This is a genomic window from Rhodococcus sp. 06-470-2 (assembly GCF_002258235.1).
Classification (GTDB): Bacteria; Actinomycetota; Actinomycetes; order Mycobacteriales; family Mycobacteriaceae; genus Rhodococcoides.
Window position 1 is genome coordinate 229440 of the sequence record NZ_NOYB01000038.1, and the last position, 55353, is coordinate 284792.

General features: G+C 65.1%; 63 protein-coding genes (2 of these 63 running past the window's edge). 43 read left to right on the top strand and 20 right to left on the bottom strand.

Going from position 1 to position 55353, the window contains the following annotated elements; all coding sequences use genetic code 11:
- The 4 genes from CH276_RS21945 to CH276_RS21955 all read left to right on the top strand — a co-directional run.
- Window positions 1–707, top strand: partial view of an ABC transporter family substrate-binding protein gene (locus CH276_RS21945; RefSeq protein WP_094629576.1) — the 3' end only. The gene continues 1075 nt to the left of window position 1, outside the view; the window shows 707 of its 1782 coding nt (coding positions 1076–1782); the start codon falls outside the window, past its left edge; the stop codon is at window positions 705–707.
- 107 nt (window positions 708–814) lie between these two features.
- Window positions 815–1723 carry an N-acetyl-1-D-myo-inositol-2-amino-2-deoxy-alpha-D-glucopyranoside deacetylase gene (gene mshB / locus CH276_RS21950; RefSeq protein ID WP_441344211.1) on the top strand — a complete coding sequence of 303 codons (909 nt, stop codon included), beginning with the start codon at window positions 815–817 and terminating at the stop codon, window positions 1721–1723.
- Between the two features lie 27 nt (window positions 1724–1750).
- On the top strand, window positions 1751–1909 hold the full coding sequence (locus CH276_RS28565) for a hypothetical protein (protein ID WP_008714214.1): 159 nt from the start codon (window positions 1751–1753) through the stop codon (window positions 1907–1909).
- A 45-nt stretch (window positions 1910–1954) separates the two neighbouring features.
- A complete protein-coding gene (locus tag CH276_RS21955) occupies window positions 1955–2407 on the top strand; it encodes a hypothetical protein (RefSeq protein WP_094629577.1) in 453 nt (150 codons plus the stop codon).
- Here the strand turns inward: CH276_RS21955 and CH276_RS21960 are convergent.
- The 3 genes from CH276_RS21960 to CH276_RS21970 form a co-directional block, all read right to left on the bottom strand.
- A complete protein-coding gene (locus tag CH276_RS21960; protein ID WP_094629578.1) occupies window positions 2334–3029 on the bottom strand; it encodes a uracil-DNA glycosylase in 696 nt (231 codons plus the stop codon). The genes CH276_RS21955 and CH276_RS21960 overlap by 74 nt on opposite strands.
- 1 nt (window position 3030) lies before the next feature.
- Window positions 3031–4479 carry a PH domain-containing protein gene (locus CH276_RS21965; RefSeq protein WP_094629697.1) on the bottom strand — a complete coding sequence of 483 codons (1449 nt, stop codon included), beginning with the start codon at window positions 4477–4479 and terminating at the stop codon, window positions 3031–3033.
- A 77-nt stretch (window positions 4480–4556) separates the two neighbouring features.
- On the bottom strand, window positions 4557–5036 hold the full coding sequence (locus CH276_RS21970) for a PH domain-containing protein (protein WP_032394070.1): 480 nt from the start codon (window positions 5034–5036) through the stop codon (window positions 4557–4559).
- A 71-nt stretch (window positions 5037–5107) separates the two neighbouring features.
- On the opposite strand from CH276_RS21970, the gene CH276_RS21975 reads away from it, so the two are divergent.
- From CH276_RS21975 to CH276_RS21995, 5 genes are all read left to right on the top strand, one after another.
- Window positions 5108–7699: a bifunctional FO biosynthesis protein CofGH gene (locus CH276_RS21975; RefSeq protein WP_441344209.1), complete on the top strand. Its 2592-nt coding sequence runs from the start codon at window positions 5108–5110 to the stop codon at window positions 7697–7699.
- A 39-nt stretch (window positions 7700–7738) separates the two neighbouring features.
- The gene (locus CH276_RS21980) at window positions 7739–8497 is read left to right on the top strand and encodes a hypothetical protein (protein ID WP_032394071.1); all 759 of its coding nucleotides are present in this window, start codon (window positions 7739–7741) and stop codon (window positions 8495–8497) included.
- A gap of 114 nt (window positions 8498–8611) precedes the next feature.
- A complete protein-coding gene (gene fdxA / locus CH276_RS21985) occupies window positions 8612–8935 on the top strand; it encodes a ferredoxin (protein ID WP_008714223.1) in 324 nt (107 codons plus the stop codon).
- Window positions 8936–8939: 4 nt separating this feature from the next.
- Window positions 8940–10043, top strand: coding sequence for a succinyldiaminopimelate transaminase (dapC, locus tag CH276_RS21990; RefSeq protein WP_094629579.1), 1104 nt, complete (start codon window positions 8940–8942; stop codon window positions 10041–10043).
- A gap of 118 nt (window positions 10044–10161) precedes the next feature.
- Window positions 10162–10779 (top strand): LysE family translocator, encoded by a 618-nt coding sequence (locus tag CH276_RS21995; RefSeq protein WP_032394073.1) that lies wholly within the window; start codon window positions 10162–10164, stop codon window positions 10777–10779.
- A 166-nt stretch (window positions 10780–10945) separates the two neighbouring features.
- Here the strand turns inward: CH276_RS21995 and CH276_RS22000 are convergent, their stop codons facing one another.
- Window positions 10946–11371 (bottom strand): hypothetical protein, encoded by a 426-nt coding sequence (locus CH276_RS22000; RefSeq protein WP_045199197.1) that lies wholly within the window; start codon window positions 11369–11371, stop codon window positions 10946–10948.
- A 2-nt stretch (window positions 11372–11373) separates the two neighbouring features.
- Here CH276_RS22000 and CH276_RS22005 point away from each other — a divergent pair, with 2 nt between their 5' ends.
- The 6 genes from CH276_RS22005 (at window position 11374) to CH276_RS22030 (ending at window position 17075) form a co-directional block, all read left to right on the top strand.
- Entirely contained in the window at window positions 11374–12789 is a 1416-nt protein-coding gene (locus tag CH276_RS22005) for an acyl-CoA synthetase (protein ID WP_094629580.1), read from the top strand.
- Window positions 12790–12832: 43 nt separating this feature from the next.
- The gene (locus tag CH276_RS22010; protein ID WP_094629581.1) at window positions 12833–13879 is read left to right on the top strand and encodes an ABC transporter substrate-binding protein; all 1047 of its coding nucleotides are present in this window, start codon (window positions 12833–12835) and stop codon (window positions 13877–13879) included.
- Window positions 13880–13927: 48 nt separating this feature from the next.
- Window positions 13928–14587 (top strand): SDR family NAD(P)-dependent oxidoreductase, encoded by a 660-nt coding sequence (locus tag CH276_RS22015; protein WP_094629582.1) that lies wholly within the window; start codon window positions 13928–13930, stop codon window positions 14585–14587.
- Between the two features lie 190 nt (window positions 14588–14777).
- Complete coding sequence (locus tag CH276_RS22020; RefSeq protein WP_094629583.1) at window positions 14778–15290, top strand: OsmC family protein; 513 nt, start codon at window positions 14778–14780, stop codon at window positions 15288–15290.
- Between the two features lie 4 nt (window positions 15291–15294).
- A complete protein-coding gene (locus CH276_RS22025; RefSeq protein ID WP_094629584.1) occupies window positions 15295–16593 on the top strand; it encodes an O-acetylhomoserine aminocarboxypropyltransferase/cysteine synthase family protein in 1299 nt (432 codons plus the stop codon).
- Complete coding sequence (locus tag CH276_RS22030; protein ID WP_094629585.1) at window positions 16590–17075, top strand: CoA-binding protein; 486 nt, start codon at window positions 16590–16592, stop codon at window positions 17073–17075. Before CH276_RS22025 ends, CH276_RS22030 begins: the two co-directional genes overlap by 4 nt.
- A 13-nt stretch (window positions 17076–17088) precedes the next feature.
- Here the strand turns inward: CH276_RS22030 and CH276_RS22035 are convergent, their stop codons facing one another.
- Window positions 17089–17790 (bottom strand): SDR family oxidoreductase, encoded by a 702-nt coding sequence (locus tag CH276_RS22035; protein ID WP_094629586.1) that lies wholly within the window; start codon window positions 17788–17790, stop codon window positions 17089–17091.
- Between the two features lie 60 nt (window positions 17791–17850).
- Between CH276_RS22035 and CH276_RS22040 the strand changes: the two genes are divergently transcribed.
- Complete coding sequence (locus CH276_RS22040; protein WP_094629587.1) at window positions 17851–18291, top strand: MarR family winged helix-turn-helix transcriptional regulator; 441 nt, start codon at window positions 17851–17853, stop codon at window positions 18289–18291.
- Here CH276_RS22040 and CH276_RS22045 read toward each other — a convergent pair.
- Complete coding sequence (locus tag CH276_RS22045) at window positions 18266–19027, bottom strand: SDR family NAD(P)-dependent oxidoreductase (RefSeq protein ID WP_068053047.1); 762 nt, start codon at window positions 19025–19027, stop codon at window positions 18266–18268. The genes CH276_RS22040 and CH276_RS22045 overlap by 26 nt on opposite strands.
- Window positions 19028–19088: 61 nt before the next feature.
- Here CH276_RS22045 and CH276_RS22050 point away from each other — a divergent pair, with 61 nt between their 5' ends.
- Genes CH276_RS22050 through CH276_RS22060 form a run of 3 tightly spaced genes read left to right on the top strand, consistent with a single transcriptional unit; the run spans window position 19089 to window position 20581 of the window.
- Window positions 19089–19673: a TetR/AcrR family transcriptional regulator gene (locus CH276_RS22050; protein ID WP_094629588.1), complete on the top strand. Its 585-nt coding sequence runs from the start codon at window positions 19089–19091 to the stop codon at window positions 19671–19673.
- Window positions 19674–19683: 10 nt separating this feature from the next.
- A complete protein-coding gene (locus tag CH276_RS22055; RefSeq protein WP_094629699.1) occupies window positions 19684–20115 on the top strand; it encodes a DUF1810 domain-containing protein in 432 nt (143 codons plus the stop codon).
- A 10-nt stretch (window positions 20116–20125) separates the two neighbouring features.
- Window positions 20126–20581: a 6,7-dimethyl-8-ribityllumazine synthase gene (locus CH276_RS22060; protein WP_094629589.1), complete on the top strand. Its 456-nt coding sequence runs from the start codon at window positions 20126–20128 to the stop codon at window positions 20579–20581.
- Here CH276_RS22060 and CH276_RS28570 read toward each other — a convergent pair.
- On the bottom strand, window positions 20561–20959 hold the full coding sequence (locus tag CH276_RS28570) for a hypothetical protein (RefSeq protein WP_176459375.1): 399 nt from the start codon (window positions 20957–20959) through the stop codon (window positions 20561–20563). The two genes, CH276_RS22060 and CH276_RS28570, sit on opposite strands and share 21 nt — an antisense overlap.
- A 124-nt stretch (window positions 20960–21083) precedes the next feature.
- On the opposite strand from CH276_RS28570, the gene CH276_RS22070 reads away from it, so the two are divergent.
- Window positions 21084–22493: an HNH endonuclease signature motif containing protein gene (locus CH276_RS22070; protein ID WP_094629590.1), complete on the top strand. Its 1410-nt coding sequence runs from the start codon at window positions 21084–21086 to the stop codon at window positions 22491–22493.
- Between the two features lie 92 nt (window positions 22494–22585).
- Here CH276_RS22070 and dapD read toward each other — a convergent pair whose 3' ends face one another.
- A complete protein-coding gene (gene dapD, locus CH276_RS22075) occupies window positions 22586–23539 on the bottom strand; it encodes a 2,3,4,5-tetrahydropyridine-2,6-dicarboxylate N-succinyltransferase (protein WP_032394083.1) in 954 nt (317 codons plus the stop codon).
- Between the two features lie 180 nt (window positions 23540–23719).
- On the opposite strand from dapD, the gene CH276_RS28575 reads away from it, so the two are divergent.
- The 12 genes from CH276_RS28575 (at window position 23720) to CH276_RS22130 (ending at window position 33216) form a co-directional block, all read left to right on the top strand.
- Window positions 23720–23863, top strand: coding sequence for a hypothetical protein (locus CH276_RS28575; RefSeq protein ID WP_158462611.1), 144 nt, complete (start codon window positions 23720–23722; stop codon window positions 23861–23863).
- Between the two features lie 45 nt (window positions 23864–23908).
- On the top strand, window positions 23909–24856 hold the full coding sequence (locus CH276_RS22080; protein WP_094629591.1) for an SMP-30/gluconolactonase/LRE family protein: 948 nt from the start codon (window positions 23909–23911) through the stop codon (window positions 24854–24856).
- An 11-nt stretch (window positions 24857–24867) separates the two neighbouring features.
- Entirely contained in the window at window positions 24868–25953 is a 1086-nt protein-coding gene (dapE, locus tag CH276_RS22085) for a succinyl-diaminopimelate desuccinylase (protein WP_094629592.1), read from the top strand.
- Window positions 25954–25963: 10 nt separating this feature from the next.
- Window positions 25964–26770 carry a TIGR00730 family Rossman fold protein gene (locus tag CH276_RS22090; RefSeq protein ID WP_032394086.1) on the top strand — a complete coding sequence of 269 codons (807 nt, stop codon included), beginning with the start codon at window positions 25964–25966 and terminating at the stop codon, window positions 26768–26770.
- Complete coding sequence (locus tag CH276_RS22095; RefSeq protein ID WP_032394087.1) at window positions 26767–27330, top strand: TIGR00730 family Rossman fold protein; 564 nt, start codon at window positions 26767–26769, stop codon at window positions 27328–27330. The genes CH276_RS22090 and CH276_RS22095 overlap by 4 nt, the downstream gene beginning before the upstream one ends.
- A gap of 92 nt (window positions 27331–27422) precedes the next feature.
- Window positions 27423–29198, top strand: a complete 1776-nt coding sequence (locus CH276_RS22100; protein WP_094629593.1) for a long-chain-acyl-CoA synthetase — start codon at window positions 27423–27425, stop codon at window positions 29196–29198.
- Window positions 29199–29234: 36 nt separating this feature from the next.
- On the top strand, window positions 29235–30095 hold the full coding sequence (gene folP / locus CH276_RS22105) for a dihydropteroate synthase (RefSeq protein ID WP_032394089.1): 861 nt from the start codon (window positions 29235–29237) through the stop codon (window positions 30093–30095).
- Complete coding sequence (locus CH276_RS22110; RefSeq protein ID WP_094629594.1) at window positions 30092–31021, top strand: glucosyl-3-phosphoglycerate synthase; 930 nt, start codon at window positions 30092–30094, stop codon at window positions 31019–31021. The genes folP and CH276_RS22110 overlap by 4 nt, the downstream gene beginning before the upstream one ends.
- A 30-nt stretch (window positions 31022–31051) precedes the next feature.
- Complete coding sequence (locus CH276_RS22115; protein ID WP_094629595.1) at window positions 31052–31381, top strand: DivIVA domain-containing protein; 330 nt, start codon at window positions 31052–31054, stop codon at window positions 31379–31381.
- Window positions 31378–31986, top strand: a complete 609-nt coding sequence (locus CH276_RS22120) for a DNA-3-methyladenine glycosylase I (protein WP_094629596.1) — start codon at window positions 31378–31380, stop codon at window positions 31984–31986. The genes CH276_RS22115 and CH276_RS22120 overlap by 4 nt, the downstream gene beginning before the upstream one ends.
- Window positions 31987–32081: 95 nt before the next feature.
- Window positions 32082–32249, top strand: coding sequence for a DUF3117 domain-containing protein (locus CH276_RS22125; protein ID WP_008714277.1), 168 nt, complete (start codon window positions 32082–32084; stop codon window positions 32247–32249).
- Between the two features lie 112 nt (window positions 32250–32361).
- Window positions 32362–33216: a methyltransferase domain-containing protein gene (locus CH276_RS22130; RefSeq protein ID WP_094629597.1), complete on the top strand. Its 855-nt coding sequence runs from the start codon at window positions 32362–32364 to the stop codon at window positions 33214–33216.
- Between the two features lie 10 nt (window positions 33217–33226).
- Here the strand turns inward: CH276_RS22130 and glgA are convergent, their stop codons facing one another.
- Window positions 33227–34390: a glycogen synthase gene (glgA, locus tag CH276_RS22135; protein WP_094629598.1), complete on the bottom strand. Its 1164-nt coding sequence runs from the start codon at window positions 34388–34390 to the stop codon at window positions 33227–33229.
- Window positions 34391–34466: 76 nt separating this feature from the next.
- Between glgA and glgC the strand changes: the two genes are divergently transcribed.
- Window positions 34467–35681, top strand: coding sequence for a glucose-1-phosphate adenylyltransferase (gene glgC, locus CH276_RS22140; RefSeq protein WP_032394095.1), 1215 nt, complete (start codon window positions 34467–34469; stop codon window positions 35679–35681).
- 56 nt (window positions 35682–35737) lie between these two features.
- Here the strand turns inward: glgC and CH276_RS22145 are convergent, their stop codons facing one another.
- Window positions 35738–36349, bottom strand: a complete 612-nt coding sequence (locus CH276_RS22145; protein WP_032394230.1) for an O-methyltransferase — start codon at window positions 36347–36349, stop codon at window positions 35738–35740.
- A 239-nt stretch (window positions 36350–36588) separates the two neighbouring features.
- Between CH276_RS22145 and sigE the strand changes: the two genes are divergently transcribed.
- From sigE to tatB, 4 genes are all read left to right on the top strand, one after another.
- On the top strand, window positions 36589–37215 hold the full coding sequence (gene sigE, locus CH276_RS22150) for an RNA polymerase sigma factor SigE (protein ID WP_052049292.1): 627 nt from the start codon (window positions 36589–36591) through the stop codon (window positions 37213–37215).
- A 16-nt stretch (window positions 37216–37231) separates the two neighbouring features.
- Window positions 37232–37558 (top strand): anti-sigma factor family protein, encoded by a 327-nt coding sequence (locus CH276_RS22155; protein WP_032394231.1) that lies wholly within the window; start codon window positions 37232–37234, stop codon window positions 37556–37558.
- 84 nt (window positions 37559–37642) lie between these two features.
- On the top strand, window positions 37643–39184 hold the full coding sequence (locus CH276_RS22160) for a S1C family serine protease (protein WP_373453945.1): 1542 nt from the start codon (window positions 37643–37645) through the stop codon (window positions 39182–39184).
- Between the two features lie 18 nt (window positions 39185–39202).
- Entirely contained in the window at window positions 39203–39652 is a 450-nt protein-coding gene (tatB, locus tag CH276_RS22165) for a Sec-independent protein translocase protein TatB (protein WP_094629599.1), read from the top strand.
- A gap of 95 nt (window positions 39653–39747) precedes the next feature.
- Here the strand turns inward: tatB and CH276_RS22170 are convergent, their stop codons facing one another.
- The 6 genes from CH276_RS22170 to CH276_RS22195 form a co-directional block, all read right to left on the bottom strand.
- On the bottom strand, window positions 39748–40521 hold the full coding sequence (locus tag CH276_RS22170) for an amino acid ABC transporter ATP-binding protein (protein WP_094629600.1): 774 nt from the start codon (window positions 40519–40521) through the stop codon (window positions 39748–39750).
- Window positions 40518–41975, bottom strand: coding sequence for an amino acid ABC transporter substrate-binding protein/permease (locus CH276_RS22175; protein ID WP_032394098.1), 1458 nt, complete (start codon window positions 41973–41975; stop codon window positions 40518–40520). Before CH276_RS22175 ends, CH276_RS22170 begins: the two co-directional genes overlap by 4 nt.
- 90 nt (window positions 41976–42065) lie before the next feature.
- Complete coding sequence (locus CH276_RS22180; protein ID WP_032394099.1) at window positions 42066–43202, bottom strand: Mrp/NBP35 family ATP-binding protein; 1137 nt, start codon at window positions 43200–43202, stop codon at window positions 42066–42068.
- Between the two features lie 61 nt (window positions 43203–43263).
- Entirely contained in the window at window positions 43264–44136 is an 873-nt protein-coding gene (locus CH276_RS22185) for a lytic transglycosylase domain-containing protein (RefSeq protein WP_032394100.1), read from the bottom strand.
- 112 nt (window positions 44137–44248) lie between these two features.
- Window positions 44249–44791: a DUF1003 domain-containing protein gene (locus tag CH276_RS22190; protein ID WP_045199222.1), complete on the bottom strand. Its 543-nt coding sequence runs from the start codon at window positions 44789–44791 to the stop codon at window positions 44249–44251.
- A gap of 20 nt (window positions 44792–44811) precedes the next feature.
- Entirely contained in the window at window positions 44812–46086 is a 1275-nt protein-coding gene (locus CH276_RS22195; RefSeq protein ID WP_032394102.1) for a magnesium transporter MgtE N-terminal domain-containing protein, read from the bottom strand.
- Between the two features lie 74 nt (window positions 46087–46160).
- Here CH276_RS22195 and CH276_RS22200 point away from each other — a divergent pair, with 74 nt between their 5' ends.
- The 6 genes from CH276_RS22200 (at window position 46161) to CH276_RS22225 (ending at window position 52149) form a co-directional block, all read left to right on the top strand.
- Entirely contained in the window at window positions 46161–47102 is a 942-nt protein-coding gene (locus CH276_RS22200) for an HpcH/HpaI aldolase/citrate lyase family protein (protein WP_094629601.1), read from the top strand.
- A gap of 85 nt (window positions 47103–47187) precedes the next feature.
- On the top strand, window positions 47188–47676 hold the full coding sequence (locus tag CH276_RS22205) for a general stress protein (RefSeq protein ID WP_032394104.1): 489 nt from the start codon (window positions 47188–47190) through the stop codon (window positions 47674–47676).
- Window positions 47677–47871: 195 nt separating this feature from the next.
- A complete protein-coding gene (locus CH276_RS22210) occupies window positions 47872–49194 on the top strand; it encodes an ABC transporter substrate-binding protein (RefSeq protein WP_094629602.1) in 1323 nt (440 codons plus the stop codon).
- Window positions 49191–50141: a carbohydrate ABC transporter permease gene (locus tag CH276_RS22215; RefSeq protein ID WP_032394106.1), complete on the top strand. Its 951-nt coding sequence runs from the start codon at window positions 49191–49193 to the stop codon at window positions 50139–50141. Before CH276_RS22210 ends, CH276_RS22215 begins: the two co-directional genes overlap by 4 nt.
- The gene (locus tag CH276_RS22220; protein WP_032394107.1) at window positions 50141–50974 is read left to right on the top strand and encodes a carbohydrate ABC transporter permease; all 834 of its coding nucleotides are present in this window, start codon (window positions 50141–50143) and stop codon (window positions 50972–50974) included. The genes CH276_RS22215 and CH276_RS22220 overlap by 1 nt, the downstream gene beginning before the upstream one ends.
- A 5-nt stretch (window positions 50975–50979) precedes the next feature.
- On the top strand, window positions 50980–52149 hold the full coding sequence (locus tag CH276_RS22225; RefSeq protein ID WP_045199226.1) for an ABC transporter ATP-binding protein: 1170 nt from the start codon (window positions 50980–50982) through the stop codon (window positions 52147–52149).
- A gap of 57 nt (window positions 52150–52206) precedes the next feature.
- On the opposite strand, the gene CH276_RS22230 is transcribed toward CH276_RS22225, so the two are convergent.
- The 4 genes from CH276_RS22230 to CH276_RS22245 all read right to left on the bottom strand — a co-directional run.
- Window positions 52207–52494, bottom strand: a complete 288-nt coding sequence (locus tag CH276_RS22230) for a hypothetical protein (RefSeq protein ID WP_094629603.1) — start codon at window positions 52492–52494, stop codon at window positions 52207–52209.
- 191 nt (window positions 52495–52685) lie between these two features.
- Window positions 52686–54122, bottom strand: a complete 1437-nt coding sequence (locus CH276_RS22235; RefSeq protein WP_094629604.1) for an MFS transporter — start codon at window positions 54120–54122, stop codon at window positions 52686–52688.
- A 141-nt stretch (window positions 54123–54263) separates the two neighbouring features.
- Window positions 54264–55118: a chromosome partitioning protein ParB gene (locus CH276_RS22240; protein WP_094629605.1), complete on the bottom strand. Its 855-nt coding sequence runs from the start codon at window positions 55116–55118 to the stop codon at window positions 54264–54266.
- Window positions 55108–55353, bottom strand: the 3' end of a protein-coding gene (locus CH276_RS22245) for a metallophosphoesterase family protein (protein ID WP_037191692.1). 471 nt of this gene lie beyond the right edge of the window; 246 of the gene's 717 nt are visible here — the last part of the coding sequence; its start codon lies beyond the right edge, outside the window — the gene reads right to left on this strand; it ends in the stop codon at window positions 55108–55110. The genes CH276_RS22240 and CH276_RS22245 overlap by 11 nt, the downstream gene beginning before the upstream one ends.

Sequence of the window (55353 nt, forward strand, 5' to 3'; positions counted from 1 at the left end):
GCAAGACCGCTGCCCTCGATCTACTCGGTCGGGCCGGGTTCGTGCCGACACCCGATGCCGTGGTGACCTCGACACCGAATCCGAGCGCACCGACCACCGCGGCTCCGACGACGAGTCCCGCCCCGAGTGCGACGGGCGCTCCTCGGTCGCCCGTCACCCGCCTTGCCGACGCGACCGGCACCGCGTTGCGGTTCGTGATCGGTGCGGTCGAGAACGACGACATCGCGCTCGCGGTCGCCGGGACCGCCGCCGACGAACTCGTCGGCGCGGGCATCGACGCCACCGTCACCCCACTGCCTGCCGACGAACTGTATTCGACGGCGTTGACCGACGGGACCGTCGACGCGGTCGTGGGATGGACCAGCGCCGGGGTCGACCCCGCCACGGCCCTCGCCTCACGATTCGGCTGCGTCGACGCAGCGGCCGACGGCAGTGGCGACGGCGTCGAGGTGCTGCGCAACCTGTCCGGCCTGTGCGTTCCGGAACTGCAACCGACGATCGACAGGGCACTGGTGAGCGGTCTCGACCCCACCGTGGCCAGGAACGAGGTCGAGCCCGAACTGTGGTCGCTGGCGTCGACCCTGCCGATCATGCAGGACTCGTCCGTGGTGGCCGCCGTTCCCGGCATCACCGGCGTCTCGTTGACCGGCCCGGTGGAGGTCGGGATCTTCGCCGATGCGTCGCAGTGGATACGGACACCCCGATGACCGAACCCGGCGAGACCGACGACAACGACACAGCGAGCGACACAGCGATGACGAACGATTCGACGAGCGAGCAGACGATGCCGGAGCCTTCCACGACGGAGCCTTCGATGCCGGAGCCTTCCATGACGGAGCCGCAGCGGTTGCTCCTGGTGCATGCACACCCGGACGACGAGACGATCACCACCGGCGGCACCATCGCTCACTACGTGCGTGCCGGAGCGGACGTCACGGTGCTCACCTGCTCGCTCGGCGAGGAGGGGGAAGTGATCGGCGAGACGTGGGCAGATCTGGTCGTCGACCGTGCGGATCAGCTCGGCGGTTACCGAATTCTGGAACTGCACCGCGCTCTCGCGGCACTGGGGTGCAACCCACCTCGATTTCTCGGCGGTGCCGGACGGTGGCGAGATTCGGGAATGGCCGGGACGTCGGCTGCCCGCAAACCGCGCGCGTTCGTCAACGCCGATCGCACGGAGGCTCTCGGAGCGCTCGTCGCGGTGATGCGCGAGCTCCGACCGCAGGTGGTCGTCGGGTACGACCCCGAGGGCGGATACGGCCACCCCGATCATCAGCAGGTGCACTCGCTGGTGACCGAGGCCGTCGAGGTCTGCGGTACGGAGTCGTTCCCCGGCGTCGGATCGCCCTGGGAGGTGGCGAAGTTCTACTGGACGGTCACCGGACACGATCAGTTGCAGGCGGGACTGGCCGCCATCGAGGAGATTCCCGCGCACTGGCGAATGCCGGAGGTCGGCGAGCTGCCGAGTGTTCCCGAGAGCGTCATCACCACGAGTGTCGACATTCGCGGCGTGCTCGATGCCAAGAGGGATGCGCTCCGGGCTCACGCGACTCAGGTGACCGTCGCACCGTCGGGCAGCGAGTACGCACTGTCCAACGACATCGCCCAACCGATTCTGCTCGACGAGCAGTACGTGCTCGTCCGCGGTGAACTCGACCCCGATGAGACGGGCAGGGAGAACGACCTGTTCGCCGGCGTACTAGGCTGTGGCTCGAATCACTGATCTCGATACAGCAGGGGCGGAACACACATGTACAACTGGGTAGTGCAGGACGCGATCGTCGCGTTCGTCGATTCTCTCAAGCCGCAGTTCGGCGCGCAGGCAGATCTGTACCAGTACGTATTGGGACAGATCGCCATGGGTGCGAGCAACTTGCTGACCTCACTGGGATACCCGCCGGTTTCCTGAGTGCCGGTGTACTGAATCGACCCGGGTCAAGGCAGTATTGGGCGCATGATCTCGAAGGCCGCATCCAATACTGTCGCCCTGGTGTCGTGGGCGACTGTCGCAGTACTGGTGTTCGACGGCTTCCTGTCCGGAATTCTGTCGGTCTTCTTCCTACCGACCTACCTCGGTTCGGTGCAGTTCCCCATCAGCGCCGTGCTCGGCGGGATCGCGAACGTCGCGCTGGTTCTGGCCGCACGCAAAGTCGCAGATCGACCGATCTGGGTGGCGTCGCCCCTGTTCGGTTGGTTTGCCGCGGTGGTGCTGTGCATGCTCGGCGGTCCGGGAGGCGACGTTCTCCTACTCGCCGATTGGCGCACCATGCTGCTCATCGTGGCCGGTGCGGGCCCCGCCGGAGTGCTGCTGTTCATGTTCCGGATGAAGGAGATCACAGCAAGCGTGCATGCCGACCCGCATTCCGCAGCACGTCCTCGATCATCGTCGGAGTCAACAGTCCGGTGAAGGTGTTTCGCTGGCTCACGTGATAGCTGGCGAACACGGTGATCGAGCCCAGGTCGAGCCGAGCCCCATGGCCGAATTTCGGTGCGGGCCTCGGCACATCCCACCCGTTCGCGGCCAGTGTCGGCAGCAAAGACTGCCAGCCGAACGCTCCGAGAACGAGGACGGACCTCAGGGTCGGACGCAGCAACCGCAATTCGTCGTCGAGCCAGGGTCTGCACCGGTCACGTTCGGCGGGAGTCGGTTTGTTCTGCGGCGGAGCGCAGTGCACCGGAGCAGCGATGCGAACCCCGTTGAGCGTCAATCCGTCTCCGATATGGGTGGCGGTGGGTTGGCTGGCCAGGCCGACCGCATGCATCGCTCGATAGAGAACGTCACCGCTTCGATCACCGGTGAACATCCGACCGGTGCGGTTCGCGCCGTGTGCCGCGGGTGCCAGACCCACGATCAGCATCGATGCATCGGCCGGGCCGAAACTGGGAACTGCTTTGCCCCAATACGTTTCGTTCGCGAACGCGGCCCGCTTCTCGGTAGCGACCTGCTCACGCCACCGCACCAAGCGTGGACAGGCGCGGCATTCGGCCACCGCGAAGTCGAGCTCGTCGATGCTCTGCGGCCGCGTCATGTCAGGTCCGGTGCAGCCAGACGTCCCCGGCTCCAGGGGTGACGGCGTCGATCATCGCCCACGCATTCTCGATGGGGATGTCGACCACCTCGTAGTGTCCGACGCCTGCGGGAGTTGCGGCGACGACGGTCGCGACCCCGGTGCGACGCTGAAAGAACGTCTGCCGCACCGTCCAGCCGATGATGCCTGCAGCTTCGAGGCTGTGTCGAGTCCTGTCGAGCGAACCGTGCTGGGTGATGAGCCAACCGGGCAGCACCGTGTGGCCGAGGCCGCGGAAGCGATCGTGAGCGAGTCCGAATGCAGCAACGAACAACACCCCGACCGCGATCCACGCCAGCACCGGGATCGGTGCGCCGACGTACTGTGCGATGCCCAGAGCTGCACCGAGAACCAGCACGGGCAGCACAGCGCGGGTGTAGCGGCGTCGACGCGCTGCGGGTCCGTGCTGCAGCAGAGGCCGGTCCGGACTTCCGTGCAGACCGGCCTCGCCGAGCACCGTGGTCATCATCCGCAGCGCCTCGGCGCGTGGGGCCTGGGGTAGCAGCAGAGACGATTCCTTCTTCTCGGCGCTGACGCCCGTCATGATGGCGTCCAGCCTTGCTCCGCCGGCCGCACGAAGCAGCAGCGGTTCGGACAACGAGGTGCCACGAAGTCGCTTGCGATCGAGCGTCGACTGACGGGTGCGCAGCAGTCCGTGGCTGACGTGCATGGTGCGTCCCTGGTCGGTCACGGTCAGGTTGGCGTAGGCCAGCAGATAGCGGACGCATGCGAAGATGCTCGACACGACGAGCAGCGCCATCAGCGCCACGACGACGAACACCGCGATGCCCAATCGCTCGGCGGAGTCGATGCTGTTGGAGACCACCGACGATTCGGCCAGTGTCTGTCCGAGCCCGTATTGGAACAACACGCCGACGGCCGCAGCGATGGTGACGATGCCGGTGATGGAGAACGGCGCGAACCGCACCCACGAGAACTGCCAGTGCGCAATATCCACACCGGAATCCTCTGCTGCGGTGGGTGTTCCGTCGGTCGCCGGGACCTGCCCCGAGACTCGCTGCAACAGATCTCCGCGGAGTGCCGGTACCAGCGAGGTGTCGAGGGCATTGAGCTCGAAGGCCTCACCCTTGCCTGCCTGTTGCCCGGTGCCGATGCGCAGGATGGACAGGCCGAGTACGCGGTGCAGGACGTTCGCCTCCACGTCGACCGACCGAATCCTGTTGCGCGGGATAGACAGGACCTTCTTCTGCAACACTCCGGTGCGAAGTTGCACGTGTACCGGACCGATTCGGTAGCTGGTGGTGAACCACCGCAGAATCGCGAACACCACGACGACCGCAAGAAGGCCGAGACTCCAGAAGTGGTTGCCGCTCTGACTGCCGACGAAGAACGAGATCAGCAGCACCGGCAGGATCTTGATGCCCTCGTTCACCGGATGTACCAACAGCATTCGCTTATCCAGGCGCAGCCAGGGCTGTTCCTCCTCGACGGCGAGGAGTTCCGCCTGATCCTGCGGGCTGCCGGCGGTCACGTGGCATCTCCGACGGTACGGCCGGCGATGTCGGTCAGGCGCGCGACCGTCTTGTCCGCGACGTCCTGATCGAGCGCTGTGATCTTCACCGCGCCCGCGGACGACGCCGTCGTGACGGTGACGGTGGCCAACCCCAACAGACGGTCGAGCGGTCCGCGCTCGGTGTCGACGGTCTGTACTCGCGAGATCGGTGCGATCCGCCGCTCCTGGCTCAACCAGCCGGTGCGGGTGTAGACCGCGGTGTCGCTGATCTCCCAACGATGCACGCGGTATCGCCACTGTGGCACGACCGCGACGTGCAGGGCCGCGAGGACGATCGAGGCGACGAGGACGGTGACGTGTGGCCAGGTGGTCCAGTTCGAGTCGACGACGGCCCAGACGATCTGGGCGACGAAGATCGGTACCCACAGCAGACCGGCACTCAGCGCCCAGAGCAGACGCGCACGCGGAGAGGGTTGCCACTGCGGATCGGTCATCGTTGTCACGGCTACAAACCTAGGGGTGTCGTTCGGTAACCACCACCCCCGGAGCCTGCGGAACGACCCGAATGGGGGAGGGGTGGGTGGCACGTGCGTACCAGGAAGCGCATGATCGACTGGTGACTTCGCTGCCTGATACCGCTCCAGCCGCTTCTGCCATGCGCCGCGTTCTGCGTCGCGCCCGGGACGGAGTCTCGTTGAACGTCGACGAGGCGACGGTTCTGCTGCATGCGCGTGGGGACGATCTGGTGGATCTGATGGCGTCGGCGGCGCGAGTTCGTGATGCGGGTCTGGAGTCGGCCGGGCGTCCGAAGACGGTCTCGTATTCGCGAAAGGTCTTCGTACCCATCACGCGGTTGTGCCGCGACAAGTGCCATTACTGCACGTTCGTCACGGTGCCCGGCAAGCTCAATGCGGCCGGGCACGGGATGTTCATGGATCCCGACGAGATCATCGACGTCGCTCGCAAGGGTGCCGCGCTCGGGTGCAAGGAAGCGCTGTTCACCCTCGGCGACCGACCGGAGGAGCGGTGGCCCGAGGCCAAGGCGTGGCTCGATTCCCGCGGCTACGATTCGACCCTGGATTACGTGCGCGCCATGTCGATCCGGGTGCTCGAGGAGACCGGCCTGCTGCCGCACCTCAATCCGGGAGTGATGTCGTGGCAGGAGCTGTCGCGACTCAAGCCGGTCGCCCCGTCGATGGGGATGATGCTCGAGACCACCTCGCGTCGGTTGTTCGAGGAGAAGGGGCAGGCGCACTACGGCAGCCCCGACAAGGATCCCGAGGTTCGGCTGCGGACGTTGACCGACGCGGGTCGCCTGAACATTCCGTTCACGACCGGAATTCTGGTGGGAATCGGCGAGACACTGCGCGATCGCGCCGAGTCCATCATGGCAATTCGTAAGGTGCACAAGTCTTTCGGGCACGTTCAGGAAATCATCGTGCAGAACTTCCTGGCCAAGTCCGACACCGCGATGCGGTCCGTTCCCGATGCGGGGCTCGAAGAATTCCTGGCGACCATCGCGGTGACGCGCATCGTGGTAGGCCCGTCGATGCGGATTCAGGCTCCGCCGAATCTGGTCGAGCCGGAGGAGACCGCAGCGCTGCTCGGTGCAGGCGTCGACGATTGGGGCGGGGTCTCGCCGCTGACTCCCGATCACGTCAACCCGGAGCGGCCGTGGCCGAACCTCGACACCCTCGCCGAGTTGTCCGACAAGGCGGGCTACCGCTTGGTGGAACGTGTTGCAGCGCAACCGCAGTACGTTCTGGCCGGCGCTCCGTGGATCGATCCGCGGATCTCGGCGCACGTGCGGGCGCTCGCCGATCCCGAGACCGGCATGGCGCGTGAGAACGTCGACCCGACGGGTCTGCCGTGGCAGGAGCCGGACGAGGAGTGGGAGTCCTCGGGACGCGTCGACCTGAACACCGAGATCGACACTCAGGGACGCAATACCGAGACGCGCTCGGATCTGGCGAATGCGTTCGGCGATTGGGACTCCATTCGCGAGCAGGTGCGCGATCTCGCCGGGCTCGAGCGGGTCGACCGCGACTTGGTGTCGGCATTGACGGCGGCGGAGAAGGATCCGGCCGGGCTGACCGACGAGCAGTACCTCGCACTCGCCACGGCCGAGGGTCCGGGCATGGACGCCGTCGCGGCCCTGGCGGACGATCTGCGCAAGCAGGTCAACGGAGACACCGTCACCTACGTGGTGAACCGGAACATCAACTTCACCAATATCTGCTACACCGGGTGCCGCTTCTGTGCGTTCGCGCAGCGCAAGGGTGACGCCGATGCGTTCACCCTGTCCACCGCCGAGGTCGCCGATCGTGCGTGGGAAGCGCACGTCGTCGGTGCCACCGAGGTCTGCATGCAGGGTGGAATCGACCCCGAACTACCGGTGACGGGCTACGCCGACCTGGTGCGTGCGGTCAAGGCTCGGGTTCCGTCCATGCACGTGCACGCGTTCTCACCGATGGAGATCGTCAACGGGGCCTCCCGCGGCGGTCAGTCGATTCGCGAGTGGCTCACCGAACTCCGGGCCGCAGGGCTGGACTCGATACCGGGTACGGCCGCGGAGATCCTCGACGACGAGGTCCGCTGGGTGCTCACGAAGGGCAAGCTGCCCGCTGCCGAGTGGATCGAAGTGATCACCACCGCGCACGAGGTGGGCCTGCGGTCGAGCTCGACGATGATGTACGGGCACGTCGACAATCCGTCGCACTGGGTCGGTCACCTGAACGTGCTCAAGAAGATCCAGGACAAGACCGGTGGGTTCACCGAATTCGTGCCGCTGCCGTTCGTGCACCAGTCCTCGCCGCTGTATCTGGCCGGAGCATCCCGACCCGGGCCGACCAACCGCGACAACCGTGCGGTGCACGCCCTGGCTCGCATCATGCTGCACGGCCGAATCGACAACATCCAGACATCGTGGGTGAAATTGGGAATCACGGGTACACAGGCGATGCTGAACGGAGGCGCGAACGATCTGGGAGGGACCCTGATGGAGGAGACGATCTCGCGTATGGCGGGTTCGCAGAACGGTTCGGAGAAGACCGTCGCGGAACTGCACGAGATCGCCGACGGCATCGGACGACCGGTTCGTCAGCGCACCACCACGTACGGCCCGGCTCCGGCGGTATCGGTTGCCGGCTTGATCTGACCCTCGGGTCCCCTTTTTTCGAAATGGAGCTTGTCTGACATGGACGACCGTCGAGTCGCCGCGGTTCTGAGCAGTGCCGTCGCCATCATTCATCCCGTGCTCGACATCCTGGCGACACGGGATCCGATCGGCCTCAAGGGGCGCACGTTCCGTGAGTCCTCCGCGGACGACTCGACGCTCGACAACGTCATCGATTTCCTCGCGAAGGCCTTCGACACCACCGATTTCCCCGGTACCGCGGGCTGGGAGAAGCTCGACAGCGACGCTCGTTCGCAGTGGTGGGTCAATCGGATCGGCGCACTCAACACCGTGGCCGTGGCGTTCCCCGGTGTGTTCGGCATTCTGGTCAACCGCCTGCCGATCCAGGACCTGCTCGGGTTCGCCAACCAGGCGATGGTGCTCGTGGCCGTGGCGCGCGAGTCGGGGGTCACCGACCGCGAGACGCACGTCGCGCTGCTCGGATCGGTGCTGTGCAAGCGCGATCTGACGTCCCTCGCCGACAGTGCTCCGGCGCAGAAGGAGCAGTCACCCAAGTCGGGTCCGTTCGCACTGCTGCGCGGAATGTGGCAGATCGCGAACGTACTGCGGGACGTGGCAGGCGAACTGGAGAAGCGTCCGCACCCCCGCGGGTTCTACCGCGTGCTCGGCGCCATCCCCCTCGTCGGTGGCGTCGCCGGATATCTCGGTGAGCGCGGCGCTCTCTCGCGTGCCGCCAAGCAGGGGCGCAAGTGGCTCGCGGCCCACAAGAAGGCATCGGCCCTCGGTGCCGACTCGCCCGCGAAGCAGTTGCGTCGATAGCCGAGCGGGGCAGGTGAGGCGACCCTGAGTCGGTCGCCCTCGAGTTCGGACGGCGATACTAGGATGCTCAGGGCGCGCGAGCGCCCACGATCGATACAGGAGGGGAGAGCAGCAGTGACCTACTCGATTGCAGAACCGTGCGTAGATGTACTGGACAAAGCGTGCATCGAAGAGTGCCCGGTGGATTGCATCTACGAGGGTAACCGAATGCTGTACATCCACCCCGACGAATGCGTCGACTGCGGAGCCTGCGAGCCCGTGTGCCCCGTCGAGGCCATTTTCTACGAGGACGACGTGCCCGAGCAGTGGAGCGCATACGTCGGTGCCAACGTCGATTTCTTCGACGACCTGGGATCTCCCGGTGGCGCAGCCAAGCTCGGCAAGACGGACTACGACCCGCCGTTCATCAAGGCTCTGCCTCCCATGGGCGAGAACTGACGCCTTGGCACGCAGAGCGGTGGCAGCGACGCTGCCCGATTTCCCATGGGACTCGTTGACCGCTGCCAAGGAGACGGCGTCGGCGCACCCGGACGGCATCGTCAATCTGTCGGTCGGGACGCCGGTGGATCCGGTTGCCGAGGTCATCCGCACCGCACTGAATTCGGTTGCGGACGAACCCGGATACCCGACGACCGTCGGTACCGTTGCGCTGCGGGAGGCCGCGGTGGCTGCGCTCGAGCGCCGCTACTCGATCACCGGCATCGGGGTCGACGCCGTGCTGCCTGCCATCGGCACCAAGGAAATGATCGCGTGGTTGCCGACATTGCTGGGCCTCGGAGCCGAGGACCTGGTCGTCATCCCCGAATTGGCCTATCCCACTTACGAAGTGGGTGCTCTGCTTGCCGGCGCTCGTATTCTGCGGGCAGACGGTCTCGCGCGTCTCGGACCGGAGCGGGCGTCATTGATATTCGTCAATTCGCCGTCCAACCCGACGGGCAAGGTGCTCGGTGTCGAGCACCTGCGCAAGGTCGTCGACTGGGCCCGCGAACGTGACGCGATCGTCGTCTCCGACGAGTGCTACCTGGGTCTGACCTGGGATGCCGAGGCCGTGTCGGTTCTCGACCCCCGCGTGTGCGACGGAGATCACACCAATCTCCTTGCGGTGCACTCACTCTCGAAGACCTCGAACCTGGCCAGCTATCGCGCCGGCTTCGTCACCGGAGATGCCTCCCTCGTCGCCGAGTTGCTCGAGGTGCGCAAGCATGCCGGCATGATGGTGCCGTTGCCGATCCAAGCTGCCATGACCGCCGCACTGGCCGACGACGAGCACGAGAACATCCAGCGCGAGCGATACCGAGCCCGGCGAACGACTCTCAAATCCGCCGTCGAGGCAGCGGGCTTCACCGTCGACCACTCCGAAGCCGGGCTCTACCTCTGGGCCACGCGGGGTGAGAAGTGCCGCGACACCGTCGACTGGCTCGCCCAGCGCGGCATCCTCGCCGCACCGGGGGAGTTCTACGGTCCCGACGGTGCCCATCACGTGCGGATCGCATTGACGGCCACGGACGAACGCATCGAGGCTGCGGCGGCTCGCCTGCGCGGATAGTGCGTGGTGCACTGACTGTCCACGATTCGGCCCGGCCAACGGAATTCCGTTTCTCGATGCGAATTGTGGACAGAAAAGTCGGTTGGCTTCGGCTCGGCCCGGGTGTTCTCATGTACCCATGACTCTCAGCCTGCTGCTCAGCTTCGCCGGTGTGTGTTTTCTGCTGGCGATCCTGCCCGGGCCCGATTCGTTTCTGGTCCTCCGCTACAGCATCGGCGGCCTCAAGCCGGGCATCGCGGCGGCGATGGGCGTCGCGATCGGCGGACTGTTCTGGGCCGTGCTGGTGGCCGTCGGGCTGGCGGCGATCGTCGAACAGTCCGCGACGGCGTATCGGGTCGTGAAGATCCTCGGTGGGCTGTACCTGTTGTATCTGGGCGTGAAGGCTTTCCGGGCTCGACGCAAGAACAAGGTGGCAGGCGAGCCGCTCGTGCCCGTCGCCGCGTCCGCGTGGTCGGCGTTCGGTGCCGGAGTTCTCTCGTGCGCGCTCAATCCCAAGGTCGGACTGTTCTATCTCGCGGTGGTGCCGCAGTTCCTCACCGTGGTCACGTTCGCCGGTGCCATGACGCTCGGGCTGGTCGAGGTGGTGGTCGCGGCGCTGGTGATGGGGGTGTTCTCCGTTCTCGCCTCACGTGCGGTCGCACTGCTGCGCAGGCCGGCGGTCACCGACTGGATCGACCGCATCAGCGCCGGAATCCTGGTCGCGCTCGGCGTCGGCACCGTCGCATCCTCGGCCTGAGTCAGGGAATCGGCAGCATCACGTTTCACGACTGATGGGCACTGGGGCGCGGCCTGGATCTCGCACACGCGCGCGCACTTGCCATAGGCACGCAGATTCGTGACGCGAAACCACTCGCGTTCAGCAAACGCGCGCGCGTGTGCGAGGACCAGAGGGGCCTAGCCGATCACGGCTCGAGGTCCGGCTCGCCCACATCCCAGCCGCCGCGTCGGATGCGCAGGATGTAGACCAGTTCGTTGCTGCCGAACGCCTCGACGGTGGTGAACCGTTTCGGCTCGGTGTTGACCTCGGGATTGCGTGCGTGAGCTTCCTCGTAGAGTTGGGTGGCTCGGAGATCGGCCAATTCGACGCGGGTCCAGAAGTCGTCGGACTGCACCGAGTAGACCAGCCTCGGCGCGCCGTCGGTGACGTGTGCGACGTCGATGTCGTCATCGTCGGAATCGGAGTCCTCGAGGTCCAGATCGAGGTCGTCCTCGGAATCGGTGTCCTGCTCTGCGTCGGTTCCGATCAGATAGACACCCGCCTGCAGGTCACCAGCGGCGACCGTCATGTACTCGGCGTAGTCGCCGGTGTCGATTCCGTCCACGTCCATGTATGTACGGTAGCCATGTGCTGCTTCGTTCACTGAACCCACTCGCCGTTGCGCGGGGAGACGATATTCCCGACGCCATCACGATCGACGGAGTCTCCCTCTCTCGTGCCGATATCCTGGGCGCGGCGACGTCCGTGGCCGAGCGCATCTCACGAGCCGACCGCCTCGCGATCTACGCGACGCCGTCGGTGAAGACGGTGCTCGCCGTCGTGGGTGCACTCATCGCCGGTGTCACCGTGGTACCCGTTCCGCCCGATGCCGGGGTGGCCGAACGTGAGCACATCCTCCGCGACTCGGGCGCGCAGGCGTGGCTCGGTGAAGCACCGCCCGCTACCTCCGGCCTCGATGTTCTGCCGGTGCGTCAGCATGCACGGTCGTGGCACAGCTACCCCGAACCGCTGCCGTCCTCGGTTGCGTTCGTGCTGTACACCTCCGGTACCACCGGCCCGCCGAAAGGCGTCCTGATCTCTCGCAGCGCCATCGCGGCCGGGCTCGACGCGTTGGCGCAGGCCTGGGCATGGACGTCGAAAGACACTGTGGTGCAGGGGCTTCCGTTGTTCCACGTGCACGGCCTCATTCTCGGTGTCCTCGGCCCGCTTCGGGTGGGCAGCCCGCTGATCCACACCGGTAAGCCGACGCCGGAGCTGTACGCGGCCGCACGCGGATCCCTGTACTTCGGGGTGCCGACCGTATGGTCGCGCATCGCCGCGGACGAGGACTCGGCCCGCGCTCTTGCCGGTGCCCGTCTGCTGGTTTCCGGCAGCGCCCCGCTTCCGGTCCCGGTGTTCGAGAAGCTGCGTGAACTCACCGGCCAGGCTCCGATCGAGCGATACGGCATGAGCGAAACCCTCATCACCATCAGCACCCGCGCCGACGGGGAGCGTCGCGCAGGCTCGGTCGGACTGCCGGTCGCGGGCGTCGAGACACGGTTGCGCGGTGAGAAGGGCGAAATCCTGCCGCACGACGGCGAATCCATCGGAGCGTTGCAGATCCGCTGCCCGATGCTGTTCGACGGCTACCTGAACAACCCCGAGGCGACGGCGAAGACCTTCACCGAGGACGGGTGGTTCGACACCGGGGACGTCGCTCTCATCGAGCCCGACGGCTTCCATCGAATCGTGGGGCGAGCCTCGACCGATCTGATCAAGTCCGGCGGATATCGCGTCGGCGCAGGGGAGATCGAGACGGTGTTGCTGGGGCATCCGAGCGTCGACGAGGTGGCCGTGGTCGGTGTGCCCGACGACGATCTGGGTCAGCGCATCGTCGCGTTCGTCGTCGGCACCGATGTGGACGATCGGGTGCTGATCGATCTGGTGGCCACCGAGCTGTCGATTCACAAGCGGCCCCGCGAGATTCGCGTCGTCGACTCCCTCCCGCGTAATGCGATGGGGAAGGTGCAGAAGAAGCTGCTCGGCTGACGCTGTTGACGTCATAGGTTAGGCATGCCTATCGTTCTGGGCCATGACCGCACCTGCGCCCGCAATCGCCATCGGGGCAACCCAGCTCGAGACCGGCACGATCGAGGCCGCGACGCGTCGTGAGTTCCTCATCGGCAGCGTCGCCATCGCGGCCCTGCTCGCCGGATGCGGTACCGGTGAGGAGCAGGCCCCGGGCGACGAGACGGCCGCGGACGGATATCCCCGCACGATCGTCGACGATGCCGGTGAGTCCGTCGTGATCGACCGTCGGCCACAGCGGGTGGCGTGTGTGGCCAACCTGTGGGATCTGGACACGGTGCTCGCGCTCGGTGTCGTCCCCGTGCAGTTCGGGGTGCGTGAGGGCTTCGCCGAGATGACCGGCGCACCGAACCGGTCGTGGGAATGGCACGAGAACGCTCTCACCGAACTCGGCGGGTCGAGTGAGCGGATCTCCCTCGGCGAGTCGATCGACACCGAGCGCATCGCCGCGGCGGAACCGGACCTCATCATCGGAGACGACGGGGTGGCCGAGTCTCGTTCCCAGCTCGAATCGCTCGCCCCGGTGCTTCAGATCGCGTACTTCGATTGGCGACGCAACCTGCAGATCATCGGAGACGCACTCGATCGGCGAGATCGCGCGGACGAGCTCATCTCGGACACCGAGGCGAGAATGTCCGCCGCGCTCGAAGGCCTCGACGTCGCGGGTGCGACGGTCGGTCTGATTGCCGCCTACGACACGGCGACGTTCTACGGACTCGGTCACGAGTCGATCCCTGCCGTGGATCTGTTCCGGCGGGCCGGGTTCACGACGGTCGCCGCCCTGTCCGACGGAGCGACCGCCGACGCCCCGCGCCCCGAGTTCTCCGCAGAGAACGCCGACATCCTCGCCGATGCCGACGTGCTCGTCGTGTTCGACTTCGGCTCGACCGGGATCGTCGATACCGGACTGTTCACCTCGTTGCCGAGCGTCGCAGCGGGCCGGGTGGTGGTGCTCGAACAAGGTGAAGTGGCTCAGGGCTTCTCGACGTTGAGCCCGCTCAATCTCGACATCTGCATCGATGTGGTCCGCCGCGCAGCCGAACTGCTCTGATCAACGCCGTCGTCAGCGAGAGTGCGAGGCGGCGGTTAAATTCGAGAGATGACCACTATCGATGGTGCGCGCATTCTCGTATTCGGTGCCAGTGGCGGTCTCGGCGGTCCGATCGTCGAGCAGCTCGCGAAGGCCGGTGCTCGGCTGACCGTGAGCGGCCGGAGCATCGAGTCTGACCACCACACGGTGAATGCCGATCTGACGCTGCCTGATTCGGCTCGCTCGGTGGTCTCGGAGGCCGTCGAACACCACGGCGGACTGGACGGGATCGTCATCGCCGCAGGTGTCGTGGCGTTCGGGCCGGTCACCGACGTGGACGACGACACCGTCGACGAACTGTTGCTGCTCAACTATCTCGCACCACTGCGGGTACTTCGAGAAGCGCTGACCAACCTGGATCAGGGCGGGTTCGTGCTCAACATCAGTGCCGTCGTGGCCGACAAGCCGATGCCGAACATGGGTGCCTACTCGGCGAGCAAGGCCGCAGTGACGGCACTGCTGAAAAGCGTTCGTACAGAGGCACGTAAGTCGAAGATCAGGATCGTCGACGTGCGTCCGCCGCACACCGAGACGGGTCTTGCGACGCGGCCGATCGCCGGGCAGGCACCGAAACTGCCCCAAGGTCTGACGCCGGAGGTGGTGGCGGAACGTATCGTCGCGGCGATCACCGACGACGAAACCGACGTCGGCGCAGACCAGTTCTCTTAGGCTATTGTCGGCACCGTGACCGAGACACATGTGACCGACGCGGGCAGAAGGCTCGTGCGTCGTCGCACCATCGATCTGTGCCTGGTCTGCACTTCTTCCTGTTCGTAACTGTCGATCGAACCCAGCCCCGACGAGCTCTACGTGCTCCTCGGGTTCTTCCGGCAACCTTTTTCGACGAACAGGATCACTCATGACCACATCTGTGTCCCACCTCGGCGGCATCATCGCCGCCACCGACGAGGCCGTGCAGGCCGACGCCAAGAACGCCCAGGCGGTCTTCCGGGCCTCGGTCACCGCGCACGATGCCGTCGCCAGCACCGTCACCCTGGGCAAGTACAGCGTCGAGGTCGACGAGCCGCCCGCCCTCGGTGGTGAAAACAAGGCGGCCAACCCGGTCGAGTACTACCTGGCGTCACTGCTGTCCTGCCAAGTGGTCACGTACCGCGTCTGGGCGGAGAAGCTCGGTATCGTCGTCGACGACATCAAGGCCAAGGCCGAGGGTGACCTCGACGTTCGCGGATTCTTCGGTTTCGACGACAACGTTCGTCCCGGATTCGGTGAGGTGCGCGTCGTCGTGACCGTCACCGGTCCCGAAACCCGGGAGCGGTACGAGGAGCTGCAGAAGGCCGTCGACGACCACTGCCCCGTGCTGGATCTGACGCGCAATCCCACCCCGATTCACACCGTTCTCGAAACGGCCTGATGTCATGAGCGAACGGACATTCGGCCTGCGTACCAGAGCAATTCACGCCGGAGCGAGACCGGATCCTTCCACCGGTTCGCGTGCTGTGCCCATCTATCAGACGGCCAGCTACGTGTTCGAGAATTCCGCGGACGCAGGCGATCTGTTCGCTCTGCAGAAGTACGGCAACGTCTACAGCCGCATCGGCAACCCCACGGTCGCCGCCTTCGAGGAGCGCATCGCGAGCCTCGAAGGCGGCATCGGGGCGGTGGCGTTCGCCAGTGGGTTGGCGGCCGAGTTCGCAGTGTTCGCTGCGCTTGCCGGCACCGGCGACCACATCGTTGCCGCGGCCGGGCTCTACGGCGGCACGGTGACCCAGCTCGACGTCACGCTGCGTCGCTTCGGCGTCGAGACCACATTCGTTCCCGGTACCGATCCTGCGGATTACGCAGCAGCGGTGACGGATTCGACCAAGCTGATCTACGCGGAGATCATCGGCAATCCGTCGGGGGAGATCGCCGACCTCGAGGGTCTCGCCGCCGTGGCCCACGATCACGGAATTCCGTTGGTGATCGACGCGACGATGGCGACGCCGTGGCTGAGCAGGCCGATCGAATTCGGTGCCGACATCGTGATCCACTCGGCCACCAAGTTCCTCGGTGGTCACGGATCGACGCTCGGGGGAGTGGTGGTCGAATCCGGGCGATTCGATTGGGGCTCGGGCAAATTCCCGCAGATGACGGCCCCGGTGGATTCGTACGGCGGTCTGTCGTGGTGGGGGAACTTCGGCGAATACGGCTTTCTGACCAAGCTGCGCAGCGAGCAGTTGCGCGACATCGGCGGCGCACTCGCACCGCAATCGGCATTCACGTTGATCCAGGGAGTGGAGACGCTGCCGCAACGCATGGACGCGCACGTCGCCAATGCTCGGGTGGTCGCCGAGTGGCTCGAGGCAGATCCCCGGATCGAGTACGTGAGATGGGCCGGGCTGCACAGTCACCCACACCACGACCGAGCAGCGAAGTACCTCCCCACCGGTCCCGGTGCGGTGTTCGCTTTCGGAATCGACGGTGGCCGCGAGGCCGGGCAGGCGTTCGTCGAGAGCGTCCAGGTCGCCAGCCACGTCGCCAACATCGGTGACGTGCGCACGCTGGTTATCCACCCGGGCAGCACCACGCACCGACAACTGACCGACGAGCAACTGCGCGGAGCAGGTGTCGGTCCCGAGCTGATTCGTATCAGCGTCGGCCTCGAAGACGCCGAGGACATTCTGTGGGACCTGGATCAGGCCCTGACGCTGGCAACAGGAAAGGCTCGGTCATGAGCGAACGCACCTGGCAGGGCCCGTCCGCGCCGCAGCGGCAACGCATCCTGCGAGAGACGAAGACCGTCGCGATCGTCGGTGCGTCGAAGAACCCCTCGCGGGCAAGCTACTTCGTCAACCGATACCTCTCGTCGACGAGCAACTACGAGATCTTTCTGGTGAACCCGACGGTCACCGACATCGAAGGAACGACGGTATACCCCACACTCGCCGAACTACCGAAGCCGCCGGATCTGGTCGACGTGTTCCGCAAGTACGACGACCTTCCTGAAGTGCTTTCGGAAACCATTGCAGCGCAGGCGAAGACGATCTGGCTTCAGCTGGGGCTGTGGCACGAGCAGGTGGCCAACGACGGCGAGGCAGCGGGATTGAACGTCGTCATGGATCGGTGCCTCAAGATCGAACACGCCCGATTCCACGGGGGATTGCACCTGGCCGGATTCGATACGGGAGTGATCGATTCGCGTCGGACACGGGGGTAGGCGCGCGTACGCCTCACCACGTGAGGACGGTGTTGTCCTCGAAAACCAGTCCGGTGGGTCCGTCGGCGTCGAGGGTGGCGAGTCGAATCGCCACGGCCGCACCCTCGTCCGGCGATCGCGTTCCGCGGAATCCATTGAAGTCGGTGGCGACGTGCCCAGGAGCTGCTCCGTTGACCTTGATCGGGGTATCGGCAAGGTCTCGGGCGTAGTGGACGGTGAGGGCGTTCAGAGCGGTCTTCGAGCTCGAATACGCCATCGATGGCGTGCCCACCCATGCGCCGTCCTCGCCGATGGAACCGCGCTTGCTGGTGACGTTGACGATCCGACCGGCCGGGGACTCTCTCAGTAGCGGCAGGAATGCGTTGGTCACATCGACGACGGCGAAGACGTTGACGTCGTACACCTTTCGCAGATCCGACGAATTCTCCTCGATAGGGCGGTGATAGCCGACGTTGATGCCTGCGTTGTTGATCAGAGCGTCGAGGTGGCCCACTTCGGTGTCGATGTGTCGGACGGCCACGTCGATGTCGTCGGCCGAGGTGACATCGAGCCGAATCGGGCGTACGTCTCCGTCGATCCCGGTGGCCGCGGTGACGCCCCCGGCGAGATCTCGCGAGCCCAGATAGACGACAAACCCCTGGGCGGCGAGGCCGCGGACGATGGCAAGGCCGATGCCTCGGTTGGCACCCGTGACCAAAGCAGTGTGTGTTGTCATATCAACACCATGCACCCGGTTGTGTTGTCATGTCAACAGGTCGGTGGATAGGGTGGCGCAATGACGCTGTTGAACGAATCCGAGATGGCCCTGTGGCACGCGTGGAAGCGGGCGCAGGACGCCGTATGGACTCGCGTCACCGCGGAGATCGCGGACAGAACTGGCTTGTCGGATCAGGACTTCGCGGTTCTGACCCGAGTGCACGAAATAGGGCATGGGGTGCTGCGGCAGAGCGCATTGGCGGCGTTGCTCGAGTGGCATCGCAGTCGGCTGTCGCATCATCTGACCCGAATGGCCGACCGCGGACTGATCACTCGTCGTCCGGTCGACGGGGGAGTGGAGGTAGTTCTCACCGAGGTGGGGCGCGACGCCGTCGTGCGCGCGCGGCCCGTTCACGCGGAGGCGGTCAGACGGTATCTGCTCGACGCGATTCCGGCTTCCGAGCGAGTGGTGTTCGAGCGCATCCTTGCCGGCCTCATGCTTTCAGCAGGCGACCACTGATCACGGTGGCCAGTGCACGTGGAGCAAAACGGACACTGCCGGCGCTGATCTTGTTGGACAGGCCGGACACGATGCTGGCGGGGGTGCGGCGAGAGTCCAACGCGCGCAGAGCCGTCGCGACCACTTGCTCGGAGGTCTGGAAGTTGCCCACCGCGGCGTCCTCGGATCCGACGACGTCGAAGAACTCGGTGCGGGTAGGGCCGGGGGAGAGCGCGAGAATCTTCAGCAGCGAGGCGCGGTGCTCGAAGGCCAGCGCTTCGGTGAAGTTCAGGACGAATGCCTTCGTTGCGCCGTAGACGGCCATGTTGGGTGTGGGTTGGTACGCGGCGGTACTCGCGACGTTGATCAGTGCGCCGGTCAGGTTCGGCAGGAATGCGTGAGTGAGGTCGACCAGCGCACTGATGTTGAGGGCGATCTCTGCGGCCACGCGCTTCGGATCCTCGTCGGCGAACTTCCCGTGCGTGCCGAAGCCTGCGTTGTTGATCAGTGTGGTGGGTGTGATTCCCCTGTCCGCCAATGTGGTTCGAAGGGTTTCGCCGATGCCGGGGACGCCAAGATCCATGGCTACGACGGTGGCCGTCACCCCGTGATCGGCTTCGATGCGCCGTGCCAGGGCGTTCAGTCGATCGGCGCGTCGCGCCACGAGGACGACGTTCTCGCCGCGTGCGGCGAAGCGGGTGGCGAATTCCTCGCCGAGGCCCGAACTTGCTCCGGTGATGAGCGCTGTGGAAGTCATGGCTGCCAATGTAGGCAGTGTCAGCATTGTTGTCAACGCCAACATCGCCTAGGGTGAGGTCATGGCAACGCAGCGCTACCACCATGGCGACCTGCGCGCGGTGTTGCTCGACGAGGCCGAACGGAGCATCGCGCACGGCGGGGTCGACGCGTTGTCGCTTCGGCAACTGGCCAGAGATGTCGGCGTCAGTCACGGTGCTCCCGCGCGCCACTTCCGCGACAAGCAAGCGCTGTTGGATGCGCTGGCCCTGCACGGTTTCGAGGAACTGAACCGCCGGATGGTCGCCGCGGCAACTGGGCCCGGTGAGCTGATGGCTCGGTTTCGTGCAGTCGCTCGCGCCTACCTCGGATTCGCGGTCGAACATCCGGAGTTGCTGGACGTCATGTACAGCACCAAGCATCATCCCGACGCCAGCGAGAAGCTGAAAACTGTTGCGCACGAAAGCATGACCGCCACCGAGGCATTGCTCAGCGAAGCCATCGCCGCAGGTGTGATCACCGAGGCTCCACCCGAGATCCTCGCGCGGGTTGCTTTCGCGAGCGTGCACGGACTTGCGATGCTGGCCACCGGGGACCTGCTCGACGGCGTCGCGATCGAGGATCTTCTCGACGCGACCGTCGACACGCTGCTGCGTGGGTTCACCTAGGTTGAACGGCATGACCGAATACGACCTGCAACGCTTCGTCGACGCCCAGGACCCCGTCTGGACCGCGGTAACGAAGGAACTGAAGGCGGGACGCAAGCAGACACGCTGGATGTGGTTCGTGTTCCCGCAGTTGGCGGGACTGGGGCGTAGCGCGACCGCTCAACACTTCGGCATCGCCGATCTGACCGAGGCGGAGCTCTACCTCTCGCACGAAGTGTTGGGCCCTCGCCTGAAGAAGGCAGCAAGGCTTGTGGCAGCTGTCGAGGGGCGGACGGTCGACGAGATCTTCGGCTATCCCGACAACCTGAAGTTGCATTCGTCCATGACGCTTTTCGCCGAAGCTACCAAGGGTCCGTCCGTATTCGGCGAAGTGTTGCAGAAGTATTTCGCCGGCGAATTCGATAGCCCGACACTCGACTTGCTCGACGAGCGATACCGCTAGCATCGCATCCATGACGACTCCACTCGCCGCATCCATTGCCTTCGTCCACGCCAGCTGGCACCTGGACATCGTCGATCGCGCGCGAGTGGGATTCGCCGCCGAGCTGAAGAAGCTCGGACAGGCGCAGACGCCCATCGACGTGTTCGAGGTACCCGGGGCCTTCGAGATCCCACTGCACGCACAGCGGCTCGCCAAGACGGGCAAGTACTCCGCGATCGTCGCCGCTGCACTGGTGGTGGACGGCGGAATCTACCGACACGACTTCGTCGAAACGGCGGTCATCGACGGCCTGATGCGAGTGCAGCTGGATACCGACGTGCCGGTGTTCTCCGTGGTGCTGACGCCACACCACTTCCACGAACACGCCGACCACAACGCCTTCTTCACCGCTCACCTCGAAACCAAAGGCGCAGAAGCCGCGCGGGCTGTGGTGAAAACCCTGGCGTCACTGGGGACCATCGGCTGACGCTCGGCGGGCAATCCTGTGTTCGACGAGTATGCGGTGCTCGAGGAGCTCGAACGACGAGAGCCGATTTTCCATCGCCGTGAGTTCGGCATCACGCGTGAGGATTTCGATCGCCTGACGGACGTGGGTTTCTGAGAGGTCGGTGCGTCGGGCAGGCGATACGACCGCGAGCACGTCTGGGCCGTTCTCGAAAAGCGATACGCATCCGACCCCACCGGGCAACTCGATGTCGACTGGACAGCCAGTGAATTCGAGCTCCGAGAAATTGCCTCGAATACGTATTTGCTGACCTACATTCTCGAGCAGGGCGGCCGATCCACCCGCAGGATGACGTTGTGGCAACGCCGCGCGGGTGATTGGAAAATCCTTTATCACCAAGGCACGCCCGTATCCGATACCACACCCCACCGACAGGTTTGGAAGCGCGAATAGTCAAGCAGCACAATAGTTTCCGATTGAACTATGGTTGCCAGTCGAACGCGCGTTCGATACACTTGCTTCTATGACCACGGAGATTTGGCAACTGAGCGAGAGTGAACTCCTCGCCGACGCCGCCGCGGTCTCCCACCAGATCCAGCTGCTCGAAGCCCGCCGCATCGCTCTCGTCGCCGACATCGACACCCGCGTGAGCCGGGAGAAACTCGGATTCCCCGGCCCCGCCGGCTGGCTCACCTCCACCACCCTGCTCTCACCGTCCAAGGCCACCAAGATCGTCGCCCTCGCCCGCGGACTGAAGAACTTCCCCGACATCGCCGAGGCCATCGACACCGGCAGCATCACCGTCGACCACGCCGCCTTGATCCTTACCTTCGCCGAAACCCCACCCAAGAACCTCCCCCCAGCCGGGCAGGACATGGCCAGGAAGGCGATGATCACCGCCGCCACCGGACCCGACGCGCGCACCGGCCGGATTCGTGCAGCGATCACCAGACTCCACGACACCTACGGCGGCAAGACACCACCCGCCGACGACACCGACCGCAACGAACTCTTCGCCTCCAAGACCTTGAACGGGCGGCTGGTACTCAAAGGAGACTTCGATGCGATCACCGGCGAGAAACTCCTCACCGCACTCTCACCGTTGACCGAACCTCGCCCCGCCGCCGACGGCACCGAGATACCCAAAACCGGAGACGACCGCAGCCCCGCCCGGCGCAGGGCCGACGCCTTCGGACACATCCTCGACCAATACCTCGCCTCGAGTAACCGCCCCACCGAAGGCGGTGAACGCCCGCACCTGAACCTGCACATCAGCCTGCGCGATCTCACCGACCTCCGCGACAATGCCGACAGTGCTGACGTCGATGACATCGCCGACGACGAAACCACCCGCGCAGCAGCCGAATCCGACACAGACCGAGTCGATCCGGTCGACATCAACACCGGACACCCCATCCACCCCGATGCGGAAGACGGGACGAATCCACCTTGTGCCGCAGATCGTGGCGCGTACAGGGACCTGTTCGGTGACGGCACCACCGTCGGGTGGCTCCCCTGGATGGGACCACTCTCCCGCAACACCTCCCGGCAACTCGCCTGCGACTGCCTGCTCACCGCCATCGTCATGGACGAGAACGGCAACCCACTCAACCTCGCCCGCACCGCCCGCACCGTCACCGCCAAACAGAAGAAGGCGCTCATCGCCCGAGACCACACCTGCGCCTTCCCCGGCTGCGGCAAACCCGCCGCCTGGACAGAAGCGCATCACATCCGGCACTGGGCGGACGGTGGCCCCACCGACATGAACAACCTCGTCCTCCTGTGCGGATTCCACCACCGCCTCATCCACCACTCCGATTGGGAAGTGTTCATCGGCGTCGACAACCACCCGTGGTTCGTGCCACCCGCCACCGTCGACCCGTACCGACAACCCAGACCATCCCACGCCCGAGCAGGCCCCCACATCGCCTGAACCCGCCCAAAGACCACTCCAGCCCCGCACCGAGAACACAGTGCGGGGCTGGAAGAAATTGTCGGACAGACTGATTCGAGTGATATGGACTCTCAGTCGTTGGCGTGCAGTGCCGCGTTCAGTTCGACGCCGGTGCCCTTCCACGGCACCACCTCGACAGCGCCCGACAGCGAGTTGCGACGGAACAGCAGGTTGGACTTGCCGGACAGTGTCGCCGCCTTCACCACTGTTCCATCCGGGCCACTCACCTTGGTTCCTGCGGTGATGTAGAGCCCGGCCTCGACGACGCAGTCGTCACCGAGTGAGATGCCGAGTCCGGAGTTCGCGCCCAGCAGGCAGCTCTTTCCGACGGAAATGACATTCTTGCCGCCGCCGGAGAGCGTGCCCATGATCGACGCGCCGCCGCCCACGTCGGAACCGTCGCCCACGACGACGCCCGCGGAGATGCGACCCTCGACCATCGAGTTGCCGAGCGTGCCGGCGTTGAAGTTGACGAAGCCCTCGTGCATGACCGTCGTTCCGCTGGCCAGGTGCGCGCCGAGACGGACGCGGTCGGCGTCGGCGATCCGAACACCGGTGGGAACGACGTAGTCGACCAGGCGCGGGAACTTGTCGACTCCGTACACGGTCACCGGACCGCGGGCACGAAGTTTCGCGCGCACCGTCTCGAAACCGTCCACCGCTGCGGGCCCGAAGTTGGTCCACACCACATTGGACAGCAGACCGAACACGCCGTCGAGGTTCTGCCCGTGCGGCTGGATCAACCGGTGCGAAAGCAGGTGCAGTCGCAGATACGCGTCGTGGGCGTCGATCGGAGCGTCGTCGAGAGAGGCGATGCTGGTGCGCACTGCGACTACCTCGACGCCGCGCGCCTCGTCCGGTCCGACGAGAGCGGCCAGCTCCTCGGGGACGTCCGAACCCTCGAGCCGGACGGTGCCGGTCTCGAAGCCCGACCCGAGCTCCGGGTTCGGAAACCAGGTGTCGAGAACGACGCCCGACGTCGTGATGTTGGCAATACCTACTGCTGATGCTCCCTGTGCGCTCACGGCTCGAAGAATACGCGGTGGACCCGGAGGGCGGGTTGGCCCGTCATTGCGGGAACGTCGACTGTTCCTGGACGCCGTTCCCGACGCGGCGTCGGTTCGTTATCGGTTCGACCGTGGAGCGTGATCGCATCGGAATACCGGCGGACGCATCGACGGCGGGGAAGCTGTCAGAGTTTCCCGGTGACCACACGTCCCGACTCCCGCATCCGTGGAGTGACCTCGGTGATGGCGGACGGTGTGTCCTTCACCGGGTTGGTGACGACCCTGGCGACGACGATCGTGCTCGGGGTCGCCCTGGGTTTGCATGTCGCAGGCGCGTGGTAGACATCGTCATCGGCTGATAGGGGGTCGCCGAGGTTGGGGAGTGTCATGGGTTCGAGCAAGTCCGCGCGTGTGCGTTCGGTCGTCACGGCGATCGCTGCTGCGACGGTGGTGGTGGCCGGGAGCGTCGTCGTCGGGTCCGGCACCGCAGTCGCCGATCCCTCCTGCGCCGCCGCAGGCGGTCCGTCGGCAGTGGTCGCACGGATCCCGGGTGCAGCTCTGGAAGGCCTGGCGGTCGACGCGTCGGGCCGAGCCTACGTCACCGACATCGTCTCCGGCCGGGTGTTTCGCATCGACGCGCCGGGGCGGGCCGCCTACCCCATCGCGACGGTTCCCAGCGGCGGCGGTGGTGCCCTGGCCTGGATGCCCGACGGCACCCTGCTGGTCGGCTACGGGGCCGACCCTCGCGTCTTCGTCGGAGACATCGTCAAGGCCGCCGGGATCGTGCGGCTCGACGTGAACACCCTGACCGTGACCCCGTTCGCCACCGGTCTGAGCGCAGCCAACGGACTCGCCGTCGCCGCTGACGGAACGGTGTACGCCACCAACGACTTCGGCTCGCTCATCGGCCGGATCGGCCCCGATGGTTCGGTCGACCCGGCGTGGGCGAGCTTCCCCAGTGCCAACGGCGCAGTGCTCGACGCCGCCGATCGGTACCTCTACGTCTCGCGCACCTTCGTGAACCCGGGCGTCAGCCGTATTCCGCTCGCCGACCCCTCGGCACCGGAAAGCGTGCTCGACCTGACGGGACTCGACTCGTTCGCAGCTCCGGACGGGCTCACCCTCGACGACGCCGGACGTCCGGTGGTACCCCTGAATGCAGGCGGCTCCGTCGTCCGCATCGATGCGCCGGGGGCGACGTGCGTCATCGGCACCGGAACTCGGTTGACCAGCGTCGTCGCCTACGGTCGCTCCGACCAGGGGTTCTCGAACGGAAGATTGTTCGGGGCAGGCTTCGACGGCGTGGTCCGCGAGATTCCGGGATCCACGGCCTAGAGTTTTCACCCGTGACGCTCGAACTGAATGCAGACCCGATCGACCTCACCGCGGCGCTGGTGGACATCCCCAGTGTCAGCGAGGACGAATCGCGCATTGCGGACGAGGTGGAACGGGCGCTCCGCGACCAGACGACCGGCTTCGAGATCATCCGCAGTGGCAACGCCGTGCTGGCCCGGACCAACCTCGGGCTCGGGTCGCGCGTGATGCTCGCCGGGCACCTCGACACGGTTCCCATCGCAGACAACGTGCCGTCGAGGCGGGAACACGACAGCGCCGAAGGTGACATCCTGCACGGCTGCGGAACCGTCGACATGAAGTCGGGCGACGCAGTGTTCCTGCATCTCGCCGCGACGATCGACAATCCTGCGCACGATCTCACTCTGGTGTTCTACGACTGCGAGGAGATCGCGGCTGCCCGCAACGGGCTGGGCCGCATCGAACGCGAACTTCCCGAATGGCTGGTCGCCGACGTCGCGATCCTCGGCGAACCGTCCGGCGGGTTCATCGAGGCCGGTTGCCAAGGGACACTGCGGGTTCGGTTGACGGCGTCGGGAACACGGGCTCACAGTGCCCGGTCCTGGTTGGGCGACAATGCAATTCACAAATTCGGCGCGGTTCTGAACCGGCTCGCGGCGTATCGCGCACGCACCGTCGACATCGACGGCTGCGTGTATCGGGAAGGGCTGCAAGCTGTCCGGATCTCCGGTGGGGTCGCGGGCAACGTCGTTCCCGACGCCGCCGAGCTCGATGTCAACTTTCGCTTCGCACCCGATCGCAGCGTCGACGACGCCGTCGAACACGTTCGTGAGGTGGTCGAGGGACTGGATCTCGGCTTCGAGGTCACCGACTCATCGCCGGGTGCCCTTCCCGGACTGAACCAGCCTGCGGCGGCTGCGCTCATCGAAGCCGCGGGCGGACAATTCCGCGCCAAGTACGGCTGGACGGACGTCTCCCGGTTCTCGGCGCTCGGTATTCCGGCGGTCAACTACGGACCCGGCGACCCCAATCTCGCCCACAAGCGCGACGAACGCGTCCCCGTCGAGCAGATCACCCACGTCACGCAGGTTCTCCGGAGCTACCTCACTGCCGGATAGCCTGAACGCCATGAACAGCGACCAGGACCCAGGTAGTTCCGAGGAACACGGCAGTTCCGAAGAACACAGCAGTTTCGAGTGGCACAGCAGCGAGAAGCCGGCCAAGCACAAGGGATCCGTCGTACTTCGGCGTGGCCGGAACACCGAGACCTCCACCTCGGATCAGCGCCTGCTCGACGAGCGAGGACCGGGGAACTGGATTCACTCCGACACCTGGCGAGTGCTGCGTATCCAGAGCGAATTCGTCGAGGGATTCGGTGCACTCGCCGAGGTCCCCAAGGCCGTGACGGTGTTCGGTTCGGCGCGCACCCCCGTCGACCATCCCGAGTACGCCCGAGCCCGGCAACTCGGAGCCGCTCTCGCGAAGGAGGGCTTCGCCGTCATCACCGGTGGTGGGCCGGGCGCGATGGAGGGGGCGAACCGAGGTGCGAGCGAGGCCGACGGCTACTCGATCGGGCTCGGGATCGAGCTGCCGTTCGAGCAGGGCCTCAACGAATGGGTCGATCTGGGCGTCAACTTTCGCTACTTCTTCGTCCGCAAGACCATGTTCGTGAAGTACTCGCAGGCGTTCGTGTGCCTTCCCGGCGGCTTCGGTACTCTCGACGAACTCTTCGAGGCGCTGACCCTGGTGCAGACGGCCAAGGTCACCAGGTTCCCGATCGTGTTGCTGGGCAAGGACTTCTGGTCGGGACTGCTCGATTGGATCAAGACGACTCTCGTGAAAGAAGGCAAGGTGTCCGAGAAGGACCTCGAACTGATCCACTGCACCGACAGCGTCGACGAGGCTGTCCGGATCGTCCGCGAGGCCCAGCAGTGAGCGATCGTGGCACGACCGAACGCGCGATCAGTGTCTGCGTCTACTGCGCGTCCGGTCCCGTCGACTCCTCCTTCATCGACCTCGCCGCCGAGGTCGGCACCGAGATCGGCCGACGAGGCTGGCAGCTCGTCTCGGGCGGCGGCAACGTGTCGATGATGGGCGCCGTTGCTGCGGCGACGCGAGCTGCGGGCGGCAACACGGTCGGCGTGATCCCCAAAGCACTCGTGCATCGCGAGGTCGCCGATGTCGATGCCGACGAGTTGATCGTCACCGACACCATGCGCGAGCGGAAGAAGATCATGGAGGACCGCGCCGACGCGTTCATCACCTTGCCGGGTGGCATCGGGACGTTGGAGGAGCTGTTCGAGACGTGGACCGCGGGCTATCTCGGGATGCACAGCAAGCCGATGGTGATGCTCGACCCATTCGGACATTTCGACGGCATGATGCAGTGGATCGACGGGCTGCTGGCCACGGGCTTCGTCCAGCAGCGCGCCGTGGATGCCCTGATCAGAACCGCGTCGGTCGAGGCTGCCCTGGACGCCTGTGCAACGTTGTGACAGGTCACCAACCGTGGCCGACGAGTGCGCTCCTCAAAGTTGTTACTCTCAAGTAGGGTAAGAAATCTCACATCGTCTTCAAAGGGGAGTACATGGCTGTCGATGCCCGTCAGAAAATTGGAGTGACCGACCTCGCGGTCGCGTTGCCGAAAATGGTGACGGAGGTGCCCAGTCTCCTCAAGGGCCTGGCGGGATTCACCCGCAAACCCGACCACAAGGCGTCGATCGGTCAGGTCTTCCAGGATGCTGCCGCGAAGAACAGCGACCGTCCGTTCGTGCGGTTCGAGGGTGAGTCGATCACCTACCGGGACGCGAACGAGCTCGTCAACCAGTACGCCGCGGTGTTCGCAGACCACGGAGTGACGCGCGGCGACGTCGTCGGCATCCTCAGCAAGAACCGTCCGGAGGCGCTGTTCGCCGCACTTGCCGCCGTCAAACTCGGCGCCAGCGCGGGAATGCTGAACTACAACCAGCGCGGCGATGTACTCGAACACAGCCTGGGCATTCTCGAGGCGAAGGTCCTCGTACTGGACGAGAACGCGCAGGAGGCGCTCGATTCGCTCGACGGGGAGCCGAAGGTCGGTGCCGTACTGCCGCTGAAGAAACTCGCCGAACTCGCCGCGACGGCGTCGACAGCCAACCCGAAGGTGACCGCCGAGATCCAGGCCAAGGAGAAGGCGTTCTACATCTTCACCTCGGGCACCACCGGCATGCCGAAGGCGAGCCTGATGAGCCACTTCCGCTGGCTCAAGTCCATGTCCGGTCTCGGCAACATGGGTGTCCGGCTGCGCAGCAACGACGTCATCTACTGCTGCCTGCCGCTCTACCACAACAACGCGCTGACGGTGACGCTGTCCTCGGTGCTCGCGGGCGGCGCGACGATGGCCATCGGCAAGCAGTTCTCGGTGAGCAATTTCTGGGACGACATCCGGGTCAACAAGGCCACCGCGTTCACCTACATCGGCGAGCTGTGCCGCTACCTGCTGACACAGCCGAAGAAGAGCTCCGACCGCGACAACTCGGTGAAACTGATCGTCGGCAACGGACTGCGCCCGGAGATCTGGGAGGAGTTCACCGAACGATTCGGCATCTCCCGCGTCGCCGAGTTCTACGGTGCAAGCGAGTGCAACATCGCGTTCATCAACGCCCTCAACATGAAGAAGACCGCCGGGATCTGCCCGCTCCCGTACGCCGTCGTCCAGTACGACGAGGAGTCCGGCAAGGCCAAGCGCGGTCAGGACGGCAAGCTCCGCAAGGTCGGAAACGGCGAGGTCGGACTGCTGTTGTCCAAGGTGACCGACCGGGCACCGTTCGACGGCTACTCCGACGACAAGGCCACCGAGAAGAAGTTGGTGCGCGACGGCTTCAAGGACGGCGACGCGTGGTTCGACACCGGCGATCTGGTTCGTAAGCAGGGCTGGATGCACGTCGCATTCGTCGACCGTCTCGGCGACACCTTCCGTTGGAAGGGTGAGAACGTAGCCACCACTCAGGTCGAAGGTGCGCTCGGTGGGCATCCGTCGATCGACGGTGCCGTCGTGTACGGCGTCGACATCGAGGGAACCGACGGCAAGGCAGGCATGGCTGCGGTGACGCTGCGCGAGGGCGAGACCTTCGACGGCAAGTCCACGGCCGCGCACCTCTACGACAAGCTCCCCACGTACGCGGTGCCCCTCTTCGTCAGGGTCGTCGACAGCCTCGAGCAGACGTCGACGTTCAAGAGTCAGAAGGTGGCCCTGCGCAAGCTCGGCTACGAGGAAGACGGCGACAGCGACCTGTACGTGCTGCGCGGCAAGTCCGGTGGCTACGAGAAGGCGTACGACGGCTACGTCGCCGAGGTCGCCGCAGGCAAGGCTCCCAAGGGCTGAGCACCCGAAAGATGCGCTCGTGCCACTATTGATTTCATGAGCACCCTCTGCGGCAAACCGGTCGCCGACGATCGCGCATTGGTCATGGCCATCGTCAATCGCACCCCCGATTCGTTCTACGACGGGGGTGCGAATTTCAGCGACGACGCTGCGATGGCGTCGGTGCACCGGGCTGTCGCAGAGGGTGCCGACATGATCGACATCGGTGGTGTGAAGGCAGGTCCCGGCGACATCGTCGACGCCGAGGAGGAGATCCGCCGTGTCGTCCCGTTCGTCGAGGCCATCCGGGACGCGTATCCGGAGCTGCTGATCAGTGTGGACACCTGGCGCAGCGAGGTAGCTCGACTGGCCTGCGGTGTCGGAGCGGATCTGATCAACGACACGTGGGCCGGGGCCGACCCCGAGCTGGTGCGCGTCGCTGCCGCCGAAGGAGTCGGCATCGTCTGCTCGCACACCGGCGGTGCGGTGCCCCGCACTCGCCCGCATCGGGTTCGGTACGCCGATGTGGTGGCCGACGTGATCACCGAAGTCACCGCCGCCGCGGAGAACGCCGTCGCGGAGGGGGTGAAAAAAGATTCGATTCTGATCGATCCGACGCACGATTTCGGGAAAAACACCTATCACGGGCTCGAGTTGTTGCGTCGCGTGGACGATCTTGTAAACACCGGGTGGCCTGTGCTCATGGCGCTGAGCAACAAGGACTTCGTAGGCGAGACTCTAGGGGTAGAGCTCGCCGACCGGTTGGAGGGAACATTGGCAGCGACAGCATTGGCCGCAGCAGGCGGAGCCCGAATGTTCCGGGTGCACGAAGTTGCGTCGACCAGAAGAGTCGTCGACATGGTGGCAGCGATCCAGGGACTGAGAACCCCGGCGCGGACGGTCAGGGGTCTGGCATGACGCTTGCAGATCGAACGGACGTCACCAGGGCGTGGTCCGAGACCAACAGCTGGGACACCCCGGAGTGGACCATTGCCGAGCTCGAGGCCGCCAAAGCGGGCCGAACGGTGTCGGTGGTACTGCCGGCACTGAACGAGGAGCAGACGGTCGCCGCTGTCATCGACACCATCCACCCGTTGCTCGGTGGCCTCGTCGACGAGCTGATCGTGTTGGACTCCGGTTCCACCGACGAGACGGCCGTGCGCGCGACAGCGGCCGGCGCACGCGTCATCAGCCGAGAAGAAGCGGTACCCGGCGTGGACCCGGTACCGGGCAAGGGCGAGGTGCTGTGGCGATCGGTCGCCGCGTCGACCGGTGATCTCATCGCGTTCGTCGACTCCGACCTGATCAACCCCGATCCGGCGTTCGTGCCCAAGTTGCTCGGCCCCCTGCTGATGGGCGACGGCATCCACCTCGTCAAGGGCTACTACCGCCGTCCGTTGCGGACCAGTGGAACCGAGGACGCCAACGGCGGTGGACGCGTCACCGAGCTCGTGGCAAGGCCGCTGCTCGCTGCCCTTCGGCCCGAGCTGACCTGGGTCATTCAGCCCCTCGGCGGTGAGTATGCCGGTACGCGTGAGCTTCTGTCCGCGGTGCCGTTCGCACCCGGCTACGGAGTGGAGATCGGGCTGCTGCTCGATACCTACGACAGGCTCGGACTGCGGGCGATCGGCCAGGTGAATCTGGGTGTGCGCAAGCACCGCAACCGCCCGCTGGTCGAACTCGGGGCCATGAGCAGACAGATCGTCGGGACGATGCTCAATCGGTGCGGGATGGTCGATTCCGGTGCCGGTCTGATGCAGTTCCGAGTCGACGGCGACTCGTTCGAGCCGTTCTCCACCGAGGTGTCGTTGCTGGACCGACCGGCGATGAACTCGCTGAAGTAGCGTGTCGGGCGGTCGTGACAAGATCGTGGCATGTTGACGCTGCTGATCTACGTCGTCGTCATTGCCGTCGTCGCCGCTGCATTGTTCTTCGTGGCGTCAGCGGTGTTCGGTCGCGGTGAGGAATTGGGCCCGCTGCCCGAGGGAACCACCGCGACCGTTCTGCCGGCCGAAGGCGTCACTGGTGCCGACGTGCACGCGCTGAAGTTTCAGCAGAGCCTGCGCGGCTACAAGCCCAGCGAGGTCGACTGGGCGTTGGAGCGACTGGGCGGCGAGATCGACATGCTCCGTTCGCGGCTGTCGGCTGCGCAGCAGGCACAGGAGACGGTCGCCCCGTCCCCGAATGAGCCGGACGAGCGATGAGCGCTGTCGCCGGACCGGACGGCCGACTGCGCTGCCCCTGGGGTGCCACCGACGACGACCTGTACCGGAACTACCACGATCTCGAATGGGGACAGCCGCTCCACGGCCGCAACGAGCTCTACGAGCGGCTCTGTCTCGAAGCGTTCCAATCGGGCCTGTCGTGGATCACGATCCTGCGCAAACGCGACAGCTTCCGCACGGCATTCGCCGGATTCGATCCCGAGCTGGTGGCCCGGTTCGGCGACGCCGATGTCGAACGGTTGATGAAGGACGCGTCCATCGTGCGCAACAGGCTCAAGATCGACGCAGCGGTGAGCAACGCGCGTGCCATCGTCGATTTCGACGATACCGACCTCGACACCCTGCTCTGGTCGTTCGCTCCGAAACCCAGGCCGGCGCGCCTGACCGAGTTCTCCGATGTGCCCGCCTCGACTCCGGAGTCCACCGCTCTGGCCAAGGAGCTCAAGCGGCGGGGCCTACGGTTCGTCGGTCCGACAACTGCCTACGCCTTGATGCAGGCCACCGGAATGGTCGACGATCACCTGTCGGGGTGTTGGGTGCAGGTCGTCAATACCGACTCCGGTTCCCGGTATCGACGACGATAGGGAAGAATAGGGGACAACACCCGTCGCCCCGCGACGGAATTGTCTTTTTGGCCTAGGCGCCGAGCTGGTGGGCGCAGATCTGGAGGGAGCAGAGGATGGCGGCGATGAAGCCCCGGACCGGGGACGGTCCCCTCGAAGCAACCAAAGAGGGACGAGGAATCGTCATGCGCGTCCCGCTCGAGGGGGGCGGCCGATTGGTCGTCGAATTGACCCCCGACGAGGCCGCGGCGCTCGGTGACGAATTGAAGGGTGTCACCGGCTGACCGTTCTGTCGATCGATCATCGCTCAGCCCCGCTCGCCGTGACGGCAAGCGGGGCTTTGTGTTGTGTTCACGACTGTGCCGTCCGGCAGAGTCGTGACGGAGGAGGTGTCCGATGCTGACCGACGTCGTGGACGTGCTGCTGTGTCCGCAGTGCCGAGCACGCGAGGTCGACTCCGGGCTCGGTGTCGGCGACACGGATCGGGCTCTGTGGTGCGATCGAGGGCACTCGTTCGATGTCGCTCGGCAGGGGTACGTCAGTCTGCTGACCGGTGACGGCGGCAAGTTCACCGGCGACTCGGCCGAGATGATCGCCGCGCGCGATGCGTTCCTGGGGGAGGGGCACTTCGACCCGATCGCCCGAGCAGTGTCTGCGGGGGTCCCGGTGGACAGTGAGGTGGTGCTCGACGTCGGGGTCGGAACCGGTCACTATCTCGCGGCTGTTCTCGACGACCACCCCGAGGCTCGGGGGATGGGCGTCGACGTGTCGAAGTTCGCGGCCAGGCGCGCTGCCCGGTCCCATCCCCGGCTGGGGTCCGTGGTCGCCGACATCTGGAGCGGACTTCCGGTGCGGTCGGGTGCCCTGTCCGCGGTGACGTGCGTCTTCGCTCCGCGCAACGCCGGAGAACTGAATCGGGTACTCGTCGACGACGGCGTGTTGGTGGTCGTCACGCCCACGACGCGGCATCAGCGCGAGCTGCGGGGGCCGCTGGGACTCATCGGTGTCGACGAGGACAAGCCCCGCCGCCTGAGCGAATCGTTGTCCGGTCTGTTCGAACCGGTCACGGAATCTCCGCTGGAATACTCGATGATGCTTTCGCACAACGACATCGAGGCTTTGATCGGCATGGGCCCGTCGGCGCGTCACGGTGACCCCGAGGCGCGGGCTGCGGCGCTGACGCAGCTACCGGACACCACTGAGGTCACCGCGTCGGTGACGGTGTCGACCTATCGCAAGACGAATCGCTGAGTCGTCCCGATCAGCGGCGGCGCGCCAGAGCGTCGTTGTAGACGGCGAGAGTCTGCTTCGCGATCGACGCCCAGGAGAACTCGGCGACGGCCCGCTCTCGACCCGCCTTGCCCATCGCTGCCGCGAGCGCGGGATCGAGGGCGACCTCGTTGACGGTCTCGGCCAGGTTCCGCTCGAAGGCATCGGGTTCGTAGGAGTTGTAGTGCACCAGGCGTCCGGTGCGGCCCTCGTCGACGACCTCGGGAATGCCGCCGACATCCGATGCCACCACAGCAGTTTCGCAGGCCATCGCCTCGAGGTTGACGATGCCCAGTGGCTCGTACACCGAGGGGCAGACGAAGACGGCTGCTGCAGTGAGGATCTCGCGAATCTTGTCGGTGGGCAGCATGTCCTTGACCCAGAACACACCGCCGCGCTGCTCGGCGAGCAGGGCGACGGCCCGCTCGGTTTCCGCGGCGATCTCCGGAGTGTCGGGGGCACCAGCGCACAGGACGAGTTGGATCGACGGGTCGAAGTGGTGGGCGGCAGCGATCAGGTGGCCCACACCCTTCTGCCTGGTGATGCGGCCGACGAACGCGACGATCGGCTTGCTTCGATCGACGCCGATCTCGTCCAGAGTTGCGGTGCCCTGGTCGGCGAACCACCGCTGCGTGTCGATTCCGTTGCGCACCACATGAACCCGGCTCGGATCGAGCCGCGGGTACGCGTCGAGCACGTCTTTGGCCATGCCCTCGCTGACGGCGATGACCGCGTCTGCGTATTCCACGGCATTGCGCTCGGACCACGACGAGATGCGGTAGCCGCCGCCGAGCTGCTCGGCCTTCCACGGCCGCCGTGGTTCGAGTGAGTGTGCGGTGAGGATGTGCGGAACGTCGTACAACTCGGCGGCGAGATGGCCCGCGAGGCCGGTGTACCAGGTGTGTGAGTGCACCACATCGGCGTCGGCGGCGGCGTTGGCCATCCGCAGCTCGGCCGACAGCGTCGTCAACGCGGCGTTCGCTCCGGCGAGTGCGGGATCGGGGTCGTGTACCTGCGCGGTGTCGCGCGGCGCGCCCATGCAGTGGATGTCCACGTCGCACAGCGATTTCAGCTGCGCGGCCAACTCCGTGACATGGACTCCTGCGCCACCGTAGATCTCCGGGGGATATTCCTTGGTCATCATTGCTACGCGCACGTGAACGAACCTACATTCCCCAGCAGTTGTGCGTGTACTGCTAGCAAGGTTCTCTCGGTGCGGATAGGTTGAGTGGGTGAGGACACAACCGCACGTACTAGGGATTGTGCTTGCCGGCGGTGAGGGTAAGCGCCTTTACCCGATGACCGCGGACCGAGCCAAGCCAGCCGTGCCCTTCGGGGGCGCCTACCGACTCATCGACTTCGTACTGAGCAATCTCGTCAACGCCGGCTACCTCCGGCTCTGCGTGCTCACCCAGTACAAGTCCCATTCACTGGACCGCCACATCTCGCAGACATGGCGACTGTCCGGTTTCGCCGGGGAGTACATCACTCCGGTCCCGGCACAGCAACGTCTCGGGCCCCGGTGGTACACCGGCAGCGCCGACGCCATCTTTCAGTCGCTGAACCTGGTGTACGACGAGGACCCCGAGTACATCGTGGTCTTCGGAGCCGACCACGTGTACCGGATGGACCCGGAGCAGATGGTGCAGCAGCACATCGACTCCGGTGCCGGCGTCACCGTCGCGGGCATCCGGGTTCCGCGTAGCGAGGCATTCGCGTTCGGATGCATCGACTCGGACGAGAACGGCAAGATCACCCAGTTCCTCGAGAAGCCGGCGCAGCCGCCCGGGACCCCCGACGATCCCGACGTCACCTACGCCTCGATGGGCAATTACGTGTTCACCACCAAGGTGCTCGTCGACGCCATCAAGGCCGACTCCGAGAACGTCGACTCCGACCACGACATGGGTGGCGACATCATTCCGGCACTCGTCGAAGCAGGCGTCGCCTCGGTCTACGACTTCAACGACAACGTCGTTCCCGGTGCCACCGAACGCGACCGCGGATACTGGCGAGACGTCGGCACCATTGACGCCTTCTACGACGCCCACATGGACCTCGTGTCGGTGCACCCCATCTTCAACCTCTACAACCGTCGCTGGCCCATTCGCGGATCGGCCGAGAATCTGCCGCCCGCCAAGTTCGTCCAGGGCGGCTTGGCTCAGGAGTCGGTCGTCGGTGCCGGCTGCATCCTGTCCGCGGCCACCGTCCGTAACTCGGTGCTCAGCTCCAACGTCATGATCGACAGTGGTGCGACCGTCGAGGGCAGCGTCCTGATGCCCGGCGTCCGAATCGGCAAGGGTGCCGTGGTGCGGCACGCGATCCTGGACAAGAACGTCGTCGTCGGTGACGGCGAGATCATCGGTGTCGATCACGAACGCGACCGCGAACGCTTCAACGTCAGCGCCGGGGGAGTCGTCTCCGTCGGCAAGGGCGTCTGGATCTAGAGCCTGCGGCATGTGAGTGGTTCTTCGTAGTCTGCTACGAAGAACCACTCACATGCTTACGCGCGCGACGCGCAGATCAACCCGTCGCCCAGAGGCAGCAGCACCGTGGTCAGACGCTCGTCCTCGGCGATGGCCCGGGCGGCGGATCGAACGGCAACCGCGGTGGCGTCGCGCTGAGTCGGGTCGGCGACTCGCCCACCCAGTAACGCGTTGTGCAGCACCAGAACTCCACCGGGTCGCAGGAGTCGAACACTCTCGGCGACGAAGTGCGGATGGTCGGCCGGACTGGCATCGATGAAGACCAGATCGTAGGTGTCGTCGGCCAACCGGGGGAGCACATCGAGCGCCCAGCCGTTGATCAGCCGGGTGCGCGAGGGCGCAATTCCGCCCGCGCGGAACGCTTCTCGGGCTGCACGCTGGTGCTCCGGCTCGGTGTCGATGGTGGTGAGCACACCGTCCACGCGCATCCCGTCGAGCAACCACAGACCGCTGATTCCAGCGCCGGTACCGATTTCGACGACAGTCTTCGCACCGAGCATCTGGGTGAAGATGGACAGAATCGCTCCGACCGACGGCGGTACCGGCGCGGCACCCAGGTCGACGGCTCGCTCTCTGGCTGCGATCAGAACCTCGTCCTCCTGAGCGGAGTCTTCGGCGTAGGCGAGCATCTTCTCGGCGTTGGTCGGCACGCCCCGAGGCTATCGTGCCCAGGGCACATTCTCACGCACACATTCTCAGGTGCGCCTCAGCTGTTTCATACCGGACCCACACGCGGGTCCGTCAGGCTGTGAAGGAGTCGAAGGTCCATCTCGATTGCGAAGTGTGAGCTGGAACATCCGAGGGTAGTCGTCGGTTGAATCAGAAGGACGTACGCAGTCCTGAGCAGGAGGATCCAACTATTTACAAGATCAACGGCGATCGCGACAGCGCGCGTCTACCCGAGTCCGTACCCGCACCCGACGATCTCAGCGGCACCGCAGTGTTCGATGCGACCGGCGAGAACTCCAGCATGCCGTCCTGGGACGAACTGGTTCGCGAACACGGCGACCGCGTCTACCGACTGGCCTACCGCCTGTCCGGCAACGCCCAGGACGCCGAGGACCTGACGCAGGACACCTTCATTCGCGTGTTCCGCTCCCTGTCGAATTACCAGCCGGGCACCTTCGAGGGGTGGCTGCACCGCATCACCACCAACCTGTTCCTGGACATGGTTCGTCGTCGCAGCCGCATTCGTATGGAGGCGCTCCCCGAGGACTACGATCGTGTTCCCTCGGACCGACCCAACCCCGAGCAGATCTACCACGATGCTCGCCTCGACCCCGATCTGCAGTCCGCGCTCGACTCGCTGGCACCGGAGTTCCGTGCCGCAATCGTGCTGTGCGACATCGAAGGACTGTCGTACGAGGAGATCGGTGCGACACTGGGCGTCAAGCTCGGAACTGTTCGCAGTCGCATTCACCGTGGACGCCAGGCGCTACGCGAGTACCTTCGAGTGCACGGGAAGGTCGACTCCGGTCACGCAAGTGTCCACTAGCTACGAGGAGGGTTGGATGACGCAGGCGCGCAAGCCGAAGCGATTCAGCTCCACCGAACATCTGGCCAGTGAGGCCATCGCGGCGTACGTCGATGGCGAATTGCGAATGCCCGCCTATCTCCGCGCAGCAGACCACCTGTCCGAATGCCCCGAGTGCGCTGCCGAGGTCGAGGCCCAGCAGCAGGCGCGCAAGGCACTGCGTGGAGCAGGGGAGATGTCGATGCCACACTCCTTACTCGGCCTGCTCAGTCAGATACCGTCCTGCGCGGGCGAGGATCGGCCGACCCACACCAAGAGAACGTTCATGTCCGCTGTCGCCGACGTCCGCCGTCGCCGACGCTGATCGCATCGACATCTGCCCCACGACTTCTCACCTGCATCGAGCCGCGCCGACCGCTCGAGTGATACTGAACTCTCACACCGACGTATGCGAGGGGTAACCGGACGCGTGACATCGAATTCGACCAGCACCGAGGCCGCAGGCACCGACCCATCGGAGATCGAGCCCGACGGCATCGGCTCGGCGGGACCGGAGGGTCCGCGGTTGCCACCTCGTCCGGTGTATCGACCTTCCGTCGATCCGGTGTCGGCTTCGGTGTTCGGACGTCCCGACGACGTGGACGGTTCGTTCTCTCCTCGTAGGCCCGGTGAGGAACTTCCCTCACGTGTGTCGGTGCGTCCACCCGATCCCATCCTCGCCGAGGCGTTCGGACGCCCGGACGATGCCACAGAATCGCTGCAGCGCGACCCGAACGCCGAGGACGACAGCGACGCCGCTCCGTCGGCTCCGGCAGATCCGTGGCGCGACCCCACCGCTCGGGTGTCCCTCGGCAGCGCGGCGCTCGACACCCCGCCCCCTCCTGTGCTGCCGCCGGGAACCAAACTCGGTGTGCGCGACGTGCTGTTCGGGCGGTCGGTATCGGCCCGAGCTCTGGTGGTGCTCGGTGTTCTGGCACTCGTCATCGGATTGGTCGGCGGGTTGTTCGGTCGCCTCACCGCCGAGGTGACCGGCGCGTTGACCAGCCAGAAAGTGACTCTGACCCAATCCAGCGGCGACGACATCCCGCGCGGGCAGATCAGCAAGGTCGCCGACGCAGTCCTGCCGTCCGTGGTGTCGATCCAGGTGACGCTCGGCGACACCGGCGGTACCGGCTCGGGCGTCGTCATCGCAGGTGAGGGCTACATCGTGACGAACAATCACGTGATCTCACTGGCCGCATCCGACCCGGAGAACTCGACCCTCGAAGTGACCTTCTCCGACGGCACCAAGGTGCCAGCGGACATCGTCGGACGAGACACCAAGACCGACCTCGCCGTCCTCAAGACCGACGTCGGCAACCTCACCGTGGCCGAGCTCGGTCGTTCCGCCGACGTTCGCGTCGGGCAGGACGTGATCGCCGTCGGCTCACCGCTGGGATTGAACAAGACCGTCACCTCCGGCATCGTCAGCGCGCTCGACCGACCCGTTGCCCTGTCGGGTGAAGGCACCGACACCAATGCCGTCATCGATGCCGTGCAGACCGACGCCGCCATCAACCCCGGCAACTCCGGTGGCCCGCTCATCGACTTCGAAGGCCGCGTGATCGGCATCAACTCCGCCATCCGCAGCGAGAGCGGCGGATCGGTGGGCCTCGGCTTCGCGATTCCAGTCGACGAGGTGTTCGAGGTGACACAGGCGCTGATCCGGGACGGCGTGATGCGGCACCCCGACATCGGAATCAATGCCCGCTCGGTCATCAACGACACCTCGGCCGGCGCGGAAGTGGCGAACGTCCGCTCGGGCGGTCCTGCCCAGCAGGCCGGAATCGTCGAAGGAGATGTCATCACCAAGGTCGGTGACCGAGCAGTGGGCGACGCCGACGAACTGGTCGTCGCCGTGCAGGCCACGACGATCGGGGAGCCCGTTCCCGTGCAACTCGTTCGGTCCGGGCGGCTGGTGGACCTGTCCGTCACGCCGGTTTCGGACTGACGACGTAGGCTGGCAGACGTGTTCGGCAACATCGGTTGGGGAGAGCTCGTCATTCTCCTCGTAGCAGCTCTCGTCATCCTCGGCCCCGATCGCCTCCCCGGCGCGATCAGCTGGGTGTCCAAGTCGATCCGCCAGGTCAAGGACTACGCCAACGGCGCGAGCCAGCAGCTCAAGGACGAACTCGGCACCGACTTCGAGGACCTCCGCAAGCCGCTGGCGGATCTCAACCAACTTCGCGGCATGACCCCTCGGGCAGTGATCACCAAACACCTGCTCGACGGAGACGACTCGGTCTTCAAGAACCCACTCGAGGACACCTTCAAGGGCAAGCCCTTCGACGCCAAGCCGAAAAGCTCGGGCGGCCCGACGCCCCAGATCAACACTCCGCAGGGTGGGGTGTCGATGAGCAAGAACGAGCCGAAGCTGTCCGCAGGCGACACCCCGCCCATCGACGCGGACGCCACCTGACGCTACTTCGCGTATGCCGACCCCGCTGCTGCGTGAATGGACCATTGCATACGTCTGAGCGCGGCAGTGGTCCATTGACGCAAAGGGGAGCGGGGCTAGAGGACCTTGTTCAGGAAGTCTTGGGTGCGAGGGTTCTGCGGGTTACCGAACAATTCGTCGGGGGTTCCCTCCTCGACGATGACGCCCTCGGCCATGAAGATCACGCGATCCGCGACCTCGCGTGCGAAGCCCATTTCGTGGGTCACGACGACCATCGTCATGCCGCCCTGCGCGAGGTCTCGCAACACCTGCAGGACTTCGCCGACCATTTCTGGGTCGAGAGCACTGGTGGCCTCGTCGAACAGCATGATCGACGGGCTCATGGCCAACGCTCGGGCGATGGCGACGCGCTGCTTCTGCCCGCCGGAGAGGTTGGCGGGTTTGTAGTCCGCACGCTCGGACAGGCCCACTTGTTCGAGCAACTTCGCAGCCGACTCCTTCGCCTGCGACTTCGACATCTTCTTCGTCTCGACGGGCGCGAGCATGACGTTCTCGAGTGCGGTCATGTGGGGGAAGAGGTTGAAGTGCTGGAACACCATGCCGATGTTCTGGCGCACCTTGTCCAGATCGACGTTCTTCGATGTCAGGTCGGTGCCGTCGACGACGACCGATCCGGCAGTGATGTCTTCGAGCTTGTTCAGGCAACGCAGGAACGTGCTTTTGCCCGAGCCGGATGGCCCGATCACGCACACCACTTCACCGTTGGCGATTTCGGCGTCGATGCCCTTGAGGACCGTGTTGTCGCCGAACGCCTTCTGCAGGCCCCTGATGGAGATCTTGGTTCCGGAACCGCTGTCGACCGGCAGGTCCTTGGTCAGTTCGGTGCTCATTTGTTGATCCTCTTCTCGAGCCGGTTCGACAGCTTGGTGAGAGCCATGATGATGATGAAGTACAGAACGCCGACGATGAGCCACATGTTGAACGACTCGAAGTTGCGGGCGATGATCAGACGACCGGTCTGTGTCAGTTCGGCGAGGCCGATGACCGAGAGCAGTGACGTGTCCTTGAGCGTGATGACGAACTGATTGATGTACGACGGGATCATCGTGCGAATTGCCTGTGGCATCACCACTTTTCGCATCGACTTGAGGTAACTGATGCCGAGACTGCGCGATGCTTCCATCTGGCCCTTGTCGACGGCGAGAATCCCACCGCGGACGATCTCGGCCATGTACGCACCGGCATTGAGCGAGAGCGTGATGATGCCCGCGGTGAACGCCGACATCTGGAAGTTCAGCGCCGCGGGGACACCGAAGTAGATGAAGAATGCCTGCACCAGAAGCGGTGTGCCACGGAAGATGTCGACGTAGGTGGTGCCGATGCCGCGGAGCACGATGTTGGTCGAGACGCGAAACAGGCCGAAGATCGCGCCGAGCACCAGCGCGATGGCGATGGAGATGACGGTCAGCACGATGGTCAGCCACAGGCCCTTGAGCAACAACTGCCAGCTGCTGGCGATCAGACCGGGGATGGACGTGTCGGCGGTGGAGGCATCGGCATTGAGGTAGGTGTCGAGAATCTGGTCGTACTGGCCGTTGGCGCGCAGGTTCTCGAGGCCGGTGTTGAACTGCTCGAGCAGCTGCGCGTTGGTGCCCTTGGCGACGGCGAATCCGTAACTGGCACCGGCTTCCTTCTCGGTGACGGTCTTGAATCCGTTGCCCTGGGTGATGCCGTAGGCGAGCACCGGGTAGTCCTCGAAGGCGGCCGCAGAGTTACCGGTGCGCACTTCCTCGAACATCGTTGCCGAGTCGTCGAAGCTCCGGATGGTGAAGCCGTACTGATCTGCGATCGACGCGGCGAAGGTCGCGCCCTCGGTGCCGTTCTTGACTGCGACGGACTTGCCGCGCAGATCCTCGTAGCCCTTGATCTCGTCGTTGGAATCCAGAATCGCCATCTGGACACCGGAATCGAAGTACGGCTCGGAGAAGTCGAAGGTGGCCTTGCGTTCGTCGGTGATCGACATGCCGGCGATCATTCCGTTGAACTGGCCGCTGGTGACGCCCTGGAGTGCGGTATCGAAACCGACCTGCTCGACGGTGTAGTCGAAGCCCTGATCCACCGAGATCGCGGCGAGTAGGTCCATGTCGATTCCGACGAGTTTGCCGCTCTCGTCCTGGAATTCGAACGGTGCGAACGTGGTGTCCGTCGCGATCGAATAGTTCTGTGCAGGCGGGGCGGGTTGTGCGGATGCCATAGCGGGACCGAGCAGCGATCCCAGCAGGGTGATCAGCAGTGCGATCAGAACCGGAACGACGACCGGCCTGACCCGATGCGGCTTCTTCATGAAGGCCACTCTCTATCGACAATAGGATCGAAGGCAAATCCTAAGGCCCCAACCCTGTTTCCCGCGTCGTTTGTCGGGTATAAGCGCGACTTACAGTTTGCGCGCGGAATCGATGCCGAGTGACATTCCCACCAGGCCGCGCTCGCGTACGGCGAGTTTCGCTGCGACGGCCTCGAGTGCCTGTGCCGCAGGCGATTCCGGGTTACTCAGCACGATCGGCGTGCCTGCGTCACCGCCCTCTCGGACGGCGGTGTCGAGCGGAATCTGGCCGAGAAGGGGAACGCTGGCACCCACTGCCTTGGTGAGTCTGTCCGATACGTCTTGTCCGCCACCGGATCCGAAGATGTCCATGCGGGTGCCGTCGGGCAGTTCGAGCCACGACATGTTCTCCACGACGCCTGCCACGCGCTGCCGAGTCTGCAGTGCAATTGCACCCGCGCGCTCGGCGACCTCGGCCGCGGCCTGCTGCGGGGTGGTGACCACGAGGATTTCCGCGCTCGGAATGAGCTGAGCGACAGAGATTGCCACGTCTCCGGTACCGGGAGGAAGGTCGAGCAGCAGTACGTCCAGGTCGCCCCAGAAGACGTCGGCGAGGAACTGCTGCAGCGCACGGTGCAGCATCGGTCCGCGCCAGACGACCGGAGTGTTGCCCTGCGTGAACTGGGCGATCGAGATGAACTTCACGCCGTGCGCCTGCGGCGGCATGATCATCTTCTCGACCTGCGTGGGCCGGGCGTCGTTCCCGAGCATCCGGGGCACGGAGTGGCCGTAGATGTCGGCGTCGAGCACACCGACCGAGAGTCCGCGAGCAGTCAGCGATGCGGCGAGGTTGACCGTCACACTGGATTTGCCGACGCCACCCTTGCCCGACGCCACCGCGTACACGCGCGTCAGGGATCCGGGTTGCGCGAAGGGAATGATCGGCTCCGCGGAATCGCCGCGCAGTGACTTGCGGAGTTCGGTGCGCTGCTCGTCGTTCATCACGTCGAGTTCGACCGAGACGGTGCCGACGCCTGCGACGTCGGCGACTGCGTTCTTGACGCGGTCGCTGATCTCGGTCTTCATCGGGCACCCGGAGGTGGTGAGGTAGATGCCGACGCCGACGGCTCCGTCGTCGGAGATGTCGATGCTCTTGACCATCCCCAGATCGGTGATGGGTTTGCGGATCTCGGGGTCGATCACCTTCGAGAGCGCGGTCCGAACGTCGGATTCGGTCAGTACAGCCATTGCCTCATGCTAGGCGGTGGGCTGCGCGCCGATGGACAGCAGGGCAGGCGCGGACGGCCGATCAGTGGATGCGCGGGAGCTGGTCCGAGGTCGGGACGATGCCGGTGGCGTATCCGGCCGACCACGCGAGCACGTTCGCCACGTAAGCCATCGAGTTGTTGTAACGCAGGATCGCTTTGGTGGTCGATCCCAGGTCACGCATGTTGGTGCCGTCGTCGCACAGGTACATGCCGGTGGCCAGGGCCGCGTCGAACAGATTCTGTGGGTCGGAGACTCCGTCGCCGTTGCCGTCGGCGTGATAGAGGTTCCACGTCGAGGGTAGGAACTGCATGGGTCCGACGGCACGGTCGTATTCGGTGTCGCCGTCGAGCGCGCCGCCGTCGGTGTCACGAATCACCTGATTGCCCGCGAGGGTGCCGTTCAGTCGTGGCCCGAGGATGGGCTCGTGCAGCTCGCCCGAGTCGTCGACCTTGCCGTTGTTGGCATGGGTGGATTCGACACGGCCGATGCCGGCGATCACGGTCCAGCTGATGCCGCAGCCGGGTTGCTGCTGGGCGAGGATGCGCTCGGCATTCTTGTACGCCGAGACGTTGACGACCGGAATCGCGATGGGACTGACCGCGAGGTTGGTGGGCAGCTCCGGTGTGGGCGGGATCTCGGGAACCGGCGCGGGTGCGGGGACGGCAGCGGGCACGGGAAGCTCGGCCTGGGCGACCGGCTGCGCCTGTCCGTCCTGGGCGATCGGCTGCGGAGTTTCGACGACGGAGTTCGATTCCTGCGCGGCAGGGGACGTCTTCGCGCTGACGAACGGGATGTATTCCGTGGCTCCGGCGCTGGTGGCGGCGGTGACGAGTCCTGCGGGGACGAGACCTGCCAGAGCAATCACCGAATTCCGTCTGACCTTGGAATTCGATGCTTTTCTGTGACGACCCACGCGTGCTGTACCTCCTGATTTCCCCGGATGACAACCGGGGCCCGACCTGATGACCGGGATCGAGGGTACCTGATTCGAGACTGTTCCGTTATCGGGCTGTTACAGAGCGGACCTAGTGCGTATCGGGGTCCGATGCGTCCGGCATGCCCATGTCGTCGTGCACCCGCGCGGCCGCCTTCTTTCGTGCCTTCTTGGGAGAGACCGTGGGTTGACCCGTCGCCTGCTCGAGGAGTGCCTTGATCTCGTCCAGTTCGCGGCGCAGGTAGTCGCGGGTGGCGACCTCGCCGACGGCGATGCGCAGCGCAGCGAGTTCACGAGCGAGGAACTCGGTGTCGGCCTTGGTCTGTTGGGCGCGAGAACGGTCCTCCTCGAGGGAGACGCGGTCGCGGTCGTCCTGCCGATTCTGGGCCAGAAGAATCAACGGAGCTGCGTACGCGGCCTGGGTCGAGAACGCGAGGTTGAGCAGGATGAAGGGGTAGGGGTCCCACTGGAGGTTGACCGCCACGACGTTGAGGAAGATCCAGACGATCACGATTCCGGTCTGGATGGCCAGGTAGCGGCCGGTGCCGAGGAATCGTGCGGCCTTCTCGCCCGACTTGCCGAGGTCGAAGTCGAGGTTCACATTGAACATCCGCGACCCGCGCGGCGTGTCCATTCTCTGGCGTGCTGTTTCTTTCACTGTCCCGCCACTTCCTGATCTCGCCAGTCCTCGGGCAGCAGGTGATCGAGGACGTCGTCCACGGTCACGGCCCCGACCAGGTGGTCCTCGTCGTCGACCACCGGGCCGCAGACGAGGTTGTACGTCGCGAAGTACCGCGTCACGGCGGTGAGACTGTCCTCGGGGGACAATCTCGGCAGAGCGCTGTCCACCACACCGCCGACCAGGCTCGCCGGGGGTTCTCGAAGCAATTGCTGCAGATGCACGCAGCCGAGATACGGGCCGGTCGGTGTCGCGGTCGGGGGCCGCACGACGAACACCAGGGAGGCCAGCGCAGGCGTCAGGTCGGGATTACGTACCCGGGCGAGCGCCTCGGCCACCGTCGTCGACGCGGTGAGAACCACCGGCTCGGGGGTCATCAGACCACCGGCGGTATCGGGGGAGTGTTCGAGCAGACGACGGACAGGCGCGGAGTCCTCCGGATCCATCAGGCGCAGAAGCGATTCCGCCTCGGTCTCGGGCAGCTCGCCCAGCAGGTCGGCGGCGTCGTCCGGGTCCATGGCCTCGAGCACGTCGGCACCACGGTCGACACCGAGGTAGTGCATCAACTCCACCTGATCGTCGTCGGGCAGTTCCTGGACGACGTCCGCGAGCCGCTCGTCGTCGAGAGCGCGCGCCACCTCCATCCGGCGCTTGACGGGCAGCTCGCGCATCGCGTTCGCCACGTCGGCCGCGCGAAGATCCTCGAACTGCATCAGCAGCTGCGCCACACCCTGATCGGGCATGGACAGCTCGTTCTGTGTCAGCCCCTGCACGTGCTGCCAATCGACGACGTGGATGGCACCACGCCGCGCGAGCCGTTGCCGTTGCTTGCGGACCGCCACCCGCGCGACCACCCAGTCGCGAGTTCGGGTGAGTTCGATGCCGAGGTCGACGACGATGGAATCGACGTCGTGCAGCTCGTCGAGCTCGGGGTCGTCGACGCGCACCTTGGAGTCGAGAATCTGCGCGAAGACCAGGATCTCGTTGGCGCGCTGGGTGAATCGACGAAGACTGACGTTTCCGGTCGTGAGCTGAACGGAATTGGGCTCGATGCTCGTCACTCGTAGCATCGGCACGAAAATTCTTCGGCGAGTTGCCAATTCGACCACAAGGCCGAGGACTCTCGGCTGCGCTCTGCCGACACGCATCGAGACGACCACGTCACGAACCCGGCCGATCGATTCGCCGTCGGGGCCCAGGACACCCAGGCCGGCGAGCCTGGCCGCGAATACCTTGCTCAGTGCTGCCATGATGGCAAGGTTAGAGGCTCGGCAGTACAGAGGGTGAATCAGACAGGGGTTGTGCTTTCGTGAGAGCTTCGGGCATGCGGCGGTCGGTACTGGCTGTTCCGGGCAGTTCGGACAAGATGATCGACAAGGCCAAGGGACTGCCCGCCGACGCGGTCTTTCTCGATCTCGAGGACGCCGTCGCGCCGCTGGCGAAAGTGGCGGCCCGAGCGCGCATCGTGGACGCACTCAACTCCGACGGTTGGGGCGATCAGATCAAGGTCGTGCGCGTCAACGACTGGACGACGCAGTGGACGTACGGCGACGTCATCGACGTCGTGTCGGGTGCCGGACGCAATCTCGACGCCATCCTGCTGCCGAAGGTGGAATGCGCCGCGCACGTGCAGGCGCTGGATCTGCTGCTCACTCAGCTCGAGAAGGAGCACGGTCTCGAGGTCGGTGCCATCGGGATCGAGCCGCAGATCGAGAGCGCACGCAGTCTGCGCAACATCGACGAGATCGCGACGGCGAGCCCGCGCGTGCAGACTCTGGTGTTCGGCCCTGCGGATCTGATGGCGAGCGTCAACATGCGCACTCTGGTCGTCGGCGAGCAACCGGCCGGATACGACACGGGCGACGCCTATCACCACATTCTGATGACCATTCTGCTCGCTGCCCGGACCCACGGTCTGCAGGCGATCGATGGCCCCTACCTGCAGATTCGAGATCTCGACGCCTTTCGTCGGGCGGCCGGCCGCACGGCCGGCCTCGGTTTCGACGGCAAGTGGGTGCTGCATCCGACGCAGATCGAGGCCGCCAACGAGATCTTCGCGCCGCGTCAGGCCGATTACGACAAGGCCGAGATGATTCTCGACGCCTACAAGTTCCACACGTCCGCGGCGGGTGGCGGTCGCGGTGCGGTGATGTTGGGCGACGAGATGATCGACGAGGCGAGCCGCAAGATGGCGCTCGTCGTCTCGGCGAAGGGCCGCGCCGCAGGAATGACGCGCACGACCGCTTTCGTGCCGCCCACAACCTGACCGACCACGTCCTGACCGACCGTCAACCTGCTGTGAACCGCTACAACGGGTGTGCCGGGTGTCCGTTTCGGGGCACAATGGAGTCATGACTAATCCCCTCTCGCAGTCGGGCCGCCCAGGGCAGGGACTGCCGACGCCGCCTTCCGGTTGGCCGATCGGTTCCTACCCCACCTACGCCGAGGCACAGCGCGCCGTCGACTACCTGTCCGACGAGGAGTTCTCGGTACAGGACGTGACGATCGTCGGCGTCGACCTGATGCAGGTCGAGCGCGTCCTGGGCCGGCTCACGTGGCCCAAAGTGATTGGTGGAGGCATTGTTTCGGGTGCATGGCTTGGCGTTTTCCTCGGCTTGGTCCTCGGTATCTTCAGCGAGAACATCCTCGGAGCTCTGCTCATCGGCGTCGGCGGCGGCATCATCTTCGGCCTGATCTCGGCGTCCATTCCGTACGCGGCCACCAAGGGGCAGCGAGATTTCGCGTCGAGCATGCAGTTGGTCGCCGGTCGTTACGACGTCCTCTGCGAACCCCGTACCGCGGAGAAAGCGCGCGACCTGCTCGCGAAACTGTCGATCTGATCACACCTGGTGGACGACCAGGCAACCGACAGGTAACGGAATAGCCCCAATCTCCCCTCAATGCCAGTGAGTTCGGTTACGTTTCTTTCGTGCACGGCAGTCCCACACAGTGTGCTGCGCGAGTAACTGAACGTACGGAGGCGGAAAGTGCCGAGACATCGTGGTCGTAGGCGTGGAAAAGCAACGAGGATAGGGGTGTTGGCGGCAGCGGCTCTGGTGACGAGTCCGTTGCTCGCAGCGTGTGGTTCGTCCGACAGTTCGGTTCCGGTTCTGAGTTTCTACACTGCCGCAGACGGCGCAGAGCAGTACGCCGCTGCGGCACAGGTGTGTTCGGACGCCTCGAACGGTCGCTACCGCGTGGAGCAGCGAACGCTGCCCAAGAGCGCAAATGATCAGCGTCTCCAGCTCGCGCGGCGCCTCGCGGGCAACGACCGGACGCTCGATCTGATGACACTCGACGTGGTGTGGACGGCCGAATTCGCCGAAGCCGGATGGGCATTGCCCGTGCCCGACGACCTGTCCGAAAAGCTGCGCGACGGCTCCACCCTCGAAGGTCCGCTCGCCACGGCCGAATGGCAGGACCAGCTCTACGCGGTTCCGCTCAACTCCAACACCCAGTTGCTCTGGTACCGGCCCGACGAGGTGCCGGACGGGGTGCCGCCGCAGACGTGGGATCAGCTGATCGACGTGGCCGAGGCCAATGCGGCCGCCGGTAGGCCCTCGGAGATCGGCGTCCAGGCCAAGCAGTACGAGGGCTTCATGGTCTGGTTCAACTCGCTGCTCGAGAGCGCAGGAGGATCGGTCGTCGGCGAAGACGGAACGACGGTGACACTGAACGACACTCCCGAGCACCGCGCCGCCACCGAGAAGGCCCTCGAGATCATCAAGCGGGTCGCCACCGCCGATGGCCGCGACCCGTCGGTCTCGCAGAGCGACGAGGGAACCTCCCGGCTCGGGATGGAAGCAGGACGGATGGCCTTCCAGGTCAACTACCCGTTCGTGCTGCCCGGTCTGAAGGAGAACGCCGTCGCCGGTGCCGTCTCGTTCCTCGACCTGTCGAACGTGCCTGCCGACCAGCAGGACGCGCGGATCGCCGAGGTCTTCCGCAGCGCCCCGTATCCGGAGGTCGATGCGGGCGAGCCCGCCAAGGTCACCATCGGTGGGTTCAACATCGGCGTCGCCAAGACCACCCAGCACGAGGACCTCGCGTGGGAAGCCGTCGAGTGCCTCACCAACCAGGAGAACCAGCGCAACAACGCCGTCAACGGTGGTGTGCCGCCGGTGCTTGCACGCCTGTACGACGATCCGGAGTTCCAGGCCGTCTATCCCGCGTGGGAAGGGGTGCTCGGTTCCATCGAGTCGGCGGCCGTCCGGCCCGTTTCACCTGCGTACCAAAGCATCTCGATTCTGTTGACCGATGCGCTCAACCCGCCGCAGAACATCGATCCGGTGGCCGACGTGGACAAGCTCGCTGATCTGGTCACCAAGGCCGTCAATTCCGAAGGGTTGATTCCATGAGCGCCACCACCGAGTCACAGCCCGCATCGCAGCCTGTCGACAAGCAGGCGGCTCTGAAGAACGTCTCCGACGGCAAGAAGGCCGAACGACGGTTGGGTCTGCTGCTCATCGCACCCGCAGCCCTGCTGATGATCGCGGTCACCGGGTACCCGATCATCTACGCGTTCTGGCTCAGCCTGCAGAAGTACAACCTCGCATTTCCCGAGGATCGTGAATTCGTCGGCATCTCCAACTACGTGACCGTGCTCTCCGACGGCTACTGGTGGACGGCGTTCGGCGTGACGGCGGGCATCACGATCATCTCGGTGATCATCGAGTTCATCCTCGGCCTGGCGGTGGCTCTGGTCATGCACCGCACCATCTTCGGCCGTGGACTGGTGCGCACCGTGGTGCTCATTCCGTACGGCATCGTGACCGTCGCCGCCGCGTACAGCTGGTACTACGCGTGGACCCCCGGCACGGGCTACCTCGCCAATCTGCTGCCCGACGGCAGTGCCCCGCTCACCGAGCAGTTCCCGTCACTGGCGATCGTCGTGTTGGCCGAAGTGTGGAAGACGACGCCGTTCATGGCGCTGCTGCTGCTCGCAGGCCTGGCGCTGGTGCCCGACGACCTGCTCAAGGCCGCCGAGGTCGACGGGGCGGGTGGCTGGACCAGGCTGATGCGGATCACCATCCCGTTGATGAAGCCGGCGATCCTCGTCGCGGTGCTCTTCCGCACCCTCGACGCGTTCCGCATCTTCGACAACATCTACGTCCTGACCCGAGGCAGCAACGAAACCGGATCGGTCTCGATTCTGGGTTACAACAACCTCTTCGGTGCGTTCAACCTCGGACTCGGGTCGGCGATCAGCATCCTGATCTTCTTCTGCGTCGCGATCATCGCGTTCGTGTTCATCAAGTTGTTCGGTGCATCGGCACCGGGATCCGACGACGGAGGCCGCAAGTAATGACCACTGTTACGCCTCGCAAGAAGGTCGGTTGGACGGTCGTCAACGTCCTCGTCCTGCTCTACGCACTCGTTCCGCTGCTGTGGATCATCAGCCTGTCGTTCAAGTCGACGGCGACCATCGCGGACGGCAGGTTCATTCCGCAGTCGTTCACCCTGGAGAACTACAAGGGCATCTTCCAGACGAACCAGTTCACCTCGGCGTTGGTGAACTCGATCGGCATCGGATTGATCACCACGGTGATCGCCGTGGTGATCGGCACGATGGCCGCGTATGCCGTTGCTCGCCTGGACTTTCCGGGCAAGAAGGCGCTCGTGGGTGCGGCGCTGCTGATCGCGATGTTCCCCCAGATCTCGCTGGTGACACCGCTGTTCGACATCTCCCGCTCGCTGGGACTGTTCGACACCTGGCCGGGACTGATCATCCCGTACATCACCTTCGCGTTGCCGTTGGCGATCTACACCCTGTCGGCGTTCTTCCGCGAGATTCCGTGGGAGCTCGAAAAGGCAGCGAAGATGGACGGCGCGACGCCCGCACAGGCATTCCGCAAGGTCATCGCTCCGCTGGCCGCCCCCGGCATCGTCACCGCCGCAATTCTGGTGTTCATCTTCGCCTGGAACGACCTTCTGCTCGCCATCTCGTTGACGGCGACGGAACGTTCGGTCACCGTCCCGGCGGCCATCTCGCAGTTCACCGGTAGCTCTCAGTTCGAGGAGCCCACGGGTTCGATCGCGGCGGCAGCAGTCGTCATCACGATCCCGATCATCATTTTCGTGCTCTTCTTCCAACGACGTATCGTGGCGGGCTTGACGTCCGGCGCAGTGAAGGGATAACCGTCATGGCCGAAATCGTTCTCGACAAAGTCACCAAGCTCTACCCCGACGGCGCCGCCGCGGTCAGCGACGTCGACATCACCATCGCCGACGGCGAATTCATCATTCTCGTCGGGCCGTCCGGGTGCGGAAAGTCCACGACGCTCAACATGATCGCCGGTCTCGAGGACATCTCGTCCGGCGAACTGCGCATCGCGGGGGAGCGCGTCAACGAGAAGGCACCGAAGGATCGCGACATCGCGATGGTGTTCCAGTCCTACGCGCTGTACCCGCACATGACGGTGCGTCAGAACATCGCCTTCCCGCTGACGCTCGCGAAGCTCTCGAAGTCGGAGATCAACACCAAGGTCGAGGAGGCAGCCAAGATCCTCGACCTCAGTCAGCACCTCGACCGCAAGCCGGCGAACCTCTCCGGTGGTCAGCGTCAGCGAGTTGCCATGGGCCGCGCCATCGTTCGTACCCCCAAGGCCTTCCTGATGGACGAGCCGCTGTCCAACCTCGACGCGAAGCTGCGCGTGCAGACTCGCGCCGAGATCTCGCGCCTGCAGAAGCGGCTCGGCACCACCACGGTGTACGTCACGCACGACCAGACCGAGGCCATGACCCTCGGCGATCGCGTCGTGGTGCTGCGCGGCGGGTTGGTGCAGCAGATCGGTTCTCCGCAGGAGCTCTACGACAAGCCGCGAAACCTGTTCGTGGGCGGCTTCATCGGATCGCCCTCGATGAACTTCGTTCCCGGACAGCTCACCTCGAACGGAGTGTCCACCGCGCTCGGTGAGATCGACATCCCACTCGAGCGGATGGATGCGATCAAGGCCAAGAACCCGGGCCGCGAGGTGGTCGTCGGCATCCGTCCCGAGCACTTCGAGGACGCAGCCCTGATCGACGGCTACCAGAAGATGAGCGGCGCGACGTTCACCGCCACCGTCGACGTGCTCGAGTCCATGGGCAGCGACAAGTACGTCTACTTCACGCTCGAGGGTGCCAAGGTCGAGTCCAGCGAGCTGCAGGAGCTCGCCGCCGATGCCGGCATCGCCGATCTCGGTGGCGCACAGGTGGTTGCGCGTCTGGCCGCCGAATCCAAGGCCGCCGAGGGTGGTCAGGTGGAACTGTGGTTCGACCCGGCGAAGATCTCGGTGTTCGACCAGGCATCGGGTGCCAACCTGACGCTGTAGAGCGCTGCGCATGTGCACGGAACTTCGTAGTGGGCTACGAAGTTCCGTGCACATGGGTCAGAAGGCAGAGCCCGTGCTCGGCAGCTGGTAGCCCTGGAAGAAGTCGAACGGCACCACATTCGGTGCCGGGTTCTGCAGCTGCGGCGCCGGTGCCTGTGGGAACAGTTCGGGTAGGCGGAACTGATCGGGCTGCTGGTTCTGCTGATACTGCGGCGCGCTGTGGTCACGATCGTCGCGGTCGGACCACAGCGGATCGGCCGACGCGGTGCCGGCGACCGCCACCAGAGGGATGGCCACCAATGCTCCGGTGACTGCTGCGCGGGTGAGGATCTTTCGGGTGTTCATGTGTTCCCTTTCGTCGTGGTTCGTACCTCCACGACACTAGGTATGCGTGAGGACGCCCGAAAGGCAGATTCGTTGACTCCCAGTAGATTACGAGTTTGCTGCCAGGTTTCCCCACCAGCGAACGGACGGTCTTCGTCCTGGTCGGACGAGGGTGTCGGCTGTCAGGTCGCTGTGAAGCGGTCGGCAGTGCGTCACGCCGCCATGTTCGACGTGCTGGTCGGTTCGGACCCCGCCACACGCACCGATTCCCGCGCGGCGGGGGTACTCCTGATGGCCAGGGCCGCGAGTACGACGACGAGGCAGGCCACCGCACCTGCGACGAACGCTGCGGTGTGCACGCTCTCGCGGGCGACGGCTGTCCCGTCGATGGTGAACATGGCGAGGACGGTGGACAACGTGGCACTGGCGATCGAGGTGCCGACTGTCCGGACGATCGAATTGACGCTGTTCGCCACCCCGGTGTCCGCTGCGCTGACCTCGGCCATGAGCAGGTTCGGCAGGGCAGCGAACGCAAGACTGACGAACATGTTGATGACGATGCCTGCGGTGATCAGCTGCCAGGTGTGATCGTGGGCGAGTGCGACGAAGACGAATCCGACCATCCCGATCACGGCTCCTGCGATCAGTACTCGGCGCGGCCCGAACGACCGGATGAGGCGGCCACTGACGACGGCCGCGACCACTCCGACCGCTGCGCCGGGCAGCAGATAGACGACACTCGCCTCGAGAACGTTCGCGGTGAAACCGTAGCCGGCCACAGCTCGTGGTGTCTGCACGAAGTACGAGCAGGCGAGGAAATTGACGAACATCCCGATACCGACGAAGAGGGTGGCGACGTTGGTGGCGAGCAACGGTCCGTGGGTGAGCATTCGGGGTGCGACCAATGGCTCGTCGGCGCGCTTCTCGAAGGTCCACCAGATGGCCCCCGCGACCACACCGCCGACCGCGCAGCCGATGGTGGCAAGCGAACCCCACCCCCAGGTGCGGCCCTGGGTCAGGGCGAGGAACAGCAGCAGCAGAGTCACCGCGAGCAGTGCAGCTCCCCACCAGTCGACGGTGCCGCGGCTGGATCTCGGGCGCGCCGGTACGCCGAACCAGGCGATTGCGAGCGCGAGCACCACGAACGCAACAGTGAGCCAGAACACGCGGTGGTAGTCGGCACCGTTGGCCGTCAGTAGCCCGGTCAACACCAGTCCGAAGCCGCCGCCCACGCCGAGTGTGCCGGACAGGACGGCCATCGAGCCGACGAGCTTACGAGGAGGCATCTCGTCACGGAGGACGGCAAGGGCGATGGGGAACAGTGCGTAGGACACTCCCTGCAGGACGCGGCCGACGATCAGCCACAGCAACGAGTGGGTCAGGGCAGCGAGCAGAGATCCGGCGAGGACGACGGTGAGCACACCGATCAGCACCGGACGTTTGCCGTGCAGGTCGGCGAGCCTACCGATGACCGGGGTGGCGATCACCGCCGCGAGGAGGTTGGCCGTCAGTACCCATCCGGCGGCGGTGGTGCCGACCCCGAGTTGGGTGCCGATGGTCAAGACGATGGGGACCACCATCGTTTGCAGAACGGCGAGAGTCATGACGATGAAACAGAGTCCGGGCAGCAGTATGCGGCGGGAGGACATGAAAGAACTACCTCGTTACGTATCGACCAAGCGATGGAACCGAAAAAATTAGAATGATGAACGCATCTAAGTAACTATCAGAGATCGGTGCACCAGGGAAGTGAGCCGGGGCCGTTACCACGGCCGAGCATCGACGCAGGCCTACTGATGCTTCCCCAGAGCTTTCTGACGCAGTTCGCTGACGATCTCGTCGTTCCAGACGTGTTCGCGCACCAGGCGGTAGCGCTCCCGGCTCATCCACAGGTACGCCTCGGCGTCGGTGCGGTCCTCGAGGATCTCCGCTGCGCGCACCATGCGCACCACCGGTAGGTACTCCTCACCGAACCAACGTCGCGCGACGGTACCGCGGTCGACGAATTCTCCGACCTCCTGCATCAACCGGAAGCCCCATGCCTCCACCGATTCGCTCAGCTGGGCGTAATCGAACGGATCGGTCACCTGAACGGCCTCGCGTGCCTTGCCCACCAACGGCACTCGACTGAGGAAGATGCGCCGGTGATCCTTGATCAGCAGATCGCCACGTCGGGTGATGCCCTCGGGGGAGATGCGCGTGATGATCTCGGTTACAACGGCGTCGATCGACGTTCGGTGCATGGCGAATGCGATGGAGACTCGGTGATGGCCGTCGACGACGAAGTGCATTCCGCCGATGCGATAGACCTGAATCGGCGGCATCGCTTCGCCGCGACGTTGAGCAGCCGCGAGTCGCTGCCAACGTTCGCGGATGCGCGCCGATGTCGGGCGGAAGAAGCGATCGAAGTCGCGTGTGCGATCGACGCTGCCGACGATGGTGTCGACGCGAATGACCTGCAGTCCGAGGTGACGCTCACCCACCTTGCCGAGGGCCGCAACGACCTCGTCGAACGGCAGGATGGTGTTGACGTCGTCGGGTTGACGACGCAGCCACCCGACCAGACGTGCGACGTCGGCGCGTCGGCGCTGGCGGGTGAAGTCGTTCTCCGCATCGGCGGCCGGGAATCCGGTGTCACGTGCCATGTCTGCGCCTCACGATCTTCGGTGTCTCGAAATCCGTTCTCTCGCCGCCCGGTTCGATCTCGAGAAGGGTGTATCCGACGGTGTTGATCACCGTCGCGCCGTGCAGGGTCAGATCGTCCGGGGTGTGACCGTGCGGATGAATGTGGCCGTGCAACAACAACTGTGGGGACAGTCGGCGCGTCACCTCGTCCAGGCAGTCGAAGCCGATGTGCGCGGGGTCGGTGTCGTCGCCGAC

Coding starts and splice junctions, on each gene's coding strand:
- CH276_RS22010 (WP_094629581.1), top strand. CDS start 12,833: ATGACCGCACCTGCGCCCGCAATCGCCATCGGGGCAACCCAGCTCGAG.
- CH276_RS21995 (WP_032394073.1), top strand. CDS start 10,162: ATGACTCTCAGCCTGCTGCTCAGCTTCGCCGGTGTGTGTTTTCTGCTG.
- CH276_RS21965 (WP_094629697.1), bottom strand. CDS start 4,479: ATGCTGTTGGTACATCCGGTGAACGAGGGCATCAAGATCCTGCCGGTG.
- CH276_RS22080 (WP_094629591.1), top strand. CDS start 23,909: ATGGGTTCGAGCAAGTCCGCGCGTGTGCGTTCGGTCGTCACGGCGATC.
- CH276_RS22130 (WP_094629597.1), top strand. CDS start 32,362: ATGCTGACCGACGTCGTGGACGTGCTGCTGTGTCCGCAGTGCCGAGCA.
- CH276_RS22225 (WP_045199226.1), top strand. CDS start 50,980: ATGGCCGAAATCGTTCTCGACAAAGTCACCAAGCTCTACCCCGACGGC.
- CH276_RS21955 (WP_094629577.1), top strand. CDS start 1,955: ATGATCTCGAAGGCCGCATCCAATACTGTCGCCCTGGTGTCGTGGGCG.
- CH276_RS22040 (WP_094629587.1), top strand. CDS start 17,851: ATGACGCTGTTGAACGAATCCGAGATGGCCCTGTGGCACGCGTGGAAG.
- CH276_RS22205 (WP_032394104.1), top strand. CDS start 47,188: ATGACTAATCCCCTCTCGCAGTCGGGCCGCCCAGGGCAGGGACTGCCG.
- CH276_RS22050 (WP_094629588.1), top strand. CDS start 19,089: ATGGCAACGCAGCGCTACCACCATGGCGACCTGCGCGCGGTGTTGCTC.
- CH276_RS22200 (WP_094629601.1), top strand. CDS start 46,161: ATGCGGCGGTCGGTACTGGCTGTTCCGGGCAGTTCGGACAAGATGATC.
- CH276_RS28565 (WP_008714214.1), top strand. CDS start 1,751: ATGTACAACTGGGTAGTGCAGGACGCGATCGTCGCGTTCGTCGATTCT.
- CH276_RS22145 (WP_032394230.1), bottom strand. CDS start 36,349: ATGCTCGCCTACGCCGAAGACTCCGCTCAGGAGGACGAGGTTCTGATC.
- mshB (WP_441344211.1), top strand. CDS start 815: ATGCCGGAGCCTTCCATGACGGAGCCGCAGCGGTTGCTCCTGGTGCAT.
- CH276_RS22045 (WP_068053047.1), bottom strand. CDS start 19,027: ATGACTTCCACAGCGCTCATCACCGGAGCAAGTTCGGGCCTCGGCGAG.
- CH276_RS21970 (WP_032394070.1), bottom strand. CDS start 5,036: ATGACCGATCCGCAGTGGCAACCCTCTCCGCGTGCGCGTCTGCTCTGG.
- CH276_RS22015 (WP_094629582.1), top strand. CDS start 13,928: ATGACCACTATCGATGGTGCGCGCATTCTCGTATTCGGTGCCAGTGGC.
- CH276_RS22060 (WP_094629589.1), top strand. CDS start 20,126: ATGACGACTCCACTCGCCGCATCCATTGCCTTCGTCCACGCCAGCTGG.
- CH276_RS22125 (WP_008714277.1), top strand. CDS start 32,082: ATGGCGGCGATGAAGCCCCGGACCGGGGACGGTCCCCTCGAAGCAACC.
- CH276_RS22160 (WP_373453945.1), top strand. CDS start 37,643: ATGCGAGGGGTAACCGGACGCGTGACATCGAATTCGACCAGCACCGAG.
- CH276_RS22195 (WP_032394102.1), bottom strand. CDS start 46,086: ATGGCAGCACTGAGCAAGGTATTCGCGGCCAGGCTCGCCGGCCTGGGT.
- folP (WP_032394089.1), top strand. CDS start 29,235: ATGAGCACCCTCTGCGGCAAACCGGTCGCCGACGATCGCGCATTGGTC.
- CH276_RS22100 (WP_094629593.1), top strand. CDS start 27,423: ATGGCTGTCGATGCCCGTCAGAAAATTGGAGTGACCGACCTCGCGGTC.
- CH276_RS22115 (WP_094629595.1), top strand. CDS start 31,052: ATGTTGACGCTGCTGATCTACGTCGTCGTCATTGCCGTCGTCGCCGCT.
- CH276_RS22110 (WP_094629594.1), top strand. CDS start 30,092: ATGACGCTTGCAGATCGAACGGACGTCACCAGGGCGTGGTCCGAGACC.
- CH276_RS22120 (WP_094629596.1), top strand. CDS start 31,378: ATGAGCGCTGTCGCCGGACCGGACGGCCGACTGCGCTGCCCCTGGGGT.
- CH276_RS22030 (WP_094629585.1), top strand. CDS start 16,590: ATGAGCGAACGCACCTGGCAGGGCCCGTCCGCGCCGCAGCGGCAACGC.
- CH276_RS22020 (WP_094629583.1), top strand. CDS start 14,778: ATGACCACATCTGTGTCCCACCTCGGCGGCATCATCGCCGCCACCGAC.
- CH276_RS22220 (WP_032394107.1), top strand. CDS start 50,141: ATGACCACTGTTACGCCTCGCAAGAAGGTCGGTTGGACGGTCGTCAAC.
- CH276_RS21980 (WP_032394071.1), top strand. CDS start 7,739: ATGGACGACCGTCGAGTCGCCGCGGTTCTGAGCAGTGCCGTCGCCATC.
- CH276_RS22025 (WP_094629584.1), top strand. CDS start 15,295: ATGAGCGAACGGACATTCGGCCTGCGTACCAGAGCAATTCACGCCGGA.
- CH276_RS22170 (WP_094629600.1), bottom strand. CDS start 40,521: ATGAGCACCGAACTGACCAAGGACCTGCCGGTCGACAGCGGTTCCGGA.
- CH276_RS22055 (WP_094629699.1), top strand. CDS start 19,684: ATGACCGAATACGACCTGCAACGCTTCGTCGACGCCCAGGACCCCGTC.
- CH276_RS22230 (WP_094629603.1), bottom strand. CDS start 52,494: ATGAACACCCGAAAGATCCTCACCCGCGCAGCAGTCACCGGAGCATTG.
- CH276_RS22240 (WP_094629605.1), bottom strand. CDS start 55,118: ATGGCACGTGACACCGGATTCCCGGCCGCCGATGCGGAGAACGACTTC.
- CH276_RS21960 (WP_094629578.1), bottom strand. CDS start 3,029: ATGACGCGGCCGCAGAGCATCGACGAGCTCGACTTCGCGGTGGCCGAA.
- CH276_RS22155 (WP_032394231.1), top strand. CDS start 37,232: ATGACGCAGGCGCGCAAGCCGAAGCGATTCAGCTCCACCGAACATCTG.
- CH276_RS22190 (WP_045199222.1), bottom strand. CDS start 44,791: ATGGACACGCCGCGCGGGTCGCGGATGTTCAATGTGAACCTCGACTTC.
- CH276_RS22000 (WP_045199197.1), bottom strand. CDS start 11,371: ATGGACGTGGACGGAATCGACACCGGCGACTACGCCGAGTACATGACG.
- CH276_RS22005 (WP_094629580.1), top strand. CDS start 11,374: ATGTACGGTAGCCATGTGCTGCTTCGTTCACTGAACCCACTCGCCGTT.
- CH276_RS22180 (WP_032394099.1), bottom strand. CDS start 43,202: ATGGCTGTACTGACCGAATCCGACGTTCGGACCGCGCTCTCGAAGGTG.
- CH276_RS22235 (WP_094629604.1), bottom strand. CDS start 54,122: ATGTCCTCCCGCCGCATACTGCTGCCCGGACTCTGTTTCATCGTCATG.
- CH276_RS22090 (WP_032394086.1), top strand. CDS start 25,964: ATGAACAGCGACCAGGACCCAGGTAGTTCCGAGGAACACGGCAGTTCC.
- CH276_RS22070 (WP_094629590.1), top strand. CDS start 21,084: ATGACCACGGAGATTTGGCAACTGAGCGAGAGTGAACTCCTCGCCGAC.
- CH276_RS22215 (WP_032394106.1), top strand. CDS start 49,191: ATGAGCGCCACCACCGAGTCACAGCCCGCATCGCAGCCTGTCGACAAG.
- CH276_RS22035 (WP_094629586.1), bottom strand. CDS start 17,790: ATGACAACACACACTGCTTTGGTCACGGGTGCCAACCGAGGCATCGGC.
- CH276_RS22175 (WP_032394098.1), bottom strand. CDS start 41,975: ATGAAGAAGCCGCATCGGGTCAGGCCGGTCGTCGTTCCGGTTCTGATC.
- CH276_RS21975 (WP_441344209.1), top strand. CDS start 5,108: ATGGGGGAGGGGTGGGTGGCACGTGCGTACCAGGAAGCGCATGATCGA.